Origin of the sequence: Flavobacterium anhuiense, assembly GCF_004151235.1 — a bacterium.
GTDB classification, from domain to species: domain Bacteria; phylum Bacteroidota; class Bacteroidia; order Flavobacteriales; family Flavobacteriaceae; genus Flavobacterium; species Flavobacterium anhuiense_A.
On sequence record NZ_JUIV01000019.1, the window covers coordinates 57,672 to 99,625 of the forward strand.

The following is a 41,954-nucleotide window of genomic DNA, read 5'->3' on the forward strand; positions in this document are numbered from 1 at the left end:
TTTAATAAACTTTATCTTTAATTTTAACGCAAAGTGCGCCAAGTTTTTTATTTATGAAATCTTTTTAAAGTGCAAAGTTCGCAAAGCTTTGTGAATAAAACTTTGCGAACTTTGCGTAAATCATTGCGCGCTTTGCGGTTAAGTCAAAAACTAAGCAGCTTAGTATCTTAGCAACTTAAAAAATTATATCTTCTTAACGTATTGCGTAATAATCACAATCTGCTGTCCGTCTACTTTTCCTTCAATGTATTCAGCGTTTTCGTGGTCTAGACGAATGTTTCTCACAGCAGTTCCTTGTTTGGCAACCATGCTTGATCCTTTTACTTTAAGATCTTTGATTAAAACAACCGAATCTCCGTGCTGTAAAATCACGCCATTACTGTCTTTGTGAACTAATTTATTTTCGTCATCTTCGCCTTCTCCTGTTGCTTTTGCCCATTCTAGCGTTTCGTCGTCTAGGTACATCATGTCAAGCAATTCTTGCGGCCATCCTGCAGCGCGCATACGGCTAAGCATTCTCCAAGCTACAACTTGAACAGGAATATTTTCGTTCCACATGCTGTCGTTAAGGCATCTCCAGTGATTTAAATCTACATTGTCTGGATTTTCAATTTGGTCAATGCAAGTGTTACAGGCTAATATTGCTTCATCAATTCCACCTTTTCTAGTAGGAAGGACTTGATAAACTTTTAAATTCTCTTCATTACCGCAAAGTTCGCATTTTGACCCGCTCCGTTTGCTTAATTCTCTCTCGATACTCATTGTTTGGTGTTTGTTTTAAAAATGCGAAATTACTTATAATTTGCTTCGCTGGCAAGTTTATGGTTTGTTGTTTGTTGTGTTATTTTTTTATCCTTACCGCATCTGGAACCAGCATCTCATATTCGCCACCATGACGCAATACATCGCGTACAATGCTCGAACTGATAAATGAAGTGCTTGCAGCTGTAAGCAAGAAAACGGTTTCTATTTTAGACAGTTTTCTATTGGTGTGTGCAATCGCTTTTTCGAATTCGAAATCGGCTGGGTTACGAAGACCTCTTAGAATGAAATTGGCTTTTTCTTTTTTCGCCAAATCAATCGTTAAGCCTTCGTAAGTGATAACCGAAACTTTTGGTTCGTCTTTGAAGGTTTCTTCTATAAAGCGTTTTCTTTCTTCTAATGAAAACATGTATTTTTTTTCGGCATTGACCCCAATAGCAATCACAATTTCGTCAAATAAAGGAATTCCTCTTTTGATAATGTCTTCGTGTCCTAAAGTAATTGGGTCAAATGATCCTGGGAATATGGCTTTTCGCATTTTTTTTCTTTTTTAAGGTTCAAAGCTACAAAGGCACAAAGGCGCAAAGTATTTTGATGACTTAGATTTCGTTCAGTCTGAGAGTTATGTTATAAAAAATAAGGTTCTGAAATCTTAGTAACTTAGAATCTCAGAACCTTAGTATCTTTAAGCTAAAGCTAACTCAATTGCATTTGTAAATAAATCTTCTAGAGAAATTCCTGCAGCTTTTGCTTGTTGCGGAATCAAACTTTCTGTTGTTAAACCTGGAATGGTGTTCATTTCAAGCATGTGCGGTTCACCGTTTACAATGATGAATTCGCTTCTTGAGAAACCTCTCATTTTTAAAACTTCGTAAGCGCGTTTTGCAGTTTCTGACACTTTTTTAGTCAATTCGTCAGAGATTCTTGCAGGCGTGATTTCTTGCGATTTTCCTTCGTATTTGGCTTCATAATCGAAGAAATCGTTGTCTGATACAATTTCTGTAATTGGTAAAACGATAATTTCGCCTTTGTAATTGATAACTCCCACAGAAACTTCAGTTCCGTCAAGGAAGCTTTCAATGATGATTTCGTTATCTTCTTTATATGCCACTTCAATTGCAATTGGCAATTCAGCTTCGGTTTTTACTTTTGAGATTCCGAAACTTGAACCTGCTTTGTTTGGTTTTACGAAACAAGGAAGTCCAACTTTTTTAACGATTTCGGCAGTATTGATTTCGTCTCCTTTGTTCAAGTAATAAGAAATTGCTGTTTTGATTCCGTATGGTTTTAAAACCGACAATAAATCTCTTTTATTGAATGTTAAAGCCGATTGGTAATAATCGCAAGAAGATTGTGGCAGACCGATTAATTCGAAATAAGCTTGCATTAAACCGTCTTCGCCTGGAGTTCCATGAATGGCGTTGAAAACACAGTCAAATGTGATTTTTTCACCGTTTACTGTAACTGAAAAATCATTTCTATCAATTGGAAATTCGGCATCATTTTGGTCAACATACACCCATTTTTCTTTGAAAATGTGAATACGGAATCCGTTGTATTTTGTTTTGTCAAGATATTGATACACGACGTTCCCGCTAATTAATGATATTTTGTATTCGCTGGAATAGCCGCCCATGATGATGGCAATGTTTTTCATGTTTTTATTTTGGATTTTAATTTGTTTCAAGTTTTGATGAAAATCGCTTAAATCTGTTTTGAAACTTTAATTTGATATATGATTTTTTAATAAATAACGTTCTTATGAAACCAAGTGTCTTAGCCCTGATAGAAGCGGCATCCTTTTGTGCCGGGGTTCGGCGCAAAAGATACAGCGGATAGCAGGAAACAGCTCCTGAAAATTATCCTTCGACTTCGCTTAGGATGACAATCATGGCACTTTCTTGTTTTAAACAAAATTATCATTTTTTTTGAAACGAAATACTTTATCTTTGTCGCTATTAAAAATAAATTTATGAGTTTACGTCAGTATTTAACAAGCCGAGTTTTTTTCTTGCAATTGCTTGCTGCGGCAGCAATTATTGCGCTTATTGGTTATTTATTTATGCATTGGTTGACTTTTACAACTGATCACGGACACGAAATTGCTGTTCCGAATTTGTCTAAATTGACTGAAGAACAAGTTGAAGAAAAATTGGATGAACTAGATTTAGATTACGTTCTATTGGATAGTGTTGATTACAGAAGTGAATTCCCAAAATATAGCGTTGTAGAGCAAGATCCGTTGCCTGGAACAAAGGTTAAAGTGGGTAGAAAAATTTATATTAAGATTAATGCGTCTGGTTTTTCGTCTGTAAAAATTCCAGATTTAATCGAGAAAACATATCGTGAAGCTGTACCAACGTTAAAAGCGTTAGGTCTTGAACCAGGAACGATTACATATATTCCAAATCTTGGAAAAGATATGGTTTTGGAAATGCGTTTGAAAGGAAGAAACTTAAAAGTAGGAGATCGCGTGCTTAAAGCTTCTAAAATTGATTTGGTTTTAGGAGACGGAAAAGCAAGTTATGTAGATGATAGTCAGGCAGACAGTACTGCAGTGCCTGTAGAAACCCCAGCAGATGAACAATAATATTGAAGAAAATTTAGATCTAGAAGACGAATTATTCGAACATTATAGATTTGAAGTCCCAAAAGGTCAAGCGTTTTTGCGTATTGACAAATATTTAATGTATTTGATTCCGAATGCCACTCGAAATAAAATTCAGAATGCGGCAACAAATGGAAACATTTTTGTGAATGATATTCCAGTAAAATCAAATTATAAAGTAAAACCTTTTGATGTGATAACGGTTATGTTGTCGCATCCTCCGTTTGAAAACCATATTCTTCCTGAAGATATTCCGTTGAATATTGTTTATGAAGACGATGCGCTATTGCTTATCAATAAACCACCGGGATTGGTTGTACACCCAGGTCACGGAAATTATACTGGAACTTTGGTAAACGCTTTGGCATTTCATTTTGAAAATCTGCCAATGAACAGCAGCGAACGCCCAGGTTTGGTTCACCGAATCGATAAAGATACTTCTGGTCTTTTGGTTGTTGCCAAAACAGAAGCTGCTATGACGCATTTAGCAAAGCAATTTGAAGCCAAAACTACCGAACGTGAGTATATTGCTCTTGTTTGGGGAAATGTTGTGGCAGATAGCGGTACAATTGAAGGAAACTTAGCGAGACATTTGAAAGACAGAATGCAAATGGCGGTTTTTGATGATCCAGAAATTGGAAAACCTGCTATTACGCATTATAAAGTTTTGGAGCGTTTTGGTTACGTAACTCTTATTTCTTGTAGACTAGAAACAGGAAGAACGCACCAGATTCGTGCGCATATGAAACATATTGGTCATCCGTTATTTAATGATGAGCGCTACGGCGGTCACTTGATTTTGAAGGGAACGACTTTTACGAAATATAAACAGTTTATTGAGAATTGTTTTAAAGCTTTACCACGTCAGGCGTTACACGCTAAAACGCTTGGATTTGTTCACCCAAATACGGGAGAATTAATGCGTTTTGATACAGAATTGCCTCAGGATTTTCAGGATTGTATTGAGAAATGGCGTAATTATGTGAAGTCGCATAATGTTGAAGATGAAAGTTAATTAGATAATTTGTCAATTAGAAAATTAGATAATTCTTATATTAAAAAAAGCTCCCAAAAGGAGCTTTTTTTTGTTTTAACCATTAGTATCGTTCCAATATTCTGTAGAGGCGCACTGCAGTGCGCCTTACGTATTGTGGATATTCGTTGTGGAGACGCACTGCAGTGCGCCTCTACTTGCATTCTAATTGGGCACATTGTTTAATTTTCTAATTGACAAATTATCTAATTTAATTCTGAATATATTTAATACTTAAATCCGTTATTTTGACTTCTCCGTTGGTTATAAAGCCTAATTTTCCTTTTTGGTTTAGATTGCTTTTTTCTAAAGAACATTCTAAAGTTGTTTTGCCATCAACAGAAAATGATAATTGGTTGTTTACGACTTTAATTTTTATAGCATACCATTTGTTGTTTTCTAATTGCATTGGCTTTCTAAATAAGGTTTTTCCGCCTCGTTTGCCATACGAATCGTCTTTTTTATCATAAACTCCGTCACCAATTACAATGTTTTGATCAATTTGATACAAATATGTTCTAATGTATTTTCTTTTATCTAAATTGAGCATGATTTCGAATAAAGATTCATTGGTCATATTGACTTTCAAATCGATTTCATAATTCGCTGGAAGCTGTTTTTTTGAAACCAAAACGCCCCAAGGCGAAAGAGAACCTTTTCCTGTAAGAGTATCTTTTTTTAGAATCCATTCTTTAGAATTAATCGTCCAATCTGATTTTAGCTCTTTTGAATTGTTTAAAGTATATTCTTTTTTTACTGTTGAAATAGTGCTAGAACACGAAATCAAGATGAATTGTAAAAGGAGAAATACTGCAAATTTTGTTTTCATTTAATTTAATTCTGAGTGGTATTTTATTTTTCCGATTGATCCCGTTTCTGAAGGCAAAAGTTCGAAAACAGAAGTAGGAGCAAGGCCTTGTTCGATTCGGTGCGAAACATAGAGTATAGAAACATTGGTTTCTTGTTTTATGGTGTTGATGAGCTGAATTACCAAATCTACATTTTCGTCATCTAAACCTTCTACTGGTTCATCTAAAATCAATAATGGCGGATGTTTTAAAACGGCGCGAACAATTAATGCAACGCGCTGCTGCCCGATAGAAAGGTCTATAAAACGTTTTTTTTTTAGATGTGTCATTTCGATCACTTCAAGCCATTGCGTCACGATGTTTTTTTGATGTGTTGTAGGCTCTGTATACAATCCAATTTGGTCAAAAAATCCTGAGAGAATCATTTGTTCCAACGTATGTCCTTTTTGAAACAAATCCATCATAGAAGTGGCGTAAATTCCGATTTGTTTTTTAATATCCCAAACACTTTCGCCAGTTCCTTTTTTTCTTCCAAACAAGAATAAATTCTGCCCAAAACCTTTCGGATTGTCTCCTGTAATCAAAGATAAAATGGTACTTTTTCCAGAACCATTTGGACCGACTAACTGCCAGAATTCGCCTTGTTTGATGGTCCAAGAAATGTTGTTCAGGATTTTTCTTTCTTCATAACTTACCGAAACATTTTCGAGTCTGATTAATTCATTTTCAGGAAAAGTATGAGTTTCTGTTGCTTTTGGAATTGCAGTTGTATTTAATGTCTTGAAATGATTTTCGGCTTTTTTAAATGGATGTAATTCGAATGTATTGTCTTTAATTTGCGCTTTATTGGGTACAAATTCAAGAACGTCAACGGTACGGTTTAAAAGCTGAATAATTGCAATGTCATTGGTTAAATCCTCTAACGAATCGGCTAAAACTACTCGTGAAGCTTGATCCAAATGATCAAATGGATTATCGAAAATGATAAAATCTGGTTTTTGATTGATGCAGTATTTTAAAAACTCCTTTTTACGTTCGCCAGAAGAAAAAGTTCGAAGCTGTCTGTGTGAATCTGGAGAAGCTTCAACGCTGTCATATTGAAATTCTTTTTCGATGAATTTTTCAATCGCAATATCAGAAAACAGTATTCCTTTTTGATTGTTAAAAATGGCTAATTCCCCAGCTGCTTCGCCATTTAATATATTGTCTATTAATTTCTTTTTATTTACCTGATTTGATAAAAGTATATCCCAGTGTTGCATTGTAATTTTTATTTGCATTGTTTTTTTTTTTAGCCACAGATTAAAGGATTAAAAAAGATTAATCATTCGAATCTTTTTAATCTGTGGCAAAAAAATATATTTTATTCTGTTTTTTGCGTTGCCATTTCTCGGTCGTTTCTTGACCATTCGCTCCAAGAGCCAGCATATAATTTCGGAATTGGAAGTCCGGCGTAATCCATCGCCAATAACGTATGGCAGGCTGTAACTCCAGAACCGCAGTGAACGATTGTGTTTTCAGGTTTTATATCTTTCAAAATAGCTTTATACTTTTCAGCCAATTCATCAGCTGGTTTAAAGAATCCGTTTTCATCCAGATTTTCAGTTAACGGAACGTTGATAGCTCCAGGAATATGTCCTGCAACTAAATCTAGCGGTTCTGTTAAACCATCATATCTGTTTTTGTCACGAACATCGATTACGATATTTTGATTGTTTTTACGAGCTTTTTCGACTTCTTCTATATCCGCTAAAGCTAATTTCCATTCTTGAGAAGGATAAACTGTTTTTTCAAAAGTTTCAATTCCAGAATTGGTTGGGAAACCTGCTTGAATTGCCGCTGGATAACCGCCATTTAAAACTTGAATTTTTTCATGTCCAATCGCACGCATCATCCACCAGAATCGAGCTGCGAAATTGGAACCGTTTTTATCATCATAAACCACAACATGATCTGAAGGTGAAACTCCTAAAGAAGAAAGTGTTTGTGAAAAATTTTCTGGAGATGGCAGGGGATGTCTTCCACCATTGGCTGGATTTTCTGGAATTGCAGCCAAATCGCGATTTAAATCGACAAAACGTGCGGCTTTTAAATGTTCTTTTTGATAATTTTCAAATGTATTCGCGCCAGCTCTAGCATCAATCAAAATGATTTTAGAATTGGCAGTTAATTCTTGAGCTGTAATTAAGGGTGAAAGTGTAGCAGACATTTTTTATTTTTTCTTAGAATTGCCAAGCCAAAGCAAAGCATTCAAAATTAATTGACTTTGTGTTTTGTTTTCAAAGGAGTACGATAAGGTTTTGTTTGTTCCGCCTTCATAATCTATATCATTGTGTCCCATATTTACGTACAGCATTTTGTATTTTTTATTGGTCCAAACGACAGGATAGTAGCCGTTATGCCAAATTTCATGCGCTTTTGGACCCGTTCCTAAAGGAAAACTAGATTCGTCTATTGCCAATAAAATTTCAATGTCTGGATTTTTGGTTAAATCATTCGACCATCTGTACCATTCGTTTGGAGCAGAAGAGAAAGTTTTAGGCAGATTTTTGGTCACAGGATGCTGATTTTCTACTCTCAAAACTGCCGAAGTCGGTTTCCAAGTATTGCTTCCGTATTCGCCAGAACCTAAAAAAGTATTGTGATACCAGTTCCAGTCTTGATTATAGCTTGAATTATTTAGAGCAAATGCCGAGAAATGAAATCCAATAAAACCTCCACCATTTTCCATATATTTCTGGAAAGCTTCGCGTTGTTCTTTTTTTTCAGGACGTGTGTCTAGAAATAAAACAACTTGATATTTTGCCAAAAACTTAGCGTTTAAATTATCCCAATTGCTGGTTGAATCATATTGAAAATGATTTTCTTCAGCTAACTTTGGAAAGTATTTATTGGCTTCATGCACAAAACTGATATGTGCCTGATCATTTTTTGCGGTATAAAAAGCAATAACTTTAAATTTTGGATTCTCTTTTTTGTTTTGAGAAAAGCCAAATAATGAAACAATAAAAAGGAGAATTAAAATGCTCCTCTTGAAAAAGGTTTGGTGGTTTTGGTTAGAAATAGTCATTTATGTTTAGGAATTAAACGGGTATTTTCTCGATTAAAATTTCATGTTCCGATTTGTCAAAATAAGTGCAAGTCATTTCAACTATATCAACACGCCATTTTGCAATTCCAGCTTGTGCACAGTGATTGCAGAAAGTCATATAATCAGTTTCGCCATGCTGGTGTTTTACTAGATTTTCTATAAAAAGTTCTTTGTTCGGAAAATCCGCAACTTTTATTTCAGGATATTTTTCCTCGGCTGCAGCTGTGTAATTGTTTAATCCGTAGTAAACAACACTTCCGTCATGCACAAAAGTGTCATAACCTTTAACACCAAGGATTATTAAATCTTGAATATAATTTGGAAAATCTGCACCAGTTTTTACTTTTGAATGGGCTTCTTTTATTTGATCTATTGTAAACATAATTTTAATTTTAGATTGTTGATTTTAGATTTTAGATTTCGCCACAAATTATTCGAATTTTTTATTTAAAGATTTCAGAAAATTAATTCGTGTAAATTCGTGTAATTTGTGGAGGAAAAAAAAATATCATTTCAAAAATACGATTAATGATTTTATAAACGAATCAAAAGATTCGATATGTGGCAAATGTCCTGTATTTGGAATCTCCACGAGTTTTGCATTCGGAATTGCTTTTTGAGTTTTCTTGCCCAATTCAGCATAATTTCCCATTGTTTTTCTCACTTCTTCAGAAACCAATGGTTTTCCCAAAGCAGTTTTGTCTCTCGTTCCGATAATCAATAATGTTGGACATTTAATATTTTTAAATTCATATAAAACAGGTTGTGTAAAAATCATATCGTACAAAAGAGCCGAATTCCAAGCTACAAGATCATAATCTGGAGCCGTTGTCCAGCCTGCGCCAAGTTCAGCCCATTTTTGATAATCTGCATTCCATTTTCCGTCATAATAATTTGCCATTTGATATTGCTTGATGCTTTCATAATTCTGTTTCAATTCCGATTCGTACCACCAGTCAACAGGTTTGTAAGGAACTACTAATTTCCAGTCTTCTAAACCAATTGGGTTTTCTAAAACTAGTTTTTCTGTGATTTCCGGATACATCAGTGCAAAGCGCGTTGCCAGCATTCCGCCCATCGAATGTCCTAAAACTGTTGTTTTACTAATTCCTAAATGATCTAAGAGTTTTTTGGTATTTTCTGCTAATTGCTGAAAAGTGTATTGAAAATGATCTGGCTTTGTCGATTTTCCGAAACCAATTTGGTCTGGAACAATTACACGATAACCTTCTTTTGTAAGCGCTTTAATTGTGGTTTCCCAATAAGCGCCGTTGAAATTTTTTCCGTGCAGTAAAACAATGTTTTTTTGATTGTAGTTTTCTGGAATGATATCCATATAACTCATTTTCAAGTATTGGCGCTGATTGCTCAATTCGATAAAATGAACAGGAAAAGGATATTCATAATTGCTTAAATTAATATCTAGTAGTTTCATATTTCCTTGCTGGCCAATACTTAATAAAGGAATTAGTATAAATAATAGTTTCAGGATTTTCATTTTGGAGGCTTTTATTTTTATGATTTATAAAGTTAAACCGAACCATTTTTAAAACAAAGCTTAAAATCTTAAAGTTATCAGAAAAAAAAGCTTTTAAATGGTTTCATTGTTTTTAATGTCAATAATCGATGATTTATTGAAATTTTATCGATTAAATGATGCTGATTATGAAAATAATGTATTTTAACGAATAATGTAGCACTTCAGAGGACTTCTTTTATTAATAGGAAAAATGAATGTAATTTAGTATCAGAATGTTGTAAGCCTTAAATATTAGTATTATGAAAAAGACAATACTTTTGCTCCTGCTAACAGTCCCCACATTTGCCCAAGAACTCAATACTTTTGATTTCGCCGTTATAAACTCAACCTTAATTTCTGCAAATATAGACCTTGATAAAGGCCGGAGCGTTGTCGCGGCAAATCAAGACCAGTATTCAGCTTATTTTCAGTATGCTCTTACGATGTGTGAAGACGATATTATTTTTGGTGCTGGAATCGACAAGTCTGAAATCGATCGTACTTATGTTGGTTACATCGGTAAAATTTGCGATAAATTTAGAGCCACAATCGGCATAGGATATGTCGATTCTAGAAGCGGTTACGAAGGAACTTTTACAGGTTTTAGCATCTCATGGCATTTTTCTGAAAATACCTATATCGGCGGAAATTTAGAAAATCTGCATTCGTCAATAATTGACTATGAAACCGATGAAAGTTTTGATTACTATAAAAAACTGGTTCCCAAAGTTTTTGGAAGTTATGAAATTATCCCACATGTGATTGCTTTTGGACAATTGAGTTCGAGAGTAAATGATATTGCTTTAAAATATCAGGTTCGCCGATTTTCAGCTGGAGGATTTTATTCTGGGCATTCAGTAGGTGGGATTTTCGGAACTGTCAATGTCGGACGATTTGCCTTTTCCTGCAGTACCACTTTTGAAAGGGTAAACTTCGGATTAAAGTTTGAATAACGAAATTAAAAATAAAAGTTTGTTGAGAAAAAAATCCCAAAGGCAATGTCAGCAATTGTCTTTGGGATTTTTTATAAGTTTATGACATCGTCGGTTTATAACCCAACAAAATCGTCGCTTTTAGGGAAAATACTCAAAGCTTCAATCGCTATTTCTGGGGTAGGAGAAGCCAATTTTCTAAGTTTGGTATCCATCCAAGCTCCGTCTACTGTAATCGTTGCGCAAAGCGTATCATCTTCTCTTCTAAATTCGTGAATGATAGACCAACGTGAAGCATCGGCTTTCATTTTTGAAGTTTTAGTATGAATGAATATTTTGTCTGAAAGTTTTAATTCTTTTCTGAAAACGCATTCTTCTCTAAATAAAACAGGTCCAAAACCTTGTGTCTGCATTACTTTTAGAGTTAATCCCAATTCTTCAAGGATTTCGATACGATGTTGTGCGCCAAAATCATAATAAGCACTGTGACGAACGTGAAAATTTGGGTCTAAATCTGACCAGCGGAAAGATATTTCTTTTACAAATGAAGCCATTTTATAATTGTAATTTAATGAGAAATCGAAATTACAAATAAAAAACAAACGAATATCATAAAATTACTATGCATGCATATTTTTTTATTGTTTTTGAAATTTCCATCATCTTGTAAAATACTTTATGCTCTTTCGACTAGACAATTATAACATCCTGGTCTTGCATTATGAATGTGGATGTAATCTATTTTTTCGTTTTCAAAAGTTTTGATGATGCTTTCTTTGAGAGTATTTCCTTCAACTACAGACGCTTCTTTCATCATGCCATTTTTGTCATAACCACGCAACGAAAGTAATCTGTGATTGAGCATACGCGGAATCTCGTTTGTTTCGAAAGTGGCTGTAGTGGCATTTTTTCGTATAAAAATTGGTCCGCTTGCTTGATAAGGCGACGTAGTTTTATGATGATTGTATGGCAAAAGAATAACTTCTTCACCCATTTGAGCATCTTCTAGACTTACTCTACAAGGAAATCCTGGAAATTTATCGACAGTCATTCTGATTGCGCCGATTTTTTCTAGTTCTAGATCTGTTAATTCGAAGTAGTCTGAAAATTCAGTATGATTTAAAGACTTGATTTTAAAATTTGCTTCCATAATTTTTTTTTATACAAAAATCATACTTGTTAGGAAGCAAAAAAATCCAAATCTTGCTATGTTTTATAATTCAATTTTTGATAATTCAACTTCAAGCTTGTCAAAGTTCTCTTCGTTTTTATCAACTACGTAAGGTTTTAATTTTTGGCATTCCGCTTCCGTTTCAAAAAGCATTTTAAAAACTACTTTGGTTTGGTTTTCAGCAATAGTTTCAAATGTTGTTAGGATTTGAAAAAGCGGTTTAGAATGACGTTTCCATGCAATAAGATTGGGTCTGTCTATTTTGATGAATTCACATTCGTTTTCAAAATTCCCTCTCTCAGGACCGTGCATGGTGAATTTCCATATTCCGCCTTCGCGAAAATCAAATTCATGAAATGTATTGGTAAAGCCTTTTGGTCCCCACCAATTTTTTAAATGCTCAGGATTGCTCCATGCTTTAAAAACAAGTTCTTGCGGGAAATTCAAAATTCGTGTTGTCACAATTTCTGAATCTGGTGTTGTAGAAAGAATATCTGAAGTCATTTTTTCTGTTTTAGTGTTTGTAACGTATTAATATACTTAGATATAATTTAAATGTTTACAGATTCAATAACCGATGAAATAGTAATATCATCGGCATTTAAAGATTCTAAAAAATCTGAAGCTTCAAACACTTCGCCCATTGTGGTCACACCAGTTTTATTTATTCGTCCTGATAGTATTCTGTTGATTGCTTCGACAACCAGTGGGGCTGTAACGGCATAAATATCCTGACCTTTAGCAGTAATGCTTCTTGTTGTATTTTGATTGGAAGCGGTTACTTCTATAGTAAATTGCTGAGACGATCTGTTTTTTTTATCGACAGGTTTAGGTTCAGGCGTGTTTTCATTTCTTAGCTCTTCGAGAGAATTTTGACTTAGATAAGTGGTAATATTTTTCACATTCAAATGACGAGAAATAGTAATGATTTCTGAAAGGGGCAGGGCTATAATTTCCTTAACTCCTATAGGTTTTTTGAAATCCCACTTTATCGCTGGCTTTGCTTCAAATTCCTGTAAAAGTTTATCTTTAAAAATGAGTCTTTTGTAATGGTTTCGTTCGCCTGTCAATCGAGTTCCTTTTGTAGGATGCCAAGAGTCAAGTCCAATATAGATGTTTATTTCTTCAGTTTCGTTCCAGTCATTGGTTATTGCTGTACTCAACAAATCGCCAAGTCCGCCGTAAAATGCGGCAGCAGGAATAATAAGGATTTGATCTTTTCTTGCCTGTTCAGAAAATTGTTCAAATATATCTAGTACCGGTTTTTGTTCAGCAGTTAAATCAATATAATGGCTTCCTAAACGCAAAGCCGATTTTATAATAGGCTCAGCCGTGTCGAGATAAGGACCAGCACAGTTTACAATAATTTTTGCATTAGAAAAAGCATTGTCAAGTGAAGCAGCATCATGTATATCGGCTGCTTTTATTGCCGCATCTGGATATTGTTTTTGGAGTGTTTTTAGTTTTTGTTCATCTCTTCCGGAAAGTACAATATTTTTATAACCTTGTCTGTAAAGTTCAGAAACGATAAATTTCCCAGTATGGCCATACGCACCATAAATTGCAATATTTTCTTTCATGTTGTTTTCTAGTTTCTTGGAAATAGTTTTTTTAACGTATTTGTTTATAGTGGTTTAAAAAACTATGAAGGTAATGAAAATAAAGAAAGGATAAAGTTGAATTTGTTTTTTTATGCTTTATGGATTAGAATCGATTTTGTTTTGCTCTGCTTTTTCGTTTATTTTTTTAACGATCCAAGGAAGAGTCAATCCTTGTCCAATCAAAGTTAGGAGCACGACAGCAACAGAAATAAATATGATAGCATTTCGAAGCGGAAAAGGAGTTCCGTCTTCTAAGTTTTTTGGTAATCCGATTGCTATCGCTAAGGATACAATACCGCGCATTCCAGACCAGCTTATGATTAAACTGTTACCAAAATCCAGAAGGGCGTGTTCGCTTACTCTTCTTTTTCCATTTTTACTTTTCTGAAATGCCTTTTGTAAATTGATTTTCTGCAAATAAACCCTCGCCATTCGGACTAATAACGCGACAATTGTAATAATTGCAGCATAACCAATGTATGGAAGAATCATTTCGTTATCAATGTCTTTCAAAATATAACGAAAATTAAGTCCAATGAGAATAAAGATTAATCCGTTTAGAAGAAATATGATTACATCCCACAAACCTTTCGATTGATTTTTAAGGCTTTCAGGAAATATTTTTTTGCTGAATCGTGAAATAGCCAATCCGAGAATTACGACAGCAATTACGCCTGAAACATGCAGATGTTCAGCTACAAGGTAAGTAACAAAAGGCATTAAAAGCATAAAACTGATGGTTACTTCGGGCTTCTTTTGCACTCGTTTTAAGATAAATGCAAGAATTTTAGACATTACAAATCCAACCAAAAAACCGCCACCAAGCAATAAAATAAATTCTAGAGCTGCTTTCCAAATTATAAAAGCCGCTCCCATTACGGCTGCTACTGCAAAACGATAAGCAACTAAGGCCGAAGCATCGTTAATTAAACTTTCCCCTTCTAAAATGGTAATGGTTTTATGCGATATTTTAAGTCCTTTTGTAATGTTTATTGCGGCAACGGCATCTGTAGCCGAAAGTATTGCGCCCAAGACAAATGCCAATGGCCATGTCATTTCTGGAATTAGGTAATAAGCCACAACAGCAATTGCAATAGTGGTAAGGAAAACAAGCCAAATTGCCAAAGTGGTTATAGTATGGATATTGGTTTTAAAATCTCTTGACGAAATATTGAAAGAAGCATCGTATAACAAAGGAGGAAGAAATAGCAGGAAAATAATTTCGGGATTGATTTCAATTTCTGCCATTGTTGGAATAAAGCCAATTTCAACTCCAACTATAACCAAAAGAATAGGATAGGGGATTTTTAATTTATCTGCAAAAGCTGATAGTCCTATTACGATGGCAAGTATAAAGATGATAATGCTGTAGTTTTCCATTCTCCTTTAATTGGTGTTTAAGCTAGTAATCCGCTTTCGTTCAGGTGTTTAAAAATAATTTTATCAACTTCAGATATAATGTCCAGATCTTTATAGTTTAACCATTTAATTTCTTCAATTTCATTGCTTTCCTGTGGAACTCCGTTATAGTCGGCTTTGTAGCAGGTCATCTTTACGATAATTCCTTTAGCGGCTCCATCTGATTGAGCTTTGAAAGTTCCAATATACTCTACCGATTTTGGTATAATTTCTACATTTAATTCTTCTTGGATTTCTCTAACTAAAGTTTGCTCATCTGTTTCGTTATTTTCTCTTTTCCCGCCAGGAATGTAATATTTATTCTTTCCTTTTGATCTTGTGCTTAAAATTTGACCGTTCTCAATTTTAATTAATGCGATTTTATCAATTTCAATCATTGTGTTTTTTTTAACTATATATTTTTTTTAGGCTTTTATTTCTGTGGGTGTCTTTTTCTATTGTACATCAATTTGTATTCTTCGGTTCTATTTTTGTATTTTCTTTTATTCATTATTCTAAAATAAAAAAGGTACATCAAGGGAACTGCAACGACTACCATTAACATTAAAAAGTCAAATATTCCATAATAGGAATTAATTTTTTCGCCATTTACAATTAATATTTTTGAGTTCGTGTTTCCTGCGTATAAATTTTTAGAAACTATTTTGTCTCCAATATTAATCGTGTAGCTTAATCTTTCGTATGGTGTCAAATATAAAACATTCTTATTGTTGTTGATTTCATATTCGAATCCATGTAATGTTCCGCCCTTATTATAATTCGAAACTAAATTTACTTTGGTAACTGTTCCTGTTACAATATCACTTTTATCAAAATGCTTTACATTATGATAGGTAGTTGAAAGAGAAATAATGAAAAGAAGTAAAGCTATCAGATTGATAATAAAAATTGCAATGTGTCTCTTCATTTTTTAAAAAATATTAAATGCTTTTCGTAAACTTCTCGTTAGCTTAATTTGTGATAAAATTATATGAAATCGTTTAAAATCACTCAAGTATATGTTATGGATGTCACTTGATATTTATTTTCAAATATATTATTTTTTACTAGTGATCATCAAAGAGATTTTAATTTGTATGGTTATTTATTAAATTTTATAAATCAAGTAAGCTGTAAAGGAATAGGAGAAAAAGTCAGTGTTAGCTCATTAATAATGACATAATTGTGTTGTTGTGCCATATCTGTCATGTCTTAAAAATGTCATGTTGTCAGATGATTATTGGTGTGCCAAAAGTAAAACTGACAATTTACATTGGTTTTTTATATTGGCACAAAGATTGACTTATGCCACCTGAGTTATTAAAATAAAATCAAAAATTAAATATATAAAAAATGGGTAAAATAATCGGAATTGACTTAGGTACGACGAACTCTTGTGTTTCTGTAATGGAAGGTAACGAAGCAGTTGTTATCCCTAACGCAGAAGGAAAAAGAACTACACCATCTATCATCGCTTTTGTTGAAGGTGGAGAAATTAAAGTAGGTGATCCTGCAAAAAGACAAGCAGTAACGAATCCTACAAAAACGATTGCTTCTATTAAACGTTTCATGGGACACACTTTTGCTGAAACTGAAGGTGAAGCAAAAAGAGTTCCTTACAAAGTGGTAAAAGGTGACAACAATACTCCACGTGTGGATATTGACGGTCGTTTATACACTGCTCAAGAATTGTCTGCAATGACACTTCAAAAAATGAAAAAAACTGCTGAAGACTATTTAGGTCAAACAGTAACTGAGGCAGTTATTACAGTTCCTGCATACTTTAACGATGCTCAGCGTCAAGCTACAAAAGAAGCTGGTGAAATCGCTGGTCTTAAAGTTATGCGTATCATCAACGAGCCAACTGCTGCTGCACTTGCTTACGGATTAGATAAAAAAGGAAATGACCAAAAAATTGCTGTTTACGATTTAGGTGGAGGTACTTTTGATATCTCTGTTCTTGAATTAGGAGACGGTGTATTTGAAGTATTATCTACAAACGGTGATACTCACTTAGGTGGTGATGATTTTGACCAAGTTATCATTGACTGGTTAGCTGACGAATTCAAATCTGAAGAAGGTATTGATTTACGTTTAGATCCAATGTCATTACAGCGTTTGAAAGAAGCTGCTGAGAAAGCTAAGATTGAATTATCTTCTTCTGCAGAGACTGAGGTAAACTTACCTTACGTAACTGCTACTGCTTCTGGACCAAAACACTTAGTGAAAAAATTAACTAGAGCTAAATTTGAGCAATTATCAGATGCATTAGTAAAACGTTCTATGGAGCCAGTTGCTAAAGCATTAAAAGATGCAGGTTTATCTACATCTGATATCGACGAAGTAATCCTTGTTGGAGGTTCTACTCGTATGCCAAGAATCGCTGACGAAGTTGAAAAATTCTTCGGTAAAAAAGCTTCTAAAGGTGTTAACCCTGATGAGGTTGTGGCTATTGGAGCTGCTATTCAAGGTGGAGTTTTATCTGGAGATGTAAAAGATGTATTGTTACTTGACGTAACGCCTCTTTCTTTAGGTATCGAAACTATGGGTGGTGTATTGACTAAATTAATCGAGTCTAACACAACTATCCCAACTAAAAAATCTCAAGTATTCTCTACTGCTGCTGATTCTCAACCATCTGTTGAAATCCACGTATTACAAGGAGAAAGAGCTATGGCTGCTGATAACAAAACTATCGGTCGTTTCCACTTAGATGGTATTCCACCAGCACCAAGAGGAGTTCCTCAAATCGAAGTAACTTTCGATATCGATGCTAATGGTATCATCAAAGTTTCTGCAACTGATAAAGGAACTGGAAAATCTCACGATATCCGTATCGAAGCTTCTTCTGGATTAACAGCTGAAGAAATCGAAAAAATGAAAAAAGATGCTGAAGCTAACGCTGATGCTGACAGAATTGCAAAAGAAAGAGCTGAGAAATTAAACGAAGCTGATAGTACTATCTTCCAAACTGAATCTCAATTGAAAGAGTTAGGAGATAAATTAACAGACGAGCAAAAAACAGCTATCGAATACGCTTTAACTGAATTGAGAATGGCTCACCAATCTCAAGATCTTGACGCAATCCAAAAAGGATTAGACAATGTAAATGCAGCTTGGAAAACAGCTACAGAAGCAATGTACGCGCAAGGAGGTGAAGGACAACAAGCTGCTCCACAACAAGAGCAGTCTTCTGGAGACAATGTTGAAGACGTTGAATTCGAAGAGGTAAAATAATTCTTTAGTATTAAGTAATTAGTACAAAGTATTAAGATAGAAAACCGAGTCAGAAATGACTCGGTTTTTTGTTATATTTACATTGTAATTACAAAATAGAAAATGGAAAAGTTGATTGTTAAAAATTTCGGACCAATAAAAGAAGCTGAAATAGATTTGACTAAATATGTTGTGTTTATTGGAGATACTTCTACTGGGAAAAGTGTTTTGGCAAAGTTGATAACGATCTTTAGGGATAATGATTTAACTTTTGGTGCTGACAGAATAGAAGAGTTCCATAAATTATTAGGTCATTATAATATTGATTTTGACCTTGAGGAATGTTCATTTGAATATATTCATGATAATTTACGTATTACGATGTCTAAAAAGGATTTGGAATCGCGTAAAAGTAAATTTTTAATTACTCCAACGAATGAGACAAAAAAAAATATTAAAAAAGATTCGTTAATAGAACTTAATAATAAAATAAATGAGATTTTAGATAACGAAAATAATCAATATGAAGATAAATTTGTTGACGATTTTAAAAAAATGATCAAACAAATTATAAATACTGATAAATCGCTTCATTCATTGCCAATATATATACCAGCTGAAAGAATTTTAGTTTCTATGCTTAGTTCATCTATATCTGGTTTATGGGCAAATAATGTTGCTTTGCCTAATTGTTTTAAGGATTTTTCTGCTAGATATGAAGTTGCAAGAAGAGAAATAAAAGAGCTTTATTTCGAATTGTTTGGGATTAATTTTAAATGGGATAATGAACTAGAGTATGTGAAAATTGAAGAAAAAGAGTATTCTTTATCTAAAACATCAAGTGGAATTCAATCTTTACTTCCATTATTGTTAGTTTTAGAATATGAAATTAATTATGCAGATAATGGACAAGTTAAGACTATTTTAATCGAAGAGCCAGAACTTAATCTTTTCCCTGTTAAACAAAAAAACTTAATTAATTATTTAATAGAAAAAATAAAAGAAACAAAAAATAATTTAGTAATCACCACTCATAGTCCTTATATTCTTTCTTCGTTAGATACTTTAATGCTTGCAAAAAACGCTTTTGATGAACATCCTGATTTAAAAGAAGAAATAAATGCGATTGTTTCTGAAGATAAGTGGATTGATTATAATGAAATTTCCGTTTATGAAGTACGAAATGATGGAAAAGTTTATTCCATTAAAAACGAAGAATTCCGTAGTATAGATACAAATGCGATTGATGGAGTTTCAGATGTTATATCTGAGGAATTTGATAAATTAACAGAGTTACGATATGCACAATAATTTTGATGAATTGATTGAAGCTCATCAAGGTTGTTGTACAAAAAGTAAAGTGGCTTCTGAAAATGGAAAAAGATTTGAAATTGATTCTAAAGAAGATTTTACAAGAATAAGGATAGATGATTGTTTAATCGCTTCGAAACAAGTTCAGAAATGTGATTTTGGATTTGTTAGACATTTAAACAACGATTTTTATTTTGTAGAATTAAAAGGAAAAGATGTTAAGATTGCTTTAGATCAAATAATTAGCACAATAAGTATTTTTGAGTCTACAATAATAAGAATTCCAAAAGATAAAAGGTTTGGATTTATTATTAGTTCTAGAAATCCTTTATCAAGTACAGAAATTAATAATTTAAAACAAGCTTTTGCTAAAAGATATGGAAGACTTTTGGAGATTAAAAGTAGAGAATTTAAATATATTCCAAAATAAACCGAGCCAGAAATGACTCGGTTTTTTTGTTTTTGCCAATTACTGTAGAGACGCGCTACAGTGCGTATAAGTCTAGGTTTTCCACAAACTGATAATTGTCATTTCCTGTTCAAATTCTTTTTCGTAATATTACTATTGTAAATTTTCGTGAATGAGAAAGATTAAATACAAGAAGGGACGTAAGCTGCAACACATTACTTTAGAGTATACTGGCACGCATAAAGAACATGAAACAGAGATGCAACTTTTTGTATATAATGACGCAGATGTTGTCGAATATGATAAGTTTACCGTCTTGGCTTTAAATTCTTGCTTTGATTATACAAAAAACAATTGGCTTAATATTCATGGACTTAATGACATTGATCTCATTAAGACGATCGGCACACATTTTAAATTAGACGATTTCCTGCTTGCCGATATTTTAAACACTACAAAAAGAACAAAACTAGAAGACCAGCAAGACATTCTATTCTTCAATATAAAATCACTTCTTCCTTCCGAATATTCAGATAATATTAGTGTAGAACAATTAAGTTTTATTCTAAAGGATAGAATCTTAATTTCCTTTCAAGAAAAGCGTAGCGACTTCTTTACCCACATTCGAGAGCGTTTACGTACGCATGCAGGAATCGTTAGAACCAAAAAGGTAGATTATCTCTTGTATTTGCTTTTGGACGCTGTAATGGAAAATTTCTACATTACATTGGAAGATGAAGAAGATAAAATCGAAGACTTAATCAATTTGACTAAAAAAGATGCAAAACCCGTTATTTTGGAGAAAATTGAAAATCATCGTGATAACTTAAATTTTCTTAAACGTTCCATAGTGCCGCTTCGAGATTCGCTTTATTACCTGAAAACGAAAAAAGACGACGATGACGATAATGGGTTAATTCAAAAAGAAACTTTCAATTTCTTTATTAGACTGCATCAAAAAAGTTTGGAGCTTTTAGATCAGATAGAATCAGATATGAGCGCTTTAGAAAGTGCTTCTAATTTTTATTTTTCGGAACAAAGCCGAAAAATGAACGAAATCATGAAAACGCTGACGATCATTTCAGCCATATTTATTCCGCTTACTTTTATAGTTGGAGTATACGGAATGAACTTTGAAAACATGCCAGAGCTCAAAACGCAAAATGGCTATTTTATAGTCATGGGTGTAATGTTCTTGTTGGTAATTGCCCTGATCATCTATTTCAAAAAACGACGCTGGTTTTAGTGTTCTTTTATATTTGAAAAATTTGATTTTGTAAATTTGGTATTTAGAATAAAAATAAATAATTATGAGTAAAGCAATATATATAGCCACTAGCGATCACAACAGTGGTAAATCAATTATTACGCTCGGCTTAATGAGTATCTTGATTGGGAAAACGGCCAAAGTAGGATATTTTAGACCTATAATTGAAGATTTTGTCGATGGTGAAGTTGACAATCATATCGAGACTGTTTTGTCTTATTTTAACCTTGATATTAAGTTTGAAGATGCGTATGCCATTACCAAAAGCAGATTAATCAAAAAGAAGAACAAAGGTAAAATAGGGGAGGTTCTAGATTTAATTATTGAAAAATATAAAAAACTAGAAGAGCGCTTTGATTTTGTTTTGGTTGAAGGAACCAGCTTTACGGGGGAAGGAACTTCGATTGAATTAGATTTAAATGTTTTAATTGCCAAAAACCTGGGAATTCCAAGCATAATTGTAGGTTCTGGAGTTGGAAAAACCTTAGAAGAGCTTTTGGATAGTTTGTATCTGGTTTATGATTCTTTTAAAGTAAAAGAAGTTGAGGTTTTATCTGTTTTTGCTAATAAAGTGCAACCAGAAAATATCGAATTGGTTACAACAAGCTTACAGAAAAGTTTGCCTTCAAATGTATTGATTAATACCATTCCGCTAATTTCGAGTTTGAATAATCCAACCATGCAAGAAATTGTAAGCGAATTAAATGCTAAAGTTCTGTTTGGAGAAAATTATCTGAATAACGAAATTGGGCATTATAGCGTTGGAGCCATGCAGCTTCATAATTATCTCGTGCATTTGCATGACAATGCTTTGGTAATTACTCCTGGAGATCGTTCAGATATTATTTTAGGAGCTTTACAAGCAAATGAATCAGCCAATTATCCAACCATTTCGGGAATTATCCTGACAGGAAATATCGTGCCAGAAGAAAGTATTTTAAAACTCATTGAAGGACTTTCTGCCATTGTTCCAATTATTGCGGTTGATGGCGGAACGTATCATATTACCAATAAAATAGGCTCTATTAAATCGCAGATTTACGCCAACAATACACACAAGATTGAAACCTCAATCAATACTTTCGAAAAATATGTTGAAATCGAGGCTTTATCGCAAAGAGTAATTACTTTCCAACCTGAAGGGATGACGCCAAAAATGTTTCAATACAATATGGTGAAAAGAGCTAAACAGCACAGAAAACATATTGTACTGCCAGAAGGGAATGATGACCGAATTATTACAGCAGCATCAAGATTACTAGATATGGATGTGGTTGATATTTCTATCATTGGCGATAAAAAACAGATAGAAAGTAAAGTTACAGAGCTTGGACTTACATTTGATTTTTCTAAAGTAAATATTATTAATCCGATTGAATCTGAAATGTATGAAGATTATGCCAATACGTATTACGAGCTTAGAAAGGCTAAAAACGTGAGTATTACCATGGCGAGAGATTTAATGGAAGATGTATCTTATTTCGGAACCATGATGGTGTACAAAGGCCACGCAGACGGAATGGTTTCTGGTGCTGCGCATACTACTCAGCATACGATTTTGCCAGCTCTTCAATTCATTAAAACTAAACCTAATTCATCTGTAGTTTCATCTGTTTTCTTTATGTGTTTAGAGGATCGCGTTTCTGTTTTTGGAGATTGCGCTATTAATCCAAACCCAACAGCAGAACAATTGGCAGAAATTGCTATTTCTTCGGCAGAATCAAGTTTAGCATTCGGAATTGAACCAAAAATTGCCATGCTTTCTTATTCTTCTGGATCATCAGGAAAAGGAGACGAAGTTGATAAAGTAAGAACTGCAACAGCAATTGTTAAAGAAAAAAGACCAGATTTAAAGATAGAAGGTCCAATTCAGTACGATGCAGCGGTTGATCTAAGCGTTGGAAAAAGCAAAATGCCAGATTCAGAAGTAGCAGGACAAGCTAGTGTATTAATTTTTCCGGATTTAAATACAGGAAACAATACGTACAAAGCTGTTCAAAGAGAAACCGGAGCTTTGGCAATTGGTCCAATGTTACAAGGCTTAAACAAGCCTGTAAATGACTTAAGCCGTGGCTGTACTGTAGATGATATTATCAATACGGTCGTAATTACAGCGATTCAGGCACAAGGAATGTAATTCAATTAAAAATAAATTACTTTGAGTTTGCAGCGTTAAAACTTAGAACCTTAGTAACTCAGCATCTTAGCAACTTTAATAAAAAATGAAAATACTAATTATAAATTCAGGAAGCTCTTCGATTAAATATCAATTAATGGTAATGCCAGAAAACGAAGTAATCTGTTCTGGAATGATTGACCGAATTGGTTTAGAAACTTCAAATATCACTTTTAAAACGGCTGTTGTTTCACGCGAAGAAACGCTTCCAATTCCGAATCATAAAGTCGGTTTGCAGAAAGTAGCCAATATGCTTTTAGATGCCGAAAAAGGAGTGATTAAATCGACTTCAGAAATTGCAGCTGTGGGTCATCGCGTAGTGCATGGCGGAAGCGATTTTAGCGCAACGGTAAAAATTGACGAAAAAGTAAAAGAAAAAATCAAGCAGCTTTTTGAATTGGCACCTTTGCACAATCCTGCCAATTTAGAAGGAATTAATGTGGCAGAAGAGATTTTTAGTTCGGCTGAGCAAATAGCTGTTTTTGATACCGCTTTTCATCAAACAATGCCAGAAGTAGCTTATAAATATGCTATTCCGAATTATCTTTTGACAGAAAATAAAGTGCGTGTTTACGGTTTTCATGGTACAAGCCACAAATATGTTTCTGAAAAGGCTATTAATTACTTAAAAGATAATTCTAAAATAATTACCATTCACTTAGGAAATGGTTGCAGTATGGCTGCGATTAAAGATGGAAAATGTATTGATACCTCAATGGGATTCTCGCCTTCAAACGGTTTAATTATGGGAACTCGAGCAGGAGATATTGATCAGTCTGTTGTTTTTTATATGATTAAAAATTTAGGATATACTCCAGATGAGGTAAATGCTGTTTTACTGAAACAAAGCGGTATGCTTGGACTGACAGGTTATAGTGACTTACGTGATATTGAAGCAGAAGCCGAAAAGGGCAATAAAGATTGTCAGTTGGCATTGCAAATGAATGCTTATAGAATTAGAAAAACAATTGGAGCTTATGCCGCAGCTTTAAACGGTTTAAATGCCATTGTTTTTACAGCAGGAATCGGCGAAAATTCATCTTATATGCGTAATTTGATTTGTACCGATATGGATTATTTTGGAATTGAAATTGACACAGGAAAAAATGAACTGCGTTCAAAAGAATTAAGAGAAATCAATTCAGAAAAGTCTATTGTAAAAGTTTTAGTTGTTCCTACTGATGAGGAATACGAAATTGCAAATCAAGTTTATCAATTGCTTGAAAATTAGAAAGTTTTATTTTAAACTTAATTTTAGGCTCCTTTTTGGAGCCTTTTTTATGCTTTCAGTTTAAGTTTTTGTCAGTATCTTTGAATTTAAAAAATAATATCTTGAAATCGATACTTTTTAAATCCGTTTTCTTCTTTTTCATCGCTTTACAGCTTCAAGCACAAGAATTACTTCCCTTTGTCGAAAATTACAGCAAATCAGATTATCAGGGAGATAATCAGATCTGGAATGTGGCACAAGGCAATGACAATGCAATGTATTTTGCCAATAATCACTATTTGCTTCGTTACGACGGAGTAAAATGGGAAAAATATACACTTCCGAACAAAACCATCATTCGATCTATTTTGATTGAAGGAGATAAAATTTATTCTGGCTCTTATAAAGAATTTGGCTATTGGTATAGAAAAGACGGAACGATGCATTATGTTTCGATTACCAAAAATCTCAGATTATTTGATGAAAAGGACAATGAAGAAATCTGGAAAATTTTTAGGTTTAATGGTTCTCTTTATTTTCAGTCTTTTAATGATGTTTTTATTTATAACGGAAAAACAATTAAGAAAATAAAATTCCCTTTTCTTATTTCATACTGTTTTGGAGTAGATAAAGATTTATATGTAGCTTCTGTTAAGGATGGAATTTTTAAAATGAATGGAAAGCACATTGCCAATCCAAAAGGGTGGGACATTTTAAAAAATACTGTTGTTCATGCCATAGAAAAGTTTCAAAACAAGACTTATATTTTTACTCAGAAAAAAGGCGTTTTCATTGTAGAAAAAAATGGACTAAAAAACTGGGAACATCCAATAAATGAAACTTTAAAATCGGCAACAATCAATGTGGCAAAATTTGTCAAAAATGACAAGCTTATTGTTGGAACCGGAAATCGCGGGATTTTCATTTTAGATTTAAAAAACAATTCCTATAAAAATATCGAACGCGATAATGTTTTAATGAACAATTCAGTTTTGAGTATAGGATTGGATCGAGAAAATGATCTTTGGGTAGGTTTAGATAACGGAATTGCTCATGTTGAGGTTAATTCTCCTATTTCTTTCTTTTACGATAACTCAGGTCTCTTAGGTTCTGTGTATGCTGTGGCGGCAATTAATAAAGGGTATTTAATTGCTTCTAATCATGGTATTTTTGAATACAGCGCCGGAAAATTTAATATGATGCCTAACACCCAAGGGCAAGGATGGAATATTTCTCTAATTGACGGGAAATATATCATTGGCCACAATGACGGTACTTTTTCATATGAAAATAATACTTTGACCAAGATAAATGGTGTCAGCGGTGGATGGAATATGTCTAAAAGCAGTATTAATAACACTTATTTTCAATCAACTTATAGTGGTATTTTGGTTTATGATGATCCTTCAAACATGTCTCATTATAAAATCATAAAAGACCTTGCAAAACCGATTAAATATGTTGCTCAAAACAAAAAAAATGAAATTTGGGCTGCCGATAATTACCGCGGTTTGTATCGTGTTTTACTAGATGATAATTACAATACGCTGAAAGTGGAAAACGTTACGCAGCAAAGTAAAATACAAAACGATTTTGGAATAAAGATTTTTGAGTTTAGAAAAGAAATCCTTTTTCTAATTAATAATTCTTGGTATACCTACAATTCTATATCTAATAAATTGGAAGAAAACGAACTATTCAATACCAATTTCAGAAATGTAACCGATGTCGTTTCTATAGATGAAGATCATTTTATGGTTCTGCAAAACGGAATCTTATATCATATTTATGCTCAAGGAAACAAATTTGTATGGAATATTATCCAAGAGAAATATTATAAAGGAAAATTGATTAACGAGAATCTGAGAATTTTCAAAAAAGACAATTATTATTTGTTTAATCTGGATGATGGATTTATTTCGCTTAAACTTGAATATGAAAATAAGCAGAATTCAGAAGTTAAAATCGAAGCATTTAGTGATGATGCTTTAATTCCGAGTGATGAGAAAATTAAATTCAATACCGAATTAAAGATTAATGTCATCTCTGGAATTTATGGAGCGAGCAGACCAAATTTATTTTATAAACTAGATAAAGAAAAAGATTTCATTCCAATTTCAGACGGATTGATTGTTTTGAACAATTTAAGCAGTGGATATCATACTGTAGAAATATTCAAACACGATGGAGCAACTTATGATGCAGTTTCGTCATATAAATTTAAAGTTGCAGAACCTTGGTATTTTTCATTTTGGATGATTCTATTGTATTTTCTTGTAATCGGAGCAGTTTTATTTTTCTATTATAAATGGAATAAGCTTCGTTATATGCAAAAATTAAAATTGCAAGCTGAAGAATTAAAGCATCAGCGAGAAATTCTCGAGATGGAATTGAAAAAGGAAAACGAACTTAATATTCAGGAATACGAAAAACATATTTTAGAATTAGAACTGCAGGCGAAATCTTCTGAAGTTGCTGGCAAATCATTATCAATTGCCAAACAAACCGAAATGATCGATAAAATTCAAGGTATTTTAGAAACCGAGAAAGATTTTGGTAAACTTAAAAATGAAATTAGAAAAGCAATTAAGATTAATGAAGTCAATAAACACGAATGGGAAACATTTGAAACTAATTTGAATCAAATTCATAATGAGTTTATCATTAATCTGTCTAAAAAATATCCACAATTAACTCCAAAGGATATAAAACTATGTGTTTATCTTAAAATGAACCTTTCTTCTAAAGAAATTGCTCCTATGATGAATATCTCTTTTAGAGGTGTAGAACTCCACAGATATCGTCTAAGAAAGAAACTAAACCTTACTCAAGACGAAAACCTATCAAAGTTTTTATTAACTCTGTAAGATTTGATTTTATTTTTTACGGAATTTATATTTTTCAATATCATTTTTTATATAATTACGATACATCATTACTACATCATAATGTTGTGTTAAAGGAATTTTGTTAATATTTATAATGTTGATAATCATTATTATAAGATAAAATTTTAACACAATGATGTAGCTATGTTGTAGTGGTGTTTGATGTACTACAACGTTGTAATTGCTTAATTTGGCTCTACTAACTTAAACGATTACGTACTGTATGAAAAATTTTATTTTTAGCTTTTTAGCGCTCTTGCTGCTGCCTACCTATATGATGGGACAAGCGCAAGCAATTAAAGGAAAAGTAGTAGACAGTAATGGAATGGGAATTCCAGGAGCAATTATTGCTTCAGCTGATGCTAGAGCAACTGCAGATGCAGATTTCGACGGAAACTTTACAATTAATGCAAAACCGGGAGACATTTTAAAAGTCTCTATGTTAGGCTTTGATGCAGTTTCTGTACCGGCTACTGCCGCACCAATGACAATTACCTTAAAAGAAGCAGGAGATACTGCCTTAAAAGAAGTAGTTGTAATTGGTTACGGTACAAGAAAGAAAGTAGACAATACTACAGCCATTTCATCAATAAAAGCAGAAGAAATTACAAAAACAAAAGTTTTAAATGCTTCACAAGCTATTCAAGGCAAAGCTGCTGGTGTTCAGGTTATCTCATCTGATTTACCAGGTAGTACCCCTTCCGTTGTAATTAGAGGATTAGGGACCGCTTTAGGTGGAAGAAATCCATTATATATTGTAGATGGAATGCAGACTGAAAACATCAATAATATTAACTCAAATGATATTACGTCCTATGAGGTCTTAAAAGATGCCTCTGCTTTAGCAATCTACGGTACAAGAGCGGCGAATGGTGTTATCATTATTACTACTAAAAAAGGTAAAGGAGATAAAGTTTCTGTTGAGATTGAAAGTTTTGCAGGAATAAGAGAACCTTTGAAAAAAGTAAAAATGGCAGGTAGTAATAAGTTTGCGTATTATACAAACTCAGCTTTACAAACGACTACATTTTCTCAAGATCAACCAGTAAATACAGATTGGTTTGATGCAATTACTAGAACAGGTTCTTATACACAAAATAATATATCTGTTTCAGGAGCAAGTGAAAATATAAAATACTTTTTCAGTTTAGGAAATTATGAAGAAAAAGCAGTTTTAAATGGTTTAGATTACGGTCGTACTACATTTAGAAACAATAATGAATATAAAATTTCTAAAAAATTAACTTTAAATCAAAACTTTAGTTTTACTTCTACTAATTCAACTCCAAAACCTTTAAGTGCATTTACAACTGCTTATAAACAATCGCCAATAGTACCAGTGCGCTTTGCAAATGGTCAATATGGTGTATCAAGAGTTGGAGAAAATGGTTTTGCAAACACTACAGGTTCATCTTTTAATAATGTTGGAAATCCTGTAGCACAATTGGATCTTTATAATGAACAACAGAAAAGTGTTACGCTACAAGGCGGTCTAAAATTAGATTATGAAATCTTACCTTCTTTAAAATTTACTTCACAATTTAATGGGGAATATTACACTTGGAAACAATATAATTTCGAAGATTCAGAAAATATTTGGTTAGCTGCTAATCCAGATAAAACAGCTGCAGATTTTGATCAAAGAGTTGTTAATGAAAAAATTCCTTATAATTTGTTAACCAAAGGTAGAGAAGAATATTTTAATTGGAATTTATCTAATTATTTGACATTTAATAAAGTATTTAATCAAATTCATGATGTTGAATTAACAGCAGGTATAGAAACATCTGTTAGAGGACCTCGACAAAAATTGACAATTGTTAGAAAAAATGCAAATACAGATTCTAACTATTGGTCATTAAAGGATGTTGATTATGTAGCAAATATAACAAGTTATAAAGATGAAGTTTTTAATGAGACAAAATTAGCATCTTATTTTGGTCGTTTTCAGTACAAATTGAAGGATAGATATTTATTAACTGGGACTATTAGACGTGATGGATCTTCAAATTTTGCTAAAGACTATCGTTGGGGAACTTTTCCAGCATTCGGAGCAGGGTGGATCATTAACAAAGAAAGCTTCATGGCTGATGTAAAAACAATTAACTTATTGAAATTAAGAGGAGGTTGGGGTAAACTAGGCAATCAAAATGTGCCACTTAATAGACAAGGCTATAGTTCAGGTTTAAATTCTTATTTAGGGGGATCAATTTTATACGAAGGAACAACCATTACCTCTCAAATAGATCCGAGCCTCTCATGGGAAGTAACTGAAGAATCTTCTTTAGGATTAGATTTTGAATTGTTAGATAATAGATTAAAAGGAACTTTTGACTTGTATAATAAAAAAACAGATAATGTTATTTTAAACGTACAGCCTTATATAGCTTCTGGTATAACAACTGCTTCACCCGCACATGTAGGAGAGGTATCAAATAAAGGATATGAGATTTCTTTACGTTGGGATGATAAAATAACTGACGATTTATCTTATTGGATTGGCGGTAACTTTTCTCATAATAAAAATGAACTTACAGGCATAAAAGACATAATATTATCACCAATACAAGGAGGTAGTTTAGGAAATGGGGAAACTACTAAGTTTTTGGACAATTCATCTGTAGGACAACCATTAGGAAGCTTCTTCTTGTATCAGTATGCTGGTTTTGATAGTGAAAATGGTAAAATGTTATATTACAAGGCAGATGGGACCAAAGCTACTCAAGATGCATTAGGTACTGCAGATAAAAAATATGTAGGCTCAATTTTACCAAAATCTAATTATGGTGTTACCTTAGGTTTAAATTATAAAAACTTTGATTTCTCTGTTGATGGATATGGTACTTCAGGTGCTAAGGTTTACAATGGAAAAAAGGGACAGCGTTTTGGTGGAGAGAATATAGAAGATTCAGTAGCAACTGATTTTTGGACAATAAATAATCCTACAGCTTCAAATCCAGGAGCATTTAATTCTACTCCGGTAGCTTCGACATATTATTTAGAGTCAGGGGATTTCTTTAGAATTAATAACATTACTTTAGGATATAAACTTCCTTTAGATGAAAAAAGCTTTATCAGCTATTGCAGATTATATGTTAATGCAATTAATCCATTTATTACACAAAAATTCTCAGGCTTTTCGCCAGAGTTAAATGCAGACGGGGATCCATATAAACTTCAAGGAGTGGAGTTGGATGCTTATCCAACATTAAGATCATTTGTTGTAGGGGCTAATTTAAAATTTTAATATTATGAAAAATATATATATATCAATGTTTGCATTAGTGTCATTGCTTTTTGCGGGATGTGCAGACGATTATTTAGATGTTAACCAAACAGAATCTGTTTCTACAGACGATATCGAATTATATAATAATAATGCAGGAGCAGAAACTTTTGTAACCGCAATTTATAACAAATTCCTAGATTGGGATACAACTTCATTTGGTTGGATTGGTTTAGCGAGCATAACAAGCGATGATGCCGATAAAGGTTCAAGTCCAGGTGATGCGGGTACCGATAAAGATATATTAGATGCTTTAACATATAATGCTTCTAATCCTTCTTGTCGAGATATTTTTAAAGCTTATTATGCTGGAATTAATAGGTGTAACCAAGCTTTAAATATTATTCCTCAATTAGATAAAGCCGATGCAGGATTAAGAAGTAGATTAATGGGAGAAGCAACATTTATGAGAGCTTTCATGTATTTTACTCTTGTGAAAATTTATGGAGGTGTTCCAATTGTAGACCATTTGCCTAACCCGTCATCTCTAGAAGATAAGAATATGTTGCTTACTCGTAAACCAGTAACAGAAGTTTATGCTTTTATTGAGAATGATTTAAATACAGCTATTGCAGCTTTGCCATTAAAATCTGCTTATTCTGCTGATGAAAAAGCGAGAGTATCAAAAGGATCAGCTTATGCATTGTTAGCTAAAGTGAATTTGTATCAAAAAAACTGGCAGAAAGTTGTAGACAACTGTAATTTAGTTACAGGTTATAGCCTTGTTCCAGATTATGCTACGATGTTTAGGCTAGAGGGCGAAAATGGGCCTGAATCTATTTTCGAAATCAATGGTGTTGGATCAGTACCTGCAAAAGGAATTAGACAATATTCTCAAGTTCAGGCACCTAAAGGAACTGGAGGCTGGGGCTGGGGCTTCAATACTCCTTCTCAAAGTTTATTGAATGCATATGAGCCAGGTGATGTTAGAAAAGATGCAACGATTATTTTTAGAGGAACAACATTGTATGATGGGAAACTTGTACCAAATACAGTTCAAAACGAAAGATATAACTATAAAGCATATTCATCTAATTATAGTGGAGCTGATGACAGTGATGCTAATGTTATTTTTATTAGATATGCTGAAGTATTATTAATGAAAGCAGAAGCCTTAAATGAACTTGGTCAAACAAGCGATGCTATTTCATTATTAAACCAAATTAGAAATAGAGCTAAGCTTCCTAATACAACTTTTTCTTCTCAAGATGATATTAGAAAAGCTATTTGGAGAGAAAGAAGGGTTGAGTTAGCATTTGAATTTGACAGATTCTTCGATTTAGTAAGAACTGGTCAGGCTAAAACTGCTTTTGCTGCTGATGGGAAAGTATTTACTGAGGGAAAAAATGAATTGTTCCCAATTCCGGAAGCTTTCTTAAACGAAGCAAAAGGTCTTTCAAGTCAAAACCCTGGTTATTAATTTTAAAGATATTAAAAATGAAAAAGAATAAATCTATTTTATTGCTTTCTTTTGTTTTAGCTTCAACATTACTAGTAAGCTGCGAGGATAGTATTGATAAAGTAAACAGCCCAATTCCGTACGAACAGATTGGAGGTTATGACAATTCAGATGAGGTTGCTGCAGAACATTTGGTTTCTAAATTTAGTTTTGATGGTAATATTGCGGATTCAAAAAACAGTATTACAGATGGAACAGGAACTAATGTTACATATGGAACAGGAATAAAAGGTGAGGCATATCAAGGTTCTGCAAGTTCTTTTATTTCTTACAATACAGTTGCTAATTCGGTAATAAACGTAAAAAGTATTTCTATTTCGATGTGGATCAAAACAGATCCGCATACTGGAGGAGCACAGTCTTTATTTATGCTTCCTAAAAAAACAGATTTCTGGGGAAATATTTTTACACTTATTGAAGGTACAGGACCAGCAACAACAATGCTTTTAAAGAATCACATTCAAAAAGATGTAACACCAAGTATTTCTTGGGCAGGACAATTTATTGAGCATGGAGGAACTAATGTTCTAGCCAATATGTTTGGTGTGTGGAAACATTTAGTTTGGACTTACAATGGCACAAGTTCTACCTATAGTATTTACATTGATGGTAAAAAGTTAGAGATACCCGCATCTATTGCAAAAAGATATGCAAGTGATCCTACCACAGGAGGAGCTCCATATGGAGAATTAGCAAACTCTGAAGTTTCAAAATTTATTATTGGTGGTTTTCAACAGCATTTAGGAGCTCCTTGGAGTGATCCTGATGGTTGGATGCTTCACTATACAGGATTAATGGATGAGTTTAGAATTTATGATGCAGCTCTTACTGATAATGAAGTTTCTGCTCTTTATAAATTAGAAAAAGATAAGAGATAAAGTTTTTAAAACCATATGCCTGAATTTTATTTCGGGTGTATGGTTTAGTAATAACAATTATTAGAAATTGATAAAATGAAGTTAGGTTTATATATTATAATGTTTTTAAGTGCTGTTAGCTCTTGCTCTTCATCTTCTCCAGAAGGGGGAAATAATGTTGGAACACCGTTACCAACAAATCCAACAACACCTACAAATCCTTTAACAGATACAGAAGCTTTAGATTTGGTTCAAAAAGATGCGATTAAGTATTTTTGGGAGTATGCAGATTCAAATTCAAAATTAGCACGAGAGAGATATCTTACGGAGGATCCAAGCTTTGAATCAAATATTATAACTACTGGAGGTTCTGCATTTGGGTTAATGAGTATAGTTGTAGGCGTAGAAAGAGGTTTCTTGCCAAGAGTAGAAGCTGTTTCTAGACTTACTACCGCATTAAATTTTCTTGAAAAAGCAGAACGTTTTCACGGAGCATGGCCACATTGGATGGATAATAAATCTGGGAAAGTTATTCCTTTTGGAACAAAAGACAATGGCGGAGACTTAGTGGAGACTTCTTTCGTTTGCCAAGCGTTAATTACGATCAGAGAATATTTTAATAATGGAAGTACGACCGAAAAAGAATTAGCTGCAAAAGCAGATCAACTTTGGAAAGGTGTAGAGTGGGACTGGTATACACAGGGACAAGATGCATTGTATTGGCATTGGTCTCCTAATTATGGTTGGGAAATGAACTTCAAATTGGAAGGATACAACGAATGTCTTATCACTTACATTATGGCTGCCTCTTCTCCAACACATCCAATTTCAGCCGAAGCATACCATAAAGCATGGGCAAGAAGTGGTGCAATCGTAAATGGTGGTTCACAATATGGAATTCCTGTGGTATTAAATTATAATGGAGCTACAGGAAATGTTGGACCAATGTTCTGGTCGCATTATTCTTATTTAGGTTTAGATCCAAATAATCTAAAAGATAAATATGCAGATTACTGGCAATTGACACAAAATCATGCTAAGATTATGGTTCAATACAGTGTTGCTAATCCAAAAGGATTTAAAGATTATTCAGATAAATGTTGGGGATTAACAGCGAGTTATACAAGAAATCCTGATGGAACGACAGGCTATACCGCACATCAGCCAAACAATGATACAGGTGTAATTTCTCCAACTGCAGCATTATCTTCTTTTCCTTTTACGCCAGTAGAGTCTATGAAGTTTTTGCATTATTTGTATGATGAGAATAGAGCAAAATATGTTGGAATTGCAGGACCTTATGATGCTTTTTCCCCACAATACAATTGGGTAACACCTCGCTATTTAGCAATCGATCAAGGAACTATCGCTCCCATGATTGAAAACTATAGAAGTGGTTTAATGTGGAAATTATTTATGAATGCTTCAGATACTAAACTGGGGCTTAAAAAATTAGGTTTTACTTCTAGTAAATACGGGATTTAAGAAGCAGTATGAAATATAAATTAGCTTTTTTATCTTTTTTGTTTTCTATTTTGGGCTTTAGCCAAAGCGAGACAACTGGAAAAATAAATACTGTTATAATGGAAAAGTATGAGCTTGGTTTTGTTCTGCATAAACCAGCAAATACAAAAGACAAAAAGCCTTTAATAGTTTTTATTTCTGGAGATGGAGAAAAAGGAACTGATCTTGAGAAAGTGAAGATTCACGGTCCTTTGAAATATTTAAAAACGCATCAATTAGATGCTTATGTTTTGGCTCCGCAATGTAAAGAAGATGAGAATTGGGATATAGAATCAATTTATCAGCTGATTGTAAAAATTCAGAAAGAGAATAAAATCGATTCAGAAAGAATTTATGTTACTGGTTTGAGCTCAGGAGGTTGGGCTTCTTGGAATTTGGCTTTTGCACATGCAGATTTATTTGCCGCAAATGTACCTGTCGCTGGCTTTGTAGATTTGATTCAGTTAGAAAAAGCATGTGAAATTGCCAAAATTCCAACCAGAATTTTTCATGGATTGCTAGATGATGTGGTAAATGTGAATTACGCAATCACAATTTACAAAGAGTTGAAAAAATGCAATGCAAAAGATGTAAAGCTGACCATTTTTGATGATGCAGGACATGACAGCTGGACAAAAGTATATGATAATCAAGAGATCTACGACTGGATGTTGCAGCAAAGAAAAACGAATACAAACAAATAAATAGAATAGAATGAAAAACAAATTAGTCTTACTTTTTTTAGGATGCGCTGTTTTGGGTTATGCTCAAAAGAAGCCTGCTAAAAATACAGCGAAAATTAAACCAAAGTCTGAATTTGTGGCGGAATTAATGTCAAAAATGACTTTAGACGAGAAATTGGGTCAGTTAAACTTGCCAACATCTGGTGATATTACCACAGGGCAGGCAAACAGCTCAAATGTGGCAAAAAATATTGCTGAAGGAAAAGTGGGCGGTTTGTTCAACATTAAATCAGTTCAAAAAATTAAAGAAGTACAGAAAATTGCGGTTGAAAAAAGCCGTTTAAAAATTCCGTTGCTTTTTGGTATGGACGTAATTCACGGTTACGAGACAACATTCCCAATTCCGTTAGGATTATCTTGTACTTGGGATATGGGCTTAATCGAAAGAAGTGCTCAAATTGCAGCTAAAGAAGCTAGTGCAGATGGAATCAACTGGACATTCTCTCCAATGGTTGACATTTCTCGCGATCCAAGATGGGGAAGAGTTTCTGAAGGTTCTGGAGAAGATCCTTACTTAGGAGGGCAAATTGCTAAAGCAATGGTAAATGGGTACCAACAGCACGATCTTACTAAAAATAACTCAATCTTAGCTTGTGTAAAACACTTCGCATTATATGGTGCTCCAGAAGGCGGACGTGATTACAACACAGTTGATATGAGTCACATCAGAATGTTTAACGATTATTTTCCTCCTTACAAAGCTGCTGTTGATGCTGGAGTAGGTTCGGTTATGGCTTCTTTCAACGAAGTTGATGGAATTCCTGCAACTGGAAACAAATGGTTAATGACTGACGTTTTGAGAAAACAATGGGGCTTTAAAGGTTTTGTGGTGACAGATTTTACAGGAATTCCTGAAATGATTGAACACGGAATGGGTAATCTTCAAGACGTTTCTGCTTTAGCATTAAATGCTGGTGTTGAGATGGATATGGTTGGAGAAGGCTTCTTAGGAACTTTGAAAAAATCTTTAGATGAGAAAAGAGTGTCTATCGAAACAATCGACAATGCGGTTAGACTTATTCTAGAAGCAAAATATGATTTAGGGTTATTCCAAGATCCATATAAATATTGTGATGAAAAAAGAGCTAAAACTGAAATCTTCACAACAGACAGCAGAAAAGAAGCGCGTCAAATTGCTGCACAATCTTTAGTATTATTGAAAAACCAAAACCAATTATTACCGCTTAAAAAATCAGGTACAATTGGTTTGATTGGACCATTGGCTGATGCTAAAGAAAACATGCCAGGAACTTGGAGTGTGGCTACAAAAATGGAAAATGCGGTTTCATTATTGAGAGGAATTAAAGAAGTTGCTGGAGCTGGAACGAAAGTTTTATACGCAAAAGGGAGCAACTTAGATTACGATGAAACTTTTGAAACTAACGCAACAATGTTTGGAAAAACATTACACCGTGATTCACGTTCAAAAGAAGACTTATTAGTCGAAGCTTTAAAAGTTGCTGAACAATCTGATGTTATCGTTGCTGCTTTAGGAGAGTCTGCTGAAATGAGCGGAGAATCTAGCAGCCGTACAAATTTAGAAATTCCACAAGCGCAAAAAGATTTATTGAACGCTTTATTAAAAACAGGAAAACCAGTTGTTTTAGTTTTATTTGACGGACGTCCGTTAGTAATTACTGACGAAGAAAAAACAGTTCCTGCTATTTTAAATGCTTGGTTCGCTGGTACAGAAGCAGGTTATGCTATTGCTGACGTATTATTTGGAGATGTAAATCCTTCTGGAAAATTGACTTCAACTTTCCCAAGAAGCGTTGGACAATTGCCAATTTACTACGCACACAAAAATACAGGAAGACCGCTTTCTAACACAGAAGGTAAATTTGAGAAATTCAGATCAAATTATATCGACGAGAGAAACGAGCCTTTATTCCCATTCGGATTTGGTTTAAGCTATACTACTTTTGATTATTCAAACTTGAAAATTTCTTCTGATAAAATGGATTCAAAAGGAAAATTGAAAGTGACAGTTGAGGTAACAAACACTGGAAATTTTGACGGAAAAGAAACCGTTCAATTATACATTAGAGATTTAGTTGGTTCAGTAACAAGACCGGTTAGAGAGCTAAAAGGTTTCCAGAAAATAGCACTTAAAAAAGGTGAAAAACAAACAGTAAGTTTTGATATTACTGTTGAAGATTTAAAATTCTATAACTCTGATTTACAATTCGTAGCAGAGCCAGGGCAGTTTGATATTTTTGTTGGAGGAAATTCAAATGCCGATAAGAAAGTTAGTTTTGAGTTAACTAAATAGTTGGTTTATTTGATTAGTGAAAAGCCCTTCGTTTGGAGGGCTTTTTTTCTAAATCTAAAGACCTTTTTGTAATTTTTTAACTACGTTATTATGAATAAAATCAAAATATTTAGTGCCGTTTGCCTTGTTGCTTTTTCTTATTGCAATGCGCAAAAAAATGCAATTGTAGCACATCGCGGTGCTTGGAAAAAGAACAATCTTCCTGAAAACTCTATTGCATCATTAAGGCATGCAATCGATTTGAAACTGCCAGGATCAGAATTTGATGTTTGGAGAACAGCAGATGATTCGCTTGTGATCAATCATGATGCACATTACAACAAACTGCTTATTGAAGAAACAAATTATGCAGATTTGATAAAGTTTAAACTTTCTAACGGAGAAAAACTTCCAACCCTTCATGAGTACATTTCTGAAGGAATGCGAAATAACAAACATACACTTTTGGTTTGCGAAATTAAACCTTCAGAAATCAGCAAAGAAAGAGGACAAAAAACGGGTGTAGCAGCAGTCGAAACCATTAAAAAATTAAAAGCCGATAAAAACACCTGCTACATCAGTTTTGATTATGATATTCTGAAGAAAATTAGAGAGATAGATTCTAAAACCTCTTTGCAATATTTGGAAGGAAATAAATCGCCTAAAGAAGTTAAAGCAGATAAAATTAACGGTGTAGATTATCATTATTCAGTATTTCAAAAACACCCAGAATGGATTCAAGAAGCCAAAGACAATAAGGTGATTCTAAATGCTTGGACTGTTAATGACGCTAAAGATATGGATTGGATTATTGCACATAAATTCAATTACATTACTACAAACGAACCCGAACTTTTAAAGGAAAGAAAAGAGATTAAAAAATAGTCTTTAAAACTTAACTTAAGAAAATCTAACCATGAAGAAATTATATAAAAAACTAACGCCTATTGTATTGCTTTCGATATTTTTCGGAAACAATCTTTTGGCGCAAAATTCTGGCAAAACAGAATGGTTTGACCCTAGCAGACCAGCTACAACTTATTGTAATCCAATAAATATTGGGTACAATTTTACAACGCACAACCATAATGGAATTCCAGAATCACGCCGTTCAAGTGCCGATCCTGTAATTATTACGTATAAAGGCGAATATTATTTATTTGCGACAAATCAGGCAGGTTTCTTTTGGAGTAAAGACATGTCAGATTGGAATTTTGTTTATGGAAGCTTCCAAAGACAGCCAGGAGATGACGACCAATGCGCTCCTGCAGCTTGGGTTGTAAATGACACTTTATTTTACGTGGGCTCAACTTGGAAAAGAGATCATCCAATTTGGAAAACTGCAGATCCAAAATCAGGAAGATGGACGCGTCACGTAGACAAAGCAATGCTTCCAACTTGGGATCCAGCTATTTTTCAAGATGATGATAAAAAAGTGTATATGTACTACGGTTCAAGTGGAAAATTACCGCTTGTAGGTGTTGAGGTTGATTATAAAACGTGGCTTCCAAAAGGAAATCAGGAAGATTATGCCACATTGTACAAAGCAACAGAAGTTGAAGATATTCAAAAACCTTACGGGCAAATTAAAGAAGTTGCGATTTTAGATCCTTCAGCTCACGGATGGGAACGTTTTGGCCCAAACAACGATATGGAGCCTGCACCTTGGGGGAATTTCATTGAAGGAGCTTGGATGACCAAGCATAACGGAAAATACTATATGCAGTACGGAGCTCCTGCTACCGAATTTAAAGGATATGCAAATGGGGTTCACGTTGGCGATAATCCGTTAGGGCCATTTACGTATCAAAAACATAATCCAATGTCTTATAAACCAGGCGGATTTGTAATTGGAGCTGGACATGGAAATACTTTTGCAGATAATTACGGAAATTATTGGAATACAGGAACATGTAAAATTTCAATAAAAGACCGTTTTGAGCGTCGTATTGATATGTTTCCTGCCGGATTTGACAAAGATGATGTAATGTATTCTATTACAGCTTATGGAGATTTCCCGATTGTGTTGCCAACAAGCGAGCGCGATCAGACAAAAGGCGCTTCATCAGGATGGATGCTGCTTTCGTATAAAAAGCCTGTGACGGTTTCGTCTTCTGAAGAATGTATGGAAGTAGAAACGCACAGAATGGATCATGGCGGTAAAAAAGTGTATGAGAAATTCTGTTACGGAGCTGAAAATCTTACAGATGAAAATATTCAAACCTATTGGTCTGCTAAAACTAACAATCCAGGTGAATGGCTTCAAATGGATTTAGGGCGTCAAATGGAAATCAATGCGCTTCAAATTAATTACGCAGATCATAAAGCAACGCAGTTTAATAAAGCAATGGATATCTATTATCAATACAAAATATTCATGTCTGATGATGCTCAAAATTGGACTTTGGTGGTTGATAAATCTAAAAATGATAAAGATGCTCCACACGATTATGTAGAGCTTACCAAACCAATTAAAGCTCGTTACATTAAAATGGAGAATGTTCACAATGCTTCAGGTTTGTTTGCCATTTCTGATTTTAGAGTTTTTGGAAACGGATTGGCTGCAAAACCAAAACCTGTAGTTTCGTTTAAGGTAGATAGAAATAAAGCAGATTCTAGAAATGCTATGATTTCATGGAAAAAACAGGCAGATGCAATTGGTTACAACATTTATTACGGAATAGCTCCTGATAAATTGTACAACAGCATTATGGTTTATGGCGATAATACATACGATTTTAGAGGTTTGGATAAAGGCACGAAATATTATTTTACGATCGAGCCTTTTAATGAAAATGGTATTGGAACAAAAAATAAGATTATTGAAGTAAAATAATCTTTATTTATAGAATATGTAAAAGCTCCGATTGCAAATTGAAGAATTTGTAATTGGAGTTTTTTTTGAGAAAAGGTTGAGAAAAAGGCTTCAGAAATGTCAATAATTTTGTTCCTTTGCGAATATACCACTGGTATACTAAACTCCAAATTACTACAGAAACTATGAAAAAAACGATTCTTTTAACTGCTTTAGTTTTAAACGGATTGACATCTTTTGCACAGACAAATGATGAGAAAAACATCAAATTATTTTACAAAAAAGCCTTAACCGAGTCAAAATGCTACACTTGGTTAGAATACTTGTCAAATGACATCGGCGCTCGTTTGTCTGGCTCTAAAGGCGCAGAACAAGCAGTTGAGTACACTAGAAGGCAATTAGAAAGCTTAGGGCTTGATAAGGTATATTTACAAGAAGTTATGGTGCCTCACTGGGTGCGTGGCGAAAAAGAAACAGCTTATATTCTTGATGGGAAAGTAAAAACTAATGTGCCAATTTGTGCATTAGGAGGTTCGGTAGCAACACCAAAAACAGGTCTTACTGCAGAAATTATCGAAGTTCAAGGAATAAAAGAATTAAACGAACTTGGAGCTGATAAAGTAAAAGGGAAAATAGTTTTCTATAACAGGCCAATGAATCCTGAAAACATTGAAACTTTTACTTCTTATGGTGCTTGTGTTGACCAAAGATATGCAGGAGCAAAAGAAGCTGCAAAGCTAGGAGCAGTTGGTACAATTGTTCGTTCTATGAATTTACGTTTAGACGATTTTCCTCATACAGGAGCTCAAAGTTATGGTGACTTGCCAAAGGCACAGTATATTCCAACAGCGGCAATCAGTACAAATGGAGCTGAATTGTTGAGCAAATCTTTAAAAGTAAATCCTGCTTTAAAATTTTACTTCAAACAATCTTGCGAGACTTTGCCAGATGCTTTGTCTTATAACGTAATTGGTGAATTGACAGGAAGCGTTACTCCAGAAAACATTATGGTTGTTGGAGGACACTTAGATTCTTGGGATTTAGCTGACGGTTCTCACGATGATGGAGCAGGAGTAGTGCAAAGTATGGAAGTTATCCGTATTTTGAAAAACTTAAACTACAAACCTAAAAATACGATTCGTGTAGTATTATTTATGAATGAAGAGAACGGCGGAAAAGGTGGCGCTAAATACGAAGAAGTTTCAAAACAAAACAAAGAGAACCATATTTTTGCTTTAGAAAGTGATTCAGGAGGATTTTCTCCAAGAGGATTTTCAATTGAAGCTGATGATGCTAATTTAAAAAAGATTCAAGGTTATAAAGATCTTTTTGAGCCTTATTTGGTTCACAGCTTTACAATTGGGCACGCAGGTTCAGATATTAATCATTTAACTTCACAAGCTATTGTGAAAGCAGGTTTAAAGCCTGATTCTCAACGTTATTTTGATTATCACCATGCAGCAAATGATAAATTTGATGCCATCAACAAAAGAGAGTTGGAACTTGGCGCTGCAACAATGACTACATTAATGTATTTATTAGACCAAAACGGAATCGAGACTAAAAAAGCAAATTAAGATTCAAAAGAAAAAAATGAAAAAAGCCATAAGTTTTGAACATGCCCCAAAAAGTTAGACAC

Annotated in this window: 35 protein-coding genes; 19 read left to right on the top strand and 16 right to left on the bottom strand. The window is 33.7% G+C overall.

Annotation, left to right across the window (positions count from 1 at the left end; all coding sequences use genetic code 11):
• Nucleotides 1-183: 183 nt before the first annotated feature.
• The 3 genes from NU08_RS18620 to NU08_RS18630 all read right to left on the bottom strand — a co-directional run bounded on the left by NU08_RS18620 (nucleotide 184) and on the right by NU08_RS18630 (nucleotide 2,419).
• Nucleotides 184-762 carry a PhnA domain-containing protein gene (locus NU08_RS18620; RefSeq protein WP_129748595.1) on the bottom strand — a complete coding sequence of 193 codons (579 nt, stop codon included), beginning with the start codon at nucleotides 760-762 and terminating at the stop codon, nucleotides 184-186.
• A gap of 79 nt (nucleotides 763-841) precedes the next feature.
• Nucleotides 842-1,300: a pantetheine-phosphate adenylyltransferase gene (gene coaD, locus NU08_RS18625; protein WP_129748596.1), complete on the bottom strand. Its 459-nt coding sequence runs from the start codon at nucleotides 1,298-1,300 to the stop codon at nucleotides 842-844.
• Nucleotides 1,301-1,447: 147 nt separating this feature from the next.
• Complete coding sequence (locus NU08_RS18630) at nucleotides 1,448-2,419, bottom strand: D-alanine--D-alanine ligase (protein WP_129748597.1); 972 nt, start codon at nucleotides 2,417-2,419, stop codon at nucleotides 1,448-1,450.
• 315 nt (nucleotides 2,420-2,734) lie between these two features.
• On the opposite strand from NU08_RS18630, the gene NU08_RS18635 reads away from it, so the two are divergent.
• The gene (locus tag NU08_RS18635) at nucleotides 2,735-3,352 is read left to right on the top strand and encodes a PASTA domain-containing protein (RefSeq protein WP_129748598.1); all 618 of its coding nucleotides are present in this window, start codon (nucleotides 2,735-2,737) and stop codon (nucleotides 3,350-3,352) included.
• Entirely contained in the window at nucleotides 3,342-4,385 is a 1,044-nt protein-coding gene (locus NU08_RS18640; RefSeq protein ID WP_129748599.1) for an RluA family pseudouridine synthase, read from the top strand. Before NU08_RS18635 ends, NU08_RS18640 begins: the two co-directional genes overlap by 11 nt.
• A 229-nt stretch (nucleotides 4,386-4,614) precedes the next feature.
• Here NU08_RS18640 and NU08_RS18645 read toward each other — a convergent pair whose 3' ends face one another.
• The 6 genes from NU08_RS18645 to NU08_RS18670 form a co-directional block, all read right to left on the bottom strand.
• On the bottom strand, nucleotides 4,615-5,232 hold the full coding sequence (locus NU08_RS18645) for a family 16 glycoside hydrolase (RefSeq protein WP_129748600.1): 618 nt from the start codon (nucleotides 5,230-5,232) through the stop codon (nucleotides 4,615-4,617).
• Complete coding sequence (locus NU08_RS18650) at nucleotides 5,233-6,492, bottom strand: ATP-binding cassette domain-containing protein (RefSeq protein WP_242502595.1); 1,260 nt, start codon at nucleotides 6,490-6,492, stop codon at nucleotides 5,233-5,235.
• 83 nt (nucleotides 6,493-6,575) lie between these two features.
• Complete coding sequence (locus tag NU08_RS18655) at nucleotides 6,576-7,421, bottom strand: sulfurtransferase (RefSeq protein ID WP_129748601.1); 846 nt, start codon at nucleotides 7,419-7,421, stop codon at nucleotides 6,576-6,578.
• 3 nt (nucleotides 7,422-7,424) lie between these two features.
• Complete coding sequence (locus tag NU08_RS18660) at nucleotides 7,425-8,282, bottom strand: ThuA domain-containing protein (protein WP_129748602.1); 858 nt, start codon at nucleotides 8,280-8,282, stop codon at nucleotides 7,425-7,427.
• Nucleotides 8,283-8,295: 13 nt separating this feature from the next.
• Nucleotides 8,296-8,685, bottom strand: coding sequence for a DUF1398 domain-containing protein (locus NU08_RS18665; protein ID WP_129748603.1), 390 nt, complete (start codon nucleotides 8,683-8,685; stop codon nucleotides 8,296-8,298).
• A 126-nt stretch (nucleotides 8,686-8,811) separates the two neighbouring features.
• Complete coding sequence (locus tag NU08_RS18670; protein WP_129748604.1) at nucleotides 8,812-9,801, bottom strand: alpha/beta fold hydrolase; 990 nt, start codon at nucleotides 9,799-9,801, stop codon at nucleotides 8,812-8,814.
• Between the two features lie 281 nt (nucleotides 9,802-10,082).
• On the opposite strand from NU08_RS18670, the gene NU08_RS22400 reads away from it, so the two are divergent.
• Nucleotides 10,083-10,775, top strand: coding sequence for a hypothetical protein (locus tag NU08_RS22400; protein ID WP_165352485.1), 693 nt, complete (start codon nucleotides 10,083-10,085; stop codon nucleotides 10,773-10,775).
• A gap of 95 nt (nucleotides 10,776-10,870) precedes the next feature.
• On the opposite strand, the gene NU08_RS18680 is transcribed toward NU08_RS22400, so the two are convergent.
• From NU08_RS18680 to NU08_RS18710, 7 genes are all read right to left on the bottom strand, one after another.
• Nucleotides 10,871-11,308, bottom strand: a complete 438-nt coding sequence (locus NU08_RS18680) for an acyl-CoA thioesterase (RefSeq protein WP_008462813.1) — start codon at nucleotides 11,306-11,308, stop codon at nucleotides 10,871-10,873.
• A gap of 122 nt (nucleotides 11,309-11,430) precedes the next feature.
• Nucleotides 11,431-11,904, bottom strand: coding sequence for a DUF1203 domain-containing protein (locus tag NU08_RS18685; RefSeq protein WP_129748605.1), 474 nt, complete (start codon nucleotides 11,902-11,904; stop codon nucleotides 11,431-11,433).
• A 63-nt stretch (nucleotides 11,905-11,967) separates the two neighbouring features.
• Nucleotides 11,968-12,429 carry an SRPBCC family protein gene (locus tag NU08_RS18690; RefSeq protein ID WP_129748606.1) on the bottom strand — a complete coding sequence of 154 codons (462 nt, stop codon included), beginning with the start codon at nucleotides 12,427-12,429 and terminating at the stop codon, nucleotides 11,968-11,970.
• A 47-nt stretch (nucleotides 12,430-12,476) separates the two neighbouring features.
• Nucleotides 12,477-13,553, bottom strand: coding sequence for a saccharopine dehydrogenase family protein (locus NU08_RS18695; RefSeq protein ID WP_317126373.1), 1,077 nt, complete (start codon nucleotides 13,551-13,553; stop codon nucleotides 12,477-12,479).
• A gap of 69 nt (nucleotides 13,554-13,622) precedes the next feature.
• Complete coding sequence (locus NU08_RS18700) at nucleotides 13,623-14,906, bottom strand: Na+/H+ antiporter (RefSeq protein ID WP_129748608.1); 1,284 nt, start codon at nucleotides 14,904-14,906, stop codon at nucleotides 13,623-13,625.
• Between the two features lie 17 nt (nucleotides 14,907-14,923).
• Entirely contained in the window at nucleotides 14,924-15,322 is a 399-nt protein-coding gene (locus NU08_RS18705; protein WP_129748609.1) for an NUDIX hydrolase, read from the bottom strand.
• Nucleotides 15,323-15,357: 35 nt separating this feature from the next.
• A complete protein-coding gene (locus NU08_RS18710; protein WP_129748610.1) occupies nucleotides 15,358-15,852 on the bottom strand; it encodes a hypothetical protein in 495 nt (164 codons plus the stop codon).
• A gap of 425 nt (nucleotides 15,853-16,277) precedes the next feature.
• Here NU08_RS18710 and dnaK point away from each other — a divergent pair, with 425 nt between their 5' ends.
• From dnaK to NU08_RS18790, 16 genes are all read left to right on the top strand, one after another.
• The gene (gene dnaK, locus NU08_RS18715) at nucleotides 16,278-18,161 is read left to right on the top strand and encodes a molecular chaperone DnaK (RefSeq protein ID WP_129748611.1); all 1,884 of its coding nucleotides are present in this window, start codon (nucleotides 16,278-16,280) and stop codon (nucleotides 18,159-18,161) included.
• A gap of 102 nt (nucleotides 18,162-18,263) precedes the next feature.
• Nucleotides 18,264-19,451, top strand: coding sequence for an AAA family ATPase (locus NU08_RS18720; protein WP_129748612.1), 1,188 nt, complete (start codon nucleotides 18,264-18,266; stop codon nucleotides 19,449-19,451).
• Complete coding sequence (locus NU08_RS18725; protein ID WP_129748613.1) at nucleotides 19,441-19,881, top strand: hypothetical protein; 441 nt, start codon at nucleotides 19,441-19,443, stop codon at nucleotides 19,879-19,881. The genes NU08_RS18720 and NU08_RS18725 overlap by 11 nt, the downstream gene beginning before the upstream one ends.
• Before the next feature lie 151 nt (nucleotides 19,882-20,032).
• Nucleotides 20,033-21,106, top strand: coding sequence for a magnesium/cobalt transporter CorA (corA, locus tag NU08_RS18730; protein WP_129748614.1), 1,074 nt, complete (start codon nucleotides 20,033-20,035; stop codon nucleotides 21,104-21,106).
• Nucleotides 21,107-21,170: 64 nt separating this feature from the next.
• The gene (gene pta, locus NU08_RS18735; RefSeq protein WP_129748615.1) at nucleotides 21,171-23,264 is read left to right on the top strand and encodes a phosphate acetyltransferase; all 2,094 of its coding nucleotides are present in this window, start codon (nucleotides 21,171-21,173) and stop codon (nucleotides 23,262-23,264) included.
• Between the two features lie 85 nt (nucleotides 23,265-23,349).
• On the top strand, nucleotides 23,350-24,534 hold the full coding sequence (locus NU08_RS18740) for an acetate/propionate family kinase (protein WP_129748616.1): 1,185 nt from the start codon (nucleotides 23,350-23,352) through the stop codon (nucleotides 24,532-24,534).
• Nucleotides 24,535-24,635: 101 nt separating this feature from the next.
• On the top strand, nucleotides 24,636-27,380 hold the full coding sequence (locus NU08_RS18745) for a LuxR C-terminal-related transcriptional regulator (RefSeq protein WP_129748617.1): 2,745 nt from the start codon (nucleotides 24,636-24,638) through the stop codon (nucleotides 27,378-27,380).
• 244 nt (nucleotides 27,381-27,624) lie between these two features.
• Complete coding sequence (locus tag NU08_RS18750; protein ID WP_129748618.1) at nucleotides 27,625-30,648, top strand: SusC/RagA family TonB-linked outer membrane protein; 3,024 nt, start codon at nucleotides 27,625-27,627, stop codon at nucleotides 30,646-30,648.
• Between the two features lie 4 nt (nucleotides 30,649-30,652).
• A complete protein-coding gene (locus NU08_RS18755; protein WP_129748619.1) occupies nucleotides 30,653-32,107 on the top strand; it encodes a RagB/SusD family nutrient uptake outer membrane protein in 1,455 nt (484 codons plus the stop codon).
• 17 nt (nucleotides 32,108-32,124) lie between these two features.
• Complete coding sequence (locus NU08_RS18760) at nucleotides 32,125-33,024, top strand: LamG domain-containing protein (RefSeq protein ID WP_129748620.1); 900 nt, start codon at nucleotides 32,125-32,127, stop codon at nucleotides 33,022-33,024.
• A gap of 75 nt (nucleotides 33,025-33,099) precedes the next feature.
• Entirely contained in the window at nucleotides 33,100-34,488 is a 1,389-nt protein-coding gene (locus NU08_RS18765; protein ID WP_129748621.1) for a glucoamylase family protein, read from the top strand.
• A gap of 98 nt (nucleotides 34,489-34,586) precedes the next feature.
• On the top strand, nucleotides 34,587-35,210 hold the full coding sequence (locus NU08_RS18770; protein WP_242502596.1) for a prolyl oligopeptidase family serine peptidase: 624 nt from the start codon (nucleotides 34,587-34,589) through the stop codon (nucleotides 35,208-35,210).
• A 10-nt stretch (nucleotides 35,211-35,220) separates the two neighbouring features.
• Entirely contained in the window at nucleotides 35,221-37,521 is a 2,301-nt protein-coding gene (gene bglX, locus NU08_RS18775; RefSeq protein ID WP_129748623.1) for a beta-glucosidase BglX, read from the top strand.
• Between the two features lie 90 nt (nucleotides 37,522-37,611).
• Nucleotides 37,612-38,385 carry a glycerophosphodiester phosphodiesterase family protein gene (locus tag NU08_RS18780; protein ID WP_129748624.1) on the top strand — a complete coding sequence of 258 codons (774 nt, stop codon included), beginning with the start codon at nucleotides 37,612-37,614 and terminating at the stop codon, nucleotides 38,383-38,385.
• Between the two features lie 31 nt (nucleotides 38,386-38,416).
• Nucleotides 38,417-40,336 (top strand): discoidin domain-containing protein, encoded by a 1,920-nt coding sequence (locus tag NU08_RS18785; protein ID WP_129748625.1) that lies wholly within the window; start codon nucleotides 38,417-38,419, stop codon nucleotides 40,334-40,336.
• A 164-nt stretch (nucleotides 40,337-40,500) separates the two neighbouring features.
• Entirely contained in the window at nucleotides 40,501-41,892 is a 1,392-nt protein-coding gene (locus tag NU08_RS18790) for a M20/M25/M40 family metallo-hydrolase (RefSeq protein ID WP_129748626.1), read from the top strand.
• Nucleotides 41,893-41,954: the final 62 nt, after the last annotated feature.

Excerpts from the sequence above, each read along its gene's own strand:
- NU08_RS18760 (WP_129748620.1), top strand. The coding sequence starts at position 32,125 with ATGAAAAAGAATAAATCTATTTTATTGCTTTCTTTTGTTTTAGCTTCA.
- dnaK (WP_129748611.1), top strand. The coding sequence starts at position 16,278 with ATGGGTAAAATAATCGGAATTGACTTAGGTACGACGAACTCTTGTGTT.
- NU08_RS18785 (WP_129748625.1), top strand. The coding sequence starts at position 38,417 with ATGAAGAAATTATATAAAAAACTAACGCCTATTGTATTGCTTTCGATA.
- NU08_RS18690 (WP_129748606.1), bottom strand. The coding sequence starts at position 12,429 with ATGACTTCAGATATTCTTTCTACAACACCAGATTCAGAAATTGTGACA.
- NU08_RS18655 (WP_129748601.1), bottom strand. The coding sequence starts at position 7,421 with ATGTCTGCTACACTTTCACCCTTAATTACAGCTCAAGAATTAACTGCC.
- NU08_RS18635 (WP_129748598.1), top strand. The coding sequence starts at position 2,735 with ATGAGTTTACGTCAGTATTTAACAAGCCGAGTTTTTTTCTTGCAATTG.
- NU08_RS18720 (WP_129748612.1), top strand. The coding sequence starts at position 18,264 with ATGGAAAAGTTGATTGTTAAAAATTTCGGACCAATAAAAGAAGCTGAA.
- NU08_RS18650 (WP_242502595.1), bottom strand. The coding sequence starts at position 6,492 with ATGCAAATAAAAATTACAATGCAACACTGGGATATACTTTTATCAAAT.
- corA (WP_129748614.1), top strand. The coding sequence starts at position 20,033 with ATGAGAAAGATTAAATACAAGAAGGGACGTAAGCTGCAACACATTACT.
- NU08_RS22400 (WP_165352485.1), top strand. The coding sequence starts at position 10,083 with ATGAAAAAGACAATACTTTTGCTCCTGCTAACAGTCCCCACATTTGCC.
- NU08_RS18740 (WP_129748616.1), top strand. The coding sequence starts at position 23,350 with ATGAAAATACTAATTATAAATTCAGGAAGCTCTTCGATTAAATATCAA.
- NU08_RS18630 (WP_129748597.1), bottom strand. The coding sequence starts at position 2,419 with ATGAAAAACATTGCCATCATCATGGGCGGCTATTCCAGCGAATACAAA.
- NU08_RS18685 (WP_129748605.1), bottom strand. The coding sequence starts at position 11,904 with ATGGAAGCAAATTTTAAAATCAAGTCTTTAAATCATACTGAATTTTCA.
- NU08_RS18680 (WP_008462813.1), bottom strand. The coding sequence starts at position 11,308 with ATGGCTTCATTTGTAAAAGAAATATCTTTCCGCTGGTCAGATTTAGAC.
- NU08_RS18780 (WP_129748624.1), top strand. The coding sequence starts at position 37,612 with ATGAATAAAATCAAAATATTTAGTGCCGTTTGCCTTGTTGCTTTTTCT.
- NU08_RS18705 (WP_129748609.1), bottom strand. The coding sequence starts at position 15,322 with ATGATTGAAATTGATAAAATCGCATTAATTAAAATTGAGAACGGTCAA.
- NU08_RS18725 (WP_129748613.1), top strand. The coding sequence starts at position 19,441 with ATGCACAATAATTTTGATGAATTGATTGAAGCTCATCAAGGTTGTTGT.
- NU08_RS18620 (WP_129748595.1), bottom strand. The coding sequence starts at position 762 with ATGAGTATCGAGAGAGAATTAAGCAAACGGAGCGGGTCAAAATGCGAA.
- pta (WP_129748615.1), top strand. The coding sequence starts at position 21,171 with ATGAGTAAAGCAATATATATAGCCACTAGCGATCACAACAGTGGTAAA.
- NU08_RS18645 (WP_129748600.1), bottom strand. The coding sequence starts at position 5,232 with ATGAAAACAAAATTTGCAGTATTTCTCCTTTTACAATTCATCTTGATT.
- NU08_RS18755 (WP_129748619.1), top strand. The coding sequence starts at position 30,653 with ATGAAAAATATATATATATCAATGTTTGCATTAGTGTCATTGCTTTTT.
- NU08_RS18790 (WP_129748626.1), top strand. The coding sequence starts at position 40,501 with ATGAAAAAAACGATTCTTTTAACTGCTTTAGTTTTAAACGGATTGACA.
- NU08_RS18665 (WP_129748603.1), bottom strand. The coding sequence starts at position 8,685 with ATGTTTACAATAGATCAAATAAAAGAAGCCCATTCAAAAGTAAAAACT.
- NU08_RS18700 (WP_129748608.1), bottom strand. The coding sequence starts at position 14,906 with ATGGAAAACTACAGCATTATCATCTTTATACTTGCCATCGTAATAGGA.
- coaD (WP_129748596.1), bottom strand. The coding sequence starts at position 1,300 with ATGCGAAAAGCCATATTCCCAGGATCATTTGACCCAATTACTTTAGGA.
- NU08_RS18750 (WP_129748618.1), top strand. The coding sequence starts at position 27,625 with ATGAAAAATTTTATTTTTAGCTTTTTAGCGCTCTTGCTGCTGCCTACC.
- bglX (WP_129748623.1), top strand. The coding sequence starts at position 35,221 with ATGAAAAACAAATTAGTCTTACTTTTTTTAGGATGCGCTGTTTTGGGT.
- NU08_RS18770 (WP_242502596.1), top strand. The coding sequence starts at position 34,587 with ATGGAAAAGTATGAGCTTGGTTTTGTTCTGCATAAACCAGCAAATACA.
- NU08_RS18640 (WP_129748599.1), top strand. The coding sequence starts at position 3,342 with ATGAACAATAATATTGAAGAAAATTTAGATCTAGAAGACGAATTATTC.
- NU08_RS18660 (WP_129748602.1), bottom strand. The coding sequence starts at position 8,282 with ATGACTATTTCTAACCAAAACCACCAAACCTTTTTCAAGAGGAGCATT.
- NU08_RS18670 (WP_129748604.1), bottom strand. The coding sequence starts at position 9,801 with ATGAAAATCCTGAAACTATTATTTATACTAATTCCTTTATTAAGTATT.
- NU08_RS18765 (WP_129748621.1), top strand. The coding sequence starts at position 33,100 with ATGAAGTTAGGTTTATATATTATAATGTTTTTAAGTGCTGTTAGCTCT.
- NU08_RS18710 (WP_129748610.1), bottom strand. The coding sequence starts at position 15,852 with ATGAAGAGACACATTGCAATTTTTATTATCAATCTGATAGCTTTACTT.